Raw genomic sequence first — 57,671 nt, 5'->3', positions numbered from 1 at the left:
GGATCCGTAGCCATGGCCGCGGCGGTGCGCGCCGGGCTAGAATCCGCCGGAGTGCAGATCAAGAGCTTCGTATGAGCATTACCAATATATTTGCCGCCGGAAGCCATGATGTCCTTGTCGAGTTAGAAGACCTAGAATCGGTCCTAGCTCTCGACGCATTCCTACAAGCCCAGCCGCTACCTGGCCAACGCGATGTTTTGGCTGCAGCCCAAACGGTCATGGTGAAGTTCAAAACCAGCGAGCATGCTCGAGTCGCCGTCAAACATCTGCCCCAGCTGAAGCTCAACACGGCAGCTGTGGCTTCCGGAAAACTTGTCACTATCGAGGTCTACTATGACGGCGAAGACCTCGATACCGTCGCTCAGCTCACCGGTTTGAGCGCACAGGCCGTGGTCAATGCGCACACCGGCCAGCAGTGGCGGGCCGCTTTTGGTGGCTTCGCTCCTGGCTTCGCTTACCTGCTCGGTGAAAATAAGGTACTGGAAGTGCCTCGCCGTGAAACGCCACGCACTTCGGTACCCACCGGATCGGTCGCTCTGGCTGGGGAATACTCCGCCGTATACCCGCGTCAATCCCCCGGAGGTTGGCAGCTACTAGGCCACACCGACTCGGCGCTGTGGGATTTGGACCGGGAGAACCCGGCCCTTATCCGTCCACAGGATCGGGTGCAGTTTGTCGCCTCGCGCAACGCCTTAAATCTCCACACCGAAACACCCACCGCCCAAGTCGCCGACGCGCCTCGTGGCGATGGACTCGAAGTGCTCGATTCCGGTTTGCAAAGTTTGCTACAAGACGCCGGCCGCTACGGCTTTGGTGCGCTTGGCGTACCTGCCAGTGGCGCCGCAGATACAACCTCGCTGTATCAGGCAAACAGGCTGGTCGGGAATACCCCCAACCAAGCGTGTATTGAAAATTTGACTGGCCGTATGAGCTTGCAAGCCCATGGAGATCAAGTCCTAGCGGTCAGCGGCGCGGAAGCTAAACTGAGCATCACTCCAGCACCCGAGGATCTCGTCCGCACCGAACGTGAAGCCTATATGGACGCACCATTCGCGCTGTTGAACGGCGAGCGCTTGGATTTAGCACCTACAGGTAACGGTTTACGCAGCTACATCTCGGTACGCGGCACCATCCAACTGCCGAAAATTCTCGGTTCTTTAGCTACCGACACACTCTCCGGTGTTGGTCCTGCCCCATTGGCTACAGGAACTTTCCTGCCGGTTGCACCACCAGAGAATCTCCAAGTAGTCGGAGAGCGCGAGCCTAGTACCTTACCGATTCAAGACACCGATGGGTGCTTCGTCTTACGCGTCAGCGTGGGGCCTAGAGATGACTGGTTTGGCCCGGTGGGTGTGGAGAAACTGCTCAATCAGCAGTGGTTGGTTACTAGTGAATCGAACCGCATCGGAGTGCGCTTAGGCGTGGAAGGTGAAGCAAGCGCCCTGGAACGAGTCCGCACTGGAGAACTTTCCAGTGAGGGTGTAGCTCTGGGCTCGCTACAGGTCCCACCATCCGGATTGCCGGTCTTATTCCTCGCCGACCATCCGGTCACCGGAGGTTACCCGGTCATTGCTACCGTGATCGCCGAAGACTTATCTGCTGCCGCACAACTACCGCCGGGTAGCCATATCCGTTTTGAACTTTCCGAATCCGCTCCAAGCACCGAAGGAAACTAGGCATGAAAAAGGTCTTGATCGCCAACCGCGGCGAAATCGCTGTTCGTATCGCCCGAGCCGCCTCCGACGCCAACCTAAAATCGGTTGCCATCTACTCTGATCCGGACGCCGACGCATTGCATGTGCGTCGCGCCGATGAAGCATATTCCCTTGAAGGGTCTTCGAGTGCCGAAACGTACTTGGATATTTCCAAGATCATCGCCATTGCCCAGCGCGCCGGTGCGGATGCGGTTCACCCAGGTTATGGTTTCCTTTCCGAAAACGCCGACTTTGCTCGTGCAGTCATCGACGCCGGAATGACTTGGATTGGCCCGTCACCACAAGCCATTGAGCTTTTGGGCAATAAGGTCACCGCGCGTGAAATCGCGGTTCGTGCCGGCGCTCCCTTGGTGCCCGGCACCGATGCCCCAGCAGCTAACGCTGGTGAGGTTCGAGCCTTTGCCGAAAAATATGGAGTACCTGTTGCCATCAAGGCAGCCTTCGGCGGCGGTGGACGTGGTCTGAAGGTCGCACACACCATGGAAGATATCGAAGATTCTTTTGAATCTGCAGTCCGTGAAGCCACCGTCGCGTTCGGTCGCGGCGAATGCTTTGTGGAGCGCTTCCTTGACAAGCCGCGGCATGTGGAAGCCCAGGTCCTTGCAGATACCCATGGCAACGTCATTGTGGTCGGCACCCGCGATTGCTCCTTGCAGCGTCGTCACCAGAAATTGGTAGAAGAGGCCCCTGCACCGTTCCTCTCCGATGAGCAGCGCAGCGAAATCCACGAGTCAGCCAAACGGATCTGCCGTGAAGCCGGCTATGTGGGCGCAGGTACCGTTGAATACTTGGTAGCACCAGATGGCCTCATCTCATTCCTTGAGGTCAATACTCGGTTGCAAGTTGAGCACCCGGTCAGCGAAGAGACATCAGGTCTGGACCTGGTCATCGAACAGTTCCGTATTGCCGATGGCAAGGAACTCTCGGTGCTCGAAGACCCTACTCCGGTGGGTCATGCTTTCGAATTCCGTATCAATGCCGAGGATCCCGCGCGTGGCTTCCTGCCAGGGCCTGGCACCATCACCCGGTTTGAGGCGCCTACCGGCTCCGGCATCCGCGTGGACGCCGGTGTCCGCAGCAACTCGGTGATCCCTGGCCAGTACGACTCGTTAATGGCCAAGCTGATTGTTCATGGTGCTACCCGCGAGCAGGCATTGCGCCGCGCCCAAGTGGCGTTGGCAGAGTTCACCATTGAAGGGGTTCCTACGGTCCTGCCGTTCCACCGTGCGGTGTCCAAGCATCCGGACTTCGTCGCCGAACAGCGTTTTGGCGTCTACACGACGTGGATTGAATCAGAGTTTGCTGATGAGCTGGCTAATAGCGATGAGATTGCCACCATCGAGGCCGGTGCGGAACGCGAGGTACTGACCATTGACCTAGATGGCAAGGCCATGGCTCTTGGCTTGCCCGTTGCCTTGGTCAATGCAATCCGTCACGGCGGATCAACCTCAGCGGGGTCAGCAGCCGTTCACGGTGCCGACACCGACGAAGGTTCCATCGTGTCCCCCATGGCAGGTAATTTGGTCTCATTCTCGGCACAGGATGGCGCTTCGGTGACCAAGGGGCAAACAGTGGCCGTCTTAGAAGCTATGAAGATGGAATCCCCGGTTACCGCCCACCGCGATGGCATCTTCACTTCCGCAGATTTCAGTGCCGGACAAAGCGTGCTTCGTGGCGATGTGCTGGGAAGTATCGCTTAGTCAATGCGGAATACACTGGGAAGCTGAACTAAATTAGGGGAATGAACGTGAGCGAGATTTACACTTCAATTCCATTAGGCGACGGGTCCACCCATGCGCACACCAGCACTTGGGTGGCCTCGACGTTGCGCCAAGAAATCGCCGAGGGGCGTTTACTTCCAGGTTCCAAGCTCTCCGAACAAGCGTTGTCCAGTGCATTGGGAGTCTCTCGGAATACGTTGCGTGAAGGATTCACACTGCTAGATAGTGACCTGATTATTTCGCGCATTCCGAATCGCGGGGTGTTTGTCGCTTCCCCCGATGCAGCGGATATCAGGGAAATCTATGCTGTTCGTCGAACTATCGAACCCGCCGCGTTAGCTTGGGGTCCAAAGCTGGATATTGATGAGCTGTCGCGGATCATTGGGCAGGCCCGTGCCGCGGCCGAAGCTGGAAATATTACCCTCATGGCAGACGCCAACCAGCAATTCCACGAAACTATAGTGCGTGCCACCGGAAGTGCTCACCTGCTCGAGTTGATGAGCCGGGTACTGGCGAAAATGCGTCTGGTGTTCCATGCGATGAGCGATGCCCCGGACTTCCATTCACACTACGTCTCGCGAAATAGCTCCCTAGTCGACCTGCTTAGCGCCGGGCAACGGATGAAGGCGGCCGATACCTTGCAGGATTATTTGAATACCGCTGAGGCCGAACTCTTGGACCACTACGAGTCCTCACAACTCCGCTAGGAGCAACATGCCTGATTCTTCATTGCCCGTCATCGCCGAAGCTATTGCTCGACGTGCCCATCGGGGCCAATTAGACAAGTCCGGAGCAGACTATATTACTCATCCCGCTCGCGTAGCAGCGAGGGTTTACGAACGGGGCGGTACCGACGCGGCTGTTGCTGCGGCGTGGCTTCATGATGTGATCGAAGACTGCGACGTTACTACCTCGGATCTCCTGGCCGCGGGAATCACTCAGGAGGTCGTGAGGGCAGTCGATTCAGTGACTAAGCGCCAGGGCGAAAGCGTCGAGGACTATTGCGCGAGGGTCCGTTCAGACCCGATAGGACTGCTCGTCAAGCATGCAGATCTTGCCGATAATACTTCGCCTGAACGGACCGCACTATTAGCCGAGGCGACCCGTGAACGGTTGGCGAAAAAGTACAGCTATGTACGTTCGCTCCTTGCACTTTAGCCAGCTATTTGGCTTCAGAATGCGCGTAGCATCAGAGCATGGAGTCCCAGAGGACGTGAAGACATGTTTGAGAAGTTCACCGAACCGGCACGTTTGGTACTCGTCTTGGCTCAGCAAGCGGCGACTGCTCGCAACGAAGGCCATCTGGGTACCGAGCATCTGCTGCTAGCTTTGCACCGCGAAGGGCAGGGGGTAGCTGCGCAAGCCCTGCAGGCCCTTGAGATTTCCCCTGACGCGATCCTCGCGCAGCTGCATCAAGTGTCCAAGGCCAGTCCGCTTGAACCGGGTGACGAAGTCCGGCTAACCCCACATGCCAAAAAGCTTCTTCGCCTTTCGCTACGCGAAGCCAAGGAGCTAGGCCATGGACTGGTGGGTACCGAGCATCTACTTTTGGCATTGCTCCGCATGGGTGACGGACGGGCATTCCAATGCCTCAAGGACCTCGGCGTAAATCCACATCAATTGCGCCAGCGAATCATTATGATCCTGTCAGGAGTCTAAAGTTGTCCTTTTCAAGCCCTTGGTTGCTCCCTGAGACGGTGAGGAGCACCGCATGATAATGCCGCTGGTCCTGATCAATCACACGGGTATCGTTAAAATAGACTGATGGGGACTTCGATTCGTTTCTCTCCTCGAAGCGTTGCCATCTTGTGCCAATAATTCATCGCATCCAAAACGCATCAGACCCAGGTATTCAAAATTGTGATTCCTTGGAAGGAACCTTCGTGATATTGCCCCTTGCTGAATTACATATCCATTTGGAAGGATCTCTGGAACCGGAGACTATTTTCGCTTTGGCTTCCAAGAATGGGATAGACCTGCCCTATGAGTCCGTCGAAGAACTACGCGCACACTACGAATTCAACAACCTGCAGTCGTTCCTCGATCTTTTCTACGCCAATATGGCAGTACTACGCACAAGCGAAGATTTCAAAGAAATCACGACCGCGTACCTGAACCGCGCGCACGCTTCCGGTGTGCGGCATGTGGAACTATTTTTTGATCCGCAGGCACACATTGAACGCGGCCTGTCGCTGTCCGAGGTCATTTCCGGGATACGCGCTGGGCTCGAAGAGGCCGAGCAACGATGGGGTGTGACCCATAAACTTATCGCCTGCTTCTGGCGTCATGCTCCGGCTGCTTCAGCCATGGAAATCCTGAAAATGATTGTCACCGAAAACCATGCCATCGACGGGATCGGCTTGGACTCCTCCGAGCTGGGATTCCCGCCAGAGCTCTTCGAAGAGGTCTTCAGCTACGCACGCGAGCACGGCCTGCATGTCGTGGCCCATGCCGGCGAAGAAGGCCCAGCTGATTACATCCGCCAAGCACTGGACGTCTTGAAGGTTGAGCGTGTCGACCACGGTATCCGCTGCATGGACGATCCTGAGCTGGTGGCTCGCTTGGTCAAAGAGCAGATGCCACTGACCGTATGCCCCTTGTCTAATGTGCGTTTGCGTGCGGTAGAGACTCTAGCCGATCATCCCTTGCCACAGATGCTCGAAGCTGGTTTAAAGGTTTCCTTGCACTCCGATGACCCGGCCTACTTTGGTGGCTATTTAGACGCCAATATTTCTGCGGTGGCCGAACAGTTCAGCCTGACTGTCAGCGATCTGGCTACGCTGGCCCGCAACTCCTTTGAAGGCTCATTTCTTGATGAGGCTGCAAGGAAGTCACGTTTAGCTGAAGTGGATGCTTGGTTGGCTCTGCAATTGGATACCACGCGCAGAGACTAAGCGTTCAAATTAGAAGTGCCGCGATTCCTTGGGGGCGGAATCGCGGCACTGGACTCAATCCGTTGCTAGTACTTGGGGTTACGGCACCTGATATTGCGAGTCCCTGGCGTCGGTGATTAGCATATGCCCGGGGGCATGTCCGATCGCCAGCGTAGGACGGGATTCCATGACAGCGGCCTGTGGGGACACGCCGCATGCCCAGAAAACTGGAATCGCTCCGTCCGGCATAAGGGGGGCATCGCCGAAGTCTGGTTTTCCCAGATCTGTGATGCCGATTTCTTCGGGGTTTCCCACGTGAACTGGGGCCCCATGAACCGCTGGATAGCGGGAGGTAATGCGCACTGCGTCGGCCACCTGAGCGGCCGGAATCGGACGCATTGAAACCACCATCGGCCCGGTGAGGCTCCCGGCCGAAGCGCTGCGGATGCTCGACTTATACATAGGCACGTTAGTGCCGTGGTCGATGTGCGCAATACTGATGCCATTTTCGATCAGGGCTGCTTCGAAAGTGAAGGAGCACCCGACAATGAATGTCACCAGATCATCCCGCCAGTATTCGGTGAGATCTGTCGGTTCGGCAATCTTCTCGCCGTTTTCATAGACCGTGTACTTGGGCAGGTCGGTGCGGATATCTCCGTCAACCAGTAGTTCATTACTGGTCTGCCCTGCTTCAAGTACTCCCAGAATGGGGCATGATTTGGGATTGCGCTGGGCGAAGAGGAGGACATCAAATGCCAGGTCTTTCGGAACGATGATCAGGTTAGCTTGTGCGTAGCCGGCACTGTAGCCAGCTGTTGGTACGCTCAGACCCGCTCGGAATAGCTCACGCGCTTCCTTAGGTGTCAGTCCTGCTCGTGTGCTGCGTTCTGGTTGTTCGAGTTTCATGATGTCTGCCTCTCCGAGTTAGTTGGTTTTTAGACCCAGAGCTTGGCTAGGCCGGTTAGTGACATCCACCCAAGATAGATGGTCAGCACCCAAGTCAATGCACCGATGATCAGTAGCCATGCCGGGTATTTGTAGTTGTCCAGAAGGTCGCGGCGACGCCAGGCAACCCAGAGGAGAACCGCAAATCCGACGGGCAGGATCAGTCCGTTGAAAGCCCCGGCGAAGATCAGCAGGGTCTGTGGAGCCTGTCCGAGGAACAGGTAGATTACCGCGCAGACTGCAATGAATGCGACAGTGATCAGGTTGCGAGTGCGTTCGTTGGTCGTGGACTTGGTGACGAAGGATACCGACGTATATGCGGCACCGATAACTGATGTCAGCGCAGCAGACCAGAGGATCACGCCGAAAGTCCGTATGCCGATTTCTCCGGCAGCTGCTCCGAATGCCTCTGCTGCTTTGTTATCACTGGTCAATGCGACACCACCGGCGACTACGCCGAAGATCGCGAGGAACAGCAGAACTCGCATGACGCCGGTGATGATGATACTGACTACCGAGGTGCGGCTGACTGCTTTGACGTGCTCAACACCGGAGGTGCCCGAATCGATCATGCGGTGCGCTCCGGCGTATGTAATATAACCGCCCACGGTGCCACCGATCAGCGTGGTGATGACCAAGAAGTCAATATTTTCAGGCATCACGGTGTTCTTCAATGCTTCACCAACAGGTGGCGCGGCAACGATTGCTACGTAAAGCATCAAGAGAATCATCAACGCTCCGAGGAGCACTACAATCCGGTCCAGTGCCATCCCGGCTTTTTTAGACAAGAAGACGAGAATGGCGATAAGCGCCGAGATTGCTCCACCGATTTTCGCGTCAACGCCCAGCATCGCGTTCAGCCCAAGGCCGGTTCCGGCGATATTTCCGATGTTGAAGACCACACCGCCGACAAAGACGAGTGCTGCGAGGAACCATCCAACGCCTGGAAGTACCTTATTGCCCAGTTCTTGGGCACGCATTCCGGAGACGCCAATAACACGCCAGACGTTGAGCTGGACTGCAATATCAACCAAAATCGAAACGACAATCGCGAAGGCGAAGGACGCGCCGAGCTTGACCGTGAATTCCGACGTCTGGGTGATGAAACCCGGCCCAATGGCGCTTGTGGCCATGAGGAACATTGCCCCCATAAGGGCGGTCCGCCGAGCTTTGGAGCTCATCTGCGGCTTGATCTCTGAATTTGCCATGGTTCCATCCATAACTATCGGTGGTGATTGCGCTCACCTTCGCGAGTGATGAGTAGTACATTACAGGTTGTTGAACAATCTGCGCAAGGGGTTGTTGAACAATCCTATTCCGGGCAACTCGAAGCGCCCGTCTGACCAGAACCTACATACCAAAAACAATCGCACAAGAATCGTTTAAAAACGACACCTCGGCACGCAAAAGCACATTTTCTGGCTTTCGAGAACCGAGGTGTTTCCCGGATGGATTTAGCCCTGGCGAGCCTTCATCCGTGGATTCTTCTTATTGATCACAAATATCCTGCCGCGGCGGCGGACCACTTGAGCACCGGGCATCTTTTTCAGCGCCCGGATCGAATTCCTAACTTTCATTCATTTTCACCTCGCTTCCATTCATTGTGCTGTTGCTGCCCTGGATCCAATGCACCCGAAGCACCATGCAGAGCCAAGAGCTGCCTATCGCTGAGTTCACAAGGCTCCAGCAGCGCCCTCACCTCGGCTTCGCAGTGCTCCGAACCAGTCAGCTCAAGGTGGGTGCAGGCAATATCGCCTTCCCAGGCGCCGGTTGATTCCAGCCAGATTCGAGGTCCGGCCCCAGTGAGGGCCACGCGCACACCGGGACAACTGGCCATCCAGAGCGTCCCTCGAATACACATGCACGTAGCTGCAAGATCCGGCAGTACCTCACGGAACCGATCGGCATCTAGCGGCCGTTCAACCTTGATGAGGATCTTTGTACCACCCACATCCGTGGCGCCAGAGCCGTGCTGAAAGTGGCCGGGGCGGGATCTGCGAAGCGCGTCGTCACGGTCATAGGCACCCAACGCGACCTTGCCCTGCGCGGAGGTGAGCGTGGCGTGCGGTGCCGAATCACGTATTAGCTTCATTCCACGCCTGAATTGCTCGCCGGAAGAATTCAAGTGCCCGGCGGATTCGCCTAGTAGTGCAACACTCAACCCTTCGACGAACAACAGGCTGTCAGCCAGCGCAATTTCGCGGATCAGGAACTCTCCGGCAGTGCGCTCATCATTGGCCATGGCATTAAATCCCGATTCCCACAGATTCCTGCGGTCCCAGAACTGGTCTTCCACGGCGGCGGGATCCAGAGCCAGAGCAACTTGGTCGATCGCAACGCCACGCCCTTCGAGCTCGGTGCTCACGATGTCCAAAACTTGATCACTATGCCAAGTCGCCGGCAACGACTGAATGATTACCGCATCCTCGTTCTGGGGCAACAGGCGCAATAGGGTCGGAAGGATTTCAAACCGGACCGCGCAACCGACGCATCCATGTTCGAGCACGGATTCTGCGCGTTCACTGGCGTTGGTGTTTCCTTCCACCCGGCGCAGTACACGATTTCCCTCGAGGAGATCGTGGCTGATCACCAGCGCCTGGGGGTACTCGCTCAGCAGGCGCTGGACCGCTGCATCACGGCAGTGAACTTCTAAGGATGAGACAAAAATAAGCTTCATAGCACTAGAGCTTACATGAGAACGATTCTCAATATTAGTAATGCGTAACCTGTGTTAAAAGACGACGGGCCGCTCAAGTCATCGTCTACCGATAACTTGAGCGGCCCGTGCCGCGGGGAACCTCTTAGTGGAAGAAGTGGCGTGCCCCGGTGAAGTACATGGTGATGCCGGCCGCGTTAGCGGCGGCAACTACTTCCTCGTCGCGAACCGATCCACCTGGCTGCACGACTGCCGTAACACCGGCATCCAAGAGAATCTGCAGACCGTCAGCGAATGGGAAGAACGCATCCGAAGCCGCGACGGCTCCCTGACTGCGCTGCTCAGACTGTGCGCCGTCGACGTTTTCTGCGCCGCCGGCTGCATCTGCACCTGATTCAACTTTCACCCCGAGGGTGTTAGCACGCTCGACCGCAAGCTTGCACGAATCCACGCGGTTGACCTGGCCCATACCAATACCAACGGCTGCGCCGTCCTTAGCAATCAGAATTGCGTTGGACTTCGCTGCGCGCACCGCACGCCAAGCAAAGGCCAAGTCTGCCAAAGTTTTTTCATCCGCTGCCGCGCCGGCTGCAAGAGTCCAGTTAGCCACGTCGTCACCGGCTGCGGTGATCTGATCCCCAGCTTGTACCAGCATGCCACCGGAAACCTGACGGAATTCATTGGCATTACGTGCATAACCTTCTGGCAGGGCCAGCAGGCGGATGTTTTTCTTAGCCGAAAGGATTTCCACGGCTTCTGGCTCGAAGTTAGGTGCGATAACAACCTCGGTGAAGATGCCCTTAACCGTTTCTGCCATCGCCTTGGTGACAGTGCGGTTGGCGGCGATAACGCCACCAAAGGCCGAAACCGGGTCGGTGGCATGTGCCTTGGCGTGCGCGTCAGCAATTGGATCTACGGCATCTGGGGAAGCTACCGCGACACCACAAGGGTTCGCGTGCTTGATGACCGCTACCGCTGGCTGCTCAAAATCAAAAGCCGCACGCAATGCCGCATCGGCATCCACATAGTTGTTGTAGCTCATCGGCTTGCCGTGCAACTGGTCAGCCTGTGCGATGCCGGCAGGAGCTGCCTCATCAACATACAAGGCTGCCTGCTGGTGTGGGTTTTCGCCGTAGCGCAGCACCTCGGCGCGCTGCAAGGCAACACCGGAGTAAGCTGGCCAATCGATCACGCCGTCGCCGTCTTCATCCAAGAACTGGCTGGCGGTCCATGATGCCACTGCGGTGTCGTAGGCTGCGGTGTGTGCGTAAGCCTTAGCGGCGAGACGCTGACGGGTCTTCAGATCGAAGCCACCCTCTGCAGCGGCCTCGACGACCTGTGAGTAGAACGATGGGTCAACCACGATGGACACTGCTGCGTGATTCTTTGCAGCCGAGCGGACCATAGCTGGACCGCCAATATCGATCTGCTCAACCACTTCGTCCTGGCTGGCGCCCGAGGCGACGGTCCGCACGAAGGGGTAGAGGTTCACCACGACTAGGTCGATCTGGTCGATGTCCATGGAGGACAGGGTGTCCATGTGCTCGCTCACGCGGCGGTCGGCAAGAATGCCACCATGGATGCGTGGGTGCAAGGTCTTCACCCGGCCATCGAGCATTTCCGGGGAGCCGGTAACCTGCTCTACTTCGGTGACTGGAATTCCTGCCGCCGCGATCTTCTTCGCGGTCGAACCGGTGGAGACCAACTGCACGCCAGCTTTATGCAACCCAGCGGCCAGTTCCTCCAGCCCAGTCTTGTCATACACGGAAATCAACGCGCGGCGAATAGCTACACGGTCCAAGACGGTCTTACTCACGAAAATGCTCTCCCGGCGGTGAGATGAAAAGGGGCGGGCGGCCATAGACCGCCGCACCTATTCTAGCGCCGGAAGCTAAAGACTGAGCAGTTCATGTCGGGGCTATTGAACTGGCTGTTCTAGCTGCGGAAAATGCTCATCAAGTTGTTGTGGGGTCAGACAGAGTTCTAGGAGTTTTTCTGCATGATCATCATCGGCAACGTAGGCAACCAGATCCACCTTGGTGCGTTCATTCAACTCTTCACGAATCGAATGAGCTACCGCGACGAGGGTGTGATAATAACGTTTGATCGTATTTTCCCATCCCTCTTGCGTGGCTTGCTCGGTCATTGCATCAGACCAGATTTGTGCCGCTGGATCTTGGCATAGTTCAATGGAAGACCAATGCCAATCGCTTGGCTCCCACTTATCCGAGTAGAAACTGTCGTTGTCGTCGGCTTCGAGATCCGCTTCGATGGCTTCTAAGACCTGGTCAAGGTCTTCGGTGTCTTCATCACTATCGTCTGCCGATTGTTCGGACTCTTCTTCCTGCTCGTTATCGGAGTCCATGAGTCCTTCGCCGCGCTGTTGTTCCTCGCTTTGCGCATCCGAACGGTCCTCGTAGTCGGCATCCTCGTCGAGGTCTTCGCCGCGCTCCACGAGCAGTTCGCGTGACTCGCTTTGCCGGTCCCGTTCGAGTGCTTCCACAGAATTGAGCGCCAGCAACGGCATAGAGATATTTTCACTCTCTGTGGTGCTGACCCCGTGCAGGGCGATGGCATAAAAATTCTGCTCCGGGTGCTCAGCAATCACTTCTGCAGCGTGTCGAAGGGCAGCTACCCGTATTGCCTCTTCGAGAGCGGTCCAATCTACTCCCATGACCAGAGAATACTCCCATATGCCCTGTCATAACAGGCCTTGACGAAGCTACGGAATAAGCGTAATGAGGTGCGTGAGACTCTAGGTTTCGGTATGCTTCGTGGCGAACGTGCCACACTTTGTGAGACCCCTAGGAAAGGCTACCCAAGGTGCCAACTGCCACCATTCCCTCCGGCACACAAGTTGTGCAGGAGCTCCCCTTCAAGTGGAAAGTCCAGGGAACCATCTTCATCATCGGTGGCCTAGGTTTCATGTTTGATGCTTGGGACGTAACCCTCAACGGCGCGCTGATTCCATTGGTGGCCGCCGAGTGGGGCTTGGATCGGCCCACCGCTGCGTTGCTGGGGACCTCAAATCTGGTGGGTATGGCCATCGGCGCTTTCCTTTGGGGCGGAATAGCAGATAAGTACGGAAGAAAGAACGCTTTCTCGCTGACCTTGCTGATGTTTTCGGTGTTTACCGTACTCGGTGCGCTCTCTCCGAACTTTGGCTTTTTTGTCGCATTCCGGTTCCTCGCCGGAGTTGGCTTAGGTGGCTGCATTCCAGTGGATTATGCCTTAGTCGGTGAATTCACTCCATCAAAACTCCGCGGACGTGTGCTGACCGCCATGGATGGGTGGTGGCCCATCGGCGCGGCACTGTCATTCTTTGTTTCCGGCTGGGTCATGGCAACTGCGGAGAATTGGAGACTCATCCTTGCCGTGATGATTCTGCCGGCGTTCATGGTGTTCTTGGTGCGTCTAAAAATGCCCGAATCCCCGTTGTTTCTCGCCGCGAAGGGACGAGAGGCCGAAGCTCGCGCGGTCATCGATGACTTGGTTCGACGTACCGGAGCGACGCCCAGGGACTACGCCATCGAAGCTGCGCCCACGGGCAGGGGTCCACGCTGGTGGGAGCAAGTAGTTGAATTATGGCGTTATTCGGCCAAGCTCACCGCCACGAGCTGGCTGCTATTCATCACCGTGCTGCTGGTCTACTACCTCGCTTTAACCTGGTTGCCTACCATTTTGACCGAAGCGGGCATGGCGCAGTCCGCATCTTTCTTCGCCACCGCGGTGATGGCGCTCATGGGTCTGCTTGGCGTGGTGATCGCAGCCCTGCTGGTAGAGCGAGTGGGCCGCAAATGGCTGCTCGGCATCTCCGCGCCGCTGGCGGGAATCGTGCTGATTATCGTCGCAGTCAGCCTCGATGCACCGGCTACCGCAGTGGCCTGGATTCTCGTGTTTGGGGTTGTGGTCCAGGTGGCGATTCCAGTGTTGTACGCCTACGTCTCCGAGCTGTATCCGACCGAGCTGCGTGCAAGCGGCTTCGGTTGGGCATCGACCATGTCCCGCTTCGCGGCGGGTTTTGGTCCGTTGCTCTTTGCAGCACTGTGGCCGATTGTGGGACTGCCTTGGCTCTTTGCTGGAGCTACCGCCCTGGTGATCCTCGCGGTGTTGTTCATGGCCCGTTTCGCCCCGGAAACCCGCGGGCTCGACCTCCACTAGTAACCAACAAATCCAAAAGGAGCACAACGGCTTCGCGCTGGGTGGCGCATTCCAAGTGAAAACCCTAGACATCATCCGTTAGACCGGCAAGGAACGCCGCCCCATGCACCGGGCTCCGCGCCAAGAAGCGAAGGTCTTCGAACCCTTCGGCGGCCAATGCGCGGCGGAGGCGTTCTTGATAAATCAACTGATGCTCAATCACTCCGCCGCCGAGCACTATGGGACCGGAGATTCCCAGCTGGCCGGCGACTACACCCACCTTGGACACCACAAAGCTGATGGCCCGCTGAAGAATTTCTTCGGCCGCCGCATCCCCCGACCTAATAGCTTCGAAAATCACCGGTGCGCAACGAGCCCAGTATTCGCGCGAGCTCTGCTTGTGGAAGAAGGCAATGAGATCTTCGGGAGTTGCGCACTCGGTATGCTCCAGCAAGGACGCGGTCAGAGCGGACTTAGCCTGGCCTCGGTTGAACTCGTCCAGGGCGTGGCGCACCGCCTCGCGACCAAACCAGTAGCCCGCTGCTTCGTCGCCCAGCAGGTAGCCCCATCCCCCGTACCTTGCCGTCTGCCCGGAGGAGTTCAGACCCCAAATTGCTGACCCTGTTCCCAGAATGACGGCGACCCCCGCATGAGTTTGCCCGGCGGCGAGAATCAGCCGCGTATCGTGCACCACCTGGACTTCCACCTTTGGCACGAAAGGTTCGATGAGCTTGCGCAGCACCAGACTATCGGCGTCCGTATCGATCCCGCCAGCACCGGCGATCACCAAATCAACTGGCTGCTCGCCGAGGCCTGCGAATGCATCGCATAGTGCCTGCTGCGCTTCGTCAATGCTGACGTTTTGCACGTTGGCGCTGCCGGTACGGACCTCGGCAACTACCTGGTTGCCGAGATAGCGCACCGCATGCGTTTTTGTTCCACCGATATCGAGCGCGATCAGTCGAAGCGGTACGGGTTTGCTTGAGTTCGTCGATTCCATGGCGGCCTTTGCATGCCCTCTCTTCAGGCTCTTACCTAGCTTTATCTCTTCATCGCGATTGCCCACGGACAAGAAAACATCAAAAACTTCCGAATACGGAGCGATGTTTCAGAACCGTCCACGTGAGAGCGCGGTGGAGAGCTCAACCATTCTGCTTATTGGATAGTCTAAAAGCAAGCTTCTTGTTCTCAAGGAACCATTGTTCCGAGAAAGGCATTCATGCATGATGACATCGCGCTGACCACAGGACGCGTTAAACGCGTTCTGGATGAACGAATCCGTCCTTCTGTGTATTCAGATTCGGTTCCGCTGGAGGTCTCGTGGCATGAACTGTCAGGTGAACCGATCCCCGCAGTGGAAGGTATTGCACTTGACTACACGCCGACTCAGGTAGGCACCGCGTGGGGTGCCGCATGGGGCACCACCTGGTTCAGGTTGCGAGGGCAGATCCCGGAAAATTGGGGCGGACGCCGCGTGGAAGCGGTCATCGATCTAGGCTTCGACATCAACATGACCGGATTTCAGTGCGAAGGGTTAATCTATCGTCCCGATGGGATCACCATCAAGGCGCTGAACCCGCGCAATCAATGGGTCCCGGTAAGCGAGTCCGCCGAGGGCGGTGAACAACTCGAGCTCTTTTTGGAGGCAGCTTCCAATCCGGTGCTCCTTGATTACCACCCGTTCTTGCCCACCGAGCAGGGCGATATCCTGACTTCGTCCCCGCGCAAGCTCTACACCACCCGCCGCATGGATTTAGCCGTATTCGAACCCGTCGTCCACGATCTGGTCCTCGACCTTGAAGTGCTGCTGGATCTGCAAGCACAGCTGCCCGAAGGTCCGCGACGCATGCAGATTCTGCAGGCGCTGGATAACTCAATGGACGTGCTGGACCTGCAACGCATCGTTGAGACCGCGCAGACCGCACGCGACCAGCTGGCCCAGGTGCTCGCCGCCCCGGCAGAGCACAGCGCCCATCGGATTTCGGCGATCGGCCACTCGCATATTGACTCTGCCTGGCTGTGGCCCCTACGCGAAACCATCCGCAAGGTATCACGCACCTGTTCATCCATGGTGGAACTGCTGGATTACGATGATGAATTCCTTTACGGAATGTCCAGCGCCCAACAGTACGCCTGGCTGAAGGAACACCGCCCCGAAGTGTGGGACCGCGTGAAAAAGGCGGTGGCCGACGGCCGTTTCCTGCCGCTAGGCGGAATGTGGGTCGAATCGGACACGGTGATGCCTTCCGGGGAGTCTTTGGTCCGTCAATTCCTCTATGGACAGAAGTTCTTCCGCGACGAATTCGGCATCACCTCGGCCGGGGTGTGGCTTCCGGATTCCTTCGGCTACTCGCCCGCGCTGCCGCAGCTGATGCGCCGGGCAGGCTTTGAATGGTTCTTCACCCAAAAGATCTCCTGGAACCAGCAGAATAAGTTCCCGCACCACTCGTTCTTGTGGGAGGGAATCGACGGCTCGCGAATATTCAGCCACTTCCCCTCCATGGATACCTACAACTCGCAACTCTCCGGCGAGGAAGTCGCCAAGGCTTCTCGCCAATTCCGCGAGGCACGGCTGACCAACAATTCGATCGCGCCGGTAGGTTGGGGCGACGGAGGCGGCGGAACCACGCGTGAAATGACCGGAAAGGCGCGCCGTCTGGCAAATCTTGAAGGTAGCGCCACGGTGAAGTGGGAGCATCCCAACGATTTCTTTGACCGTGCCCAGCAAGAGCTGCCGAGCCCTCCGGTTTGGGTGGGCGAACTCTATCTTGAGCTTCACCGGGCCACTCTCACCAGCCAGCACCAGACGAAGCAGGGTAACAGGCGCACCGAGCAGCTGCTGGTCGAAGCCGAATTGTGGGCCGCCACCGCCACCATCTATGCAGGTGCCGAATATCCCTACGAACAGATTGACACGCTGTGGCAGACGGTGTTGCTGCATCAATTCCACGATATCCTTCCGGGCACTTCGATCGCCTGGGTGCACCGGGAGGTGGTAGCCCGATACGCACAGGTCACCGCAGAAGCAGAAGCGCTCATTGCCGCAGCCCAGCAAACGCTCGGCGGAACCGGCACAAAGCCGCTGACCTTCAACGGCGCAGCTTTCTCCCGAGCGGGCATACCGTTCGGCGCCGCCGGGGAAATTGAGGCAGCCATAGATGACGCGGTTCAGGTTGCTGAACACGAGGGCGGATACCTGCTGGAGAACTCTCTCGTGCGTATTTCCGTCACCGCCGAAGGCCTGGTGAGCTCCGCGATTGATCTGGCCACCGGTCGGGATGCCATCGCTCCAGGGCAAGTGGCGAACCTATTTCAGCTGCATCAGGACTTCCCGAATATGTGGGACGCCTGGGACGTGGACAAGTATTATCGCAACCAGGTCACTGACCTCCGCGCGTTGGACTCGATGGAACTCTCCCGTGAAGCGGATGGAAGTGCGCAGCTGACAATTCTGCGCAGTTTCTCGAATTCCAAGATTGCTCAACAGCTCGTTTTGGCTCCGGGCTCACGCACCTTGCAGATTAAGCAGAGCACCGACTGGCACGAAGCGGAAAAGTTCCTCAAGGTTTCTTTCCCCTTGGATATTCGTGCGGAACACACGATCGCCGAGACACAGTTCGGCTATCACCAACGGGTCACCCATGTGAACACCAGTTGGGAAGCGGCCAAGTTTGAGACCTCCATGCACCGCTTCGTGCTCGCGCAAGAGCCTGGCTTCGGTGCGGCGCTGATCAACGATTCCATCTACGGTTTTGATGTCACCCGCGATTCCACTGCGGCAGGTATTTCCACCACCTTGCGCTTATCGCTCTTGCGAGCGCCTAGGTTCCCGGACCCGGAAACCGACCAGGGTCTGCAAACCCACCGCTATGGTTTGGTTATCGGTGCGGATATCGCCTCCGCGACCGAAGCCGGTGCGTTGCTGAACAGCGCCGAGCGGATCATCCAGGGTGCCCAACCGGTGGCTCCGCTGGTCACGCTCGAGGGCGAAGGCCTCGTGGTTTCCAGCGTGAAGCTTGCCTCGGATCACTCCGGTGATCTGGTGGTTCGGGTATATGAGTCGCTGGGACGGCGAGCGCGCGGCACCTTGAAAATCAACGCAGCAATCGCGACGGTGAGCACCGTGAGCTTGCTGGAAGATGCGCTCGTCGAGGATTGCGCTCAACTGGTAAACGGTCAGGTGAATCTTGGCTTGGGTGCCTTCGAGGTACGCACGGTTCGCTTCGGACTGGCCAAGTAGTCTCCGGCAGGCACGGGGCACTTCGTCCACGCGTTGCCTCGCGTGAACCGGGTGCCCCTTGCCGCTCGGTCTTAGGACCGCAACATATTGCTGCGCTACTGAATCATCGTCCCATCGGGTGCGACGACGTACCAGACATCGTTAACACCCTGGCCGGTGACATCGCCAGGCTTGGTGTCCTTGATGAAGGTGTAAAGCGGCATTCCGTTGAGCGTCAGATGCATCTCTCCTTCGGGGCTGGGGATCGTTCCAACCTCGCCGGTAACCCCCTCCAAGGTCGGGCTGTCACTGGTGGTCGTGGCGATCGGCCAATTGACCAGGCATTCACCGGTGCAGGCGCTAGTCGTGGCGCCTGCCGTGTCCTTGGTGAAGTAGTACAAGGTCATGCCGTTCGCGTCCACGACGACATCACCGAGACTTGTGGAAGCAACACCCAAATCAGCGCCCGAAGTGGATTCCTGGGGTGCTTCGGATGCGCTCTTGTCCCCGCTGTACGGGCCACCGTCATTTCCACCATCGGTGCCCGCACCTCCACCGCAACCGGCCAGCAGCAAGGCCGCGCCAAACAACACCGCGGTCGGAGCAATTATTTTCCTGCGGTTGATCTTATTCATGATGCATTCCTTTCATCAGACGGACTGAGCGGTCTGGTACCTACCAAAACCTAAACCATGTGAGACCAATAAACCGTCTTGCCCGAAGATTGCCCTCGTTGTCTAAGACGCAGGGAAATGTGTTCTGGTTCATGTTTTTAGAAATTTTTCTGGGCATACTGGGAATGTGAATGAACCATTTTGTGCAGCGGCGCGTCTTAGGGAGTGAAGCTTTGTCCGCAAGACGACTGACTGGAGCAAAAGTGCCACTGGATGCACAGGTGGTCTCTGACATCTACCGCGAGCATGGCCAGGCTCTGCGGCGCTTCGTTTTGCGTGTCGCCAATGATCCAGACGAGGCCGAAGATGTTGTGCAGGAGACCGTGTTAAGGGTTTGGAAGGCTGCCCCGGTATTGACCGGTTCGCTGCGCAGTTACCTGTTTGCGACTGCGCGCAATGTGATAATCGATCGGCACCGCCGTGCGACGGCCCGAATTTCGGCCTCGCCCTTGGGCGAAACCGATCCGGAGGCTAGCAGCTCCTCACGGGAAATATCAGAGGCACTGGACCGGATACTGATGGAAGAAGCACTATCGCGCTTAACCTTCGAACACCGCACGGTTGTTTTGCATCTTCATTATTTGGGTTCCACGGTGGCACAGGCAGCACAGGACCTTGGAATACCGCAGGGCACGGTGAAATCACGGGCATACTACGCAATGCGTTCCCTGCGCGGGATCTTGGAGGAGATGGGGGTTGGGCAATGAACGAGCACATTGATCTTGGAGCATACACCCTGGGCGGGTTGAACTCCGATGAGCAGGTTGCCTTCGAATCGCACCTCGCCGGATGCCCGGAATGCCGAAAGGAAATGGCAGCCTTCGCTCCCATGGCCAGCCGGCTCGGTGCGGTGGATGCGGGAACTGCCCGCGCGTTACTGGAGTCTCGTCCCACAGAACCCGCGGTGAGTCCAGAAAATGATTTGCTGGAAGCCTTGCGCGCCCGGCGTCGCTCGCGGCGCATCCTGCAACGCTCGGCAGTCGCCGCCGCGGTAGCAGCTTCGGTGACCGCCGGAGTCTTCCTCGCCCCGGTTGTGCGCCCCGCGCCGGCACCGGATGCCAGTTATGAAGTCGTTGGCGTTGCCGGTCAGCAGGTCGGGCTGGGATTGAACGCCAAAGCGTGGGGCACCGAACTTCAATTCGACGGGAGCGGACTCCCGACTCAGGGCACGCTGTCGCTCTGGGTGGTCAATTCCTCCGGTGCCGTGCAACAGGCAGGAGCTTGGCGCGCTACTAAAACGGGCAAAACACAAATGACCGGGGCCGTACCAGCACAGCTGGACGAAATTTCCTCGATCCAGTTACGCGATGTCGACTCGAAGGTTCTCGCTGAGGTGCAATTACCTGCCCAGGCCGCGTCCCAGTCAAGCTAGCAGAAGGTATCGCCTCGCATGGGTACCAAGTTCCGGCCATCCGCCTGGCTGCGGCAACCTGTCGACGAGCTGCATCGAGGCAACCAACGGCAGATTGCACGCGTCCGCCATGCTGGGATGGCGTAAACCTCAGCGGGCGCTGCTATTGGCTGTTCTTTGTCTCCTGGCGAAGGAACCGGGCATCTCCCCGTGACCAGCAAGGGCTCGGCAGGCGCTGGCCCGAAATTCGCCTTGCCGCGGTGACGGAACAGCCGTTTACCAGGGTGATGGTTCATAATCCTTGAGAAAACAGCCGTACAGATCAATACCGCGTTCGCCATCAACTATCGGCTGGTAAACACGTGCCGCACCATCGATCAGATCCAACGGCGCATGCCACCCTTCGGCCACCATCCGAACCTTTGAATCGTGGGGCCGTTCATCGGTAATCCACCCGGTATCCACGGCAGACATCAAAATTCGATCGGTCTGCAGCATTTCTTCCGCGCTCGTGCGGGTGAGCATATTGAGCGAGGCCTTGGCCATGTTGGTATGCGGATGACCCGCACCCTTGTACCGACGTGAAAACTGTCCCTCCATAGCGGAGACATTCACGATATATTTACGGTGCGCATCCGAAGCCGCCAGGGCCGGACGCAGCCGGGAGGCCAGCAAGAAGGGAGCAGTGACATTGCACAACTGCACTTCGAGCATCTCCAGGGCATCCACGTTTCCAAGGATCTGGGTCCAAGAATTTTCGGTGACCACATCGGGGACCAAACCGCCAGCATCGATGGCAGTTCCAGCGCTAATGCGTTCTAAGCTTGCCGACCCAGCGGTCATTGCTGCCTCGGCGAGCGCTTGCGCGTCATAGTGCGAGTTCTCCGAAACCGCGAGCAGCAAAGAGCCTTCGAGTCCCAACGCGCTGGCCAGCGCCTTGGGATGGACGGCCGGCGGGTTGGCTTCGCCCCAGATTTCAGGGCCGCCTTGGGACATTTCAAGTTCTGCGGGTAGTTGCTGAGCTTCCGCCTCGATCAGGTGCTGATAGGAGTTCGAGGTGCGGCGCACCGTTTGAGCGGCATTGTTGATCAAGATGTCCAAGGTTCCCTCGGCAGCAACTCGGTCAGCCAGGGAGATCACCTGAGCAGGGTCACGTAGATCAATACCAACGATCCGTAGCCGGTGGATCCAGTGAGCAGCGTCTTCCACCGCTGCAAAGCGTCGTGCAGCGTCTCTGGGGAAGCGGGTCGTGATGGTCGTATGCGCGCCATCACGTAATAGGCGAAGTGCAATGTGCATACCAATTTTTGCTCGTCCGCCGGTTAGCAGCGCACGTTTGCCGCGGAGATCTGCGCGGGCGTCCCGACGCTCCCGGCCTGCTGCCGCGCAGTCCGGACACAGGTAGTGGTGGAAGGCATCAACTGTGGTGTACCGCTTTTTACAGATATAACATCCGCGCGGACGCAGGTACTGTCCAGCGGTAAGTTCTTCGGTGCCGGAACTCAGATCAAGCCCAAGGGTTTCGTCATCCAGGCGTTGCGGGGAGCCCGTGGCGGTCCGTTCGATCGCTGCACGGTCTGCCGCGGTGATCTCCGCGCGCTTCTGCGACTTCCGGTAACGCTTGGCTGCCTTGAACATATTGCTCGTGGCACGGCGCACGGCAATATGCCGCTCGTCGTCACTGGGAAGTTGATGCACTGTTCCCAGCACTTTCAGCGCGGTCATCAATTCGGCGTCGGTGAAAAGGGGCTCGTTGCCAGTCGGTTCGGCCAAGTCTGGATGTTCGCTCATATCGCCATCCATTCTACGTTGGCTTACGGTTAGCTATTTGTTCCGGGCCAAGTCGCCCAGGGTGGCGATGAGCAGTCGGCGTTCGACCACCTTGATGCGCTCATGCAAGGTTTCTTCGGTGTCCTCATCGAGAACTGCCACGGATTCTTGACGCAGAATCGGGCCGGTGTCCACCCCTGCATCGGCAATATGTACCGTGCACCCGGTGACCTTAACACCGTACGCAAGCGCGTCGCGCACTCCGTGCGCACCTGGGAACGATGGAAGCAACGCCGGATGAGTGTTGATGTAGGTCCCGTCAAATGCGTTGATGAACTCTTCGCCCACAATTCGCATGAATCCCGAGGAAACCACATAATCAGGCTGATAGGACTGGCATTTTTGCGTCAATGCGTGGTTCCATTCTCCACGGTCTTCGTAGTCTTTAAAATTGACCACAAATGTTTCGATGCCAGCAGCTTCGGAACGTTCTACACCGTAGGTCCCATGCTTGTCAGCACCAACCGCTGCGATCTCTACATCAGCTAATTGCTTGCTGGCGACGGCGTCGATAACCGACTGAAGATTCGAACCAGTTCCTGAGACAAGTACAACAATGCGCATACTAGCCATTCTACGGTTCGCGGTGCGCTCACTTTGCATACTGCACGACGGGTGAAGTAACAGTGCTCACACCTGCCAATTCGCTGCGCCTAGACTGTGTTCAAGAGCAACCAGCCTAGGAGCTTGTCATGACAGAGATCATCCCCGATGGGAAGAACTGGACCTTCGTTCTGGAATCTATCTGCACCCAGTGCCATCATGATGTGCGTGAGGTGTCCCCGGCACAGGTGATTGAGCAGCTGCCCCAATTCGTAGACCGCTATTTACTTGCTCTGCACCGTCCGCAAGCAAAAGTCCGAACCGATCCTGCGCGCTGGAGCGATCAAGAGTATGTGGTTCATGTCGCCGACATGTTAGTGACGATGACCGAACGCCTGAAGCTGATGACGAACCAAGATGATCCGACCTTCCCTGATTGGGATCAGGATCAAGCCGCCGAAAAAGGTCACTACAACGATCTGGATACCGACACGGCTGCCACCCGGTTGCGAGCCTCTGCGTCGCTTTACATTCAGAATTTGGCAGCCATCGATCCGACTGCCTATGGCCGTCAAGGATTGCGCTCAAATGGCGCGGCATTTACCGTCGCAACCCTAAACCAATATGCCTGGCACGACGTATTGCACCATATGTGGGACTTGCAGGCATAGAGATTTACTAGGTCATATTTATTTCATTCGATATTTTGGTTCGGCGATTCTCGATGTTTAGACTTCTAGCTAGGCACTCAAACCGTCACCGATCAAGGAACTGAAAAAATATGAAGATTCGACGCGGCACTAAGGTCTTTGCGTTAACTCTCACCGGCCTCCTGATGGCTTCCGGGTGTTCTAGCCAGGATTCCAGGGTCGAAGAATCACAGTCTCCACCGTCCGCGGCCGAGCTCATGCCGCGACTCGTTGACGAAGTAACCGACAAGGATCAACTTCCCGAAGGATTTGAAGCCAGCGGCACCTACGCTGTGGACTCGCAACGCCACCTTGCCAGTTCGGGATATGGAGAGCATTTTGTGGCGGAAGGCGAAGGCGGTGAGTTGTGCCTGCTGACACTCGCAGCTCCCAAGGAACAAGGTGGCGACCCCGAGATTGCTTCGTCTACCTGCCCGCCTGTTCAGCACGTGTTGGACAACGGCATTCTGCTGGAAACCACCGGGGGTGAATCAAGCTTTGATGTTGTCAGCTACTTGCTGCCACCGGATATTTCTGAGCAGAGCGCTACCGAAGCCATTAGGGAGCTGGTCCCTGAAAATCACAGTGATCTGCGTCCTCCGGTCGAGATCATCTCCGCTGATTCAGCGGTCTTGCTCGTGATGACTTCGCAAACATCTCAGCAACTGGGCGAGTTTCAGCTCCCGCGGGCCAACGGTGATTCGTTGACATTACGCCCGATCCGTTAAAACCTCAGCCACAAGCAGGAGCAGCTAGCCTTCCAGTACTGGATCGGTTTCGAACAGTGGGGCCACTAGATAGCCAATAGCTGTGCCGAGTCCAATTTGCAGCGCTAGAGCACCGGCCGTGACCCACATATGTGGCCCTAGCTCGGTCAGCCTTCCGATGGCCAAAGAACCCGAGGACAGCCACGAACCGGCGAGGCTCACCAGCCCTGCAGCGATTCCGGTGAACACTGCCAAGCACAGTGTCGAGACGCCAAGCGAAAGAATGTTGAAGGGGATACGTCGGGCAAACCAATCCTCGAGGTGATTTTCGCCCACGCGAAGGAAGTACCAACCGGCAACGATTCCTGCGAGCACCGGCAACAACAGGAATAGCCATTGATTTCCTGCCTCACCCGATGGCAAGGCGGCGAATAGCGGCATCGAAGGTAGCGGACCCACGGTCGTTTCGAGTGTTGAGAGAGTGCTGCCGGTGCCAATGCTGAACCCGCCACCGCTGATCCAAGAAAGTACCCAGAAAACCGCGTTCGGGATAAGTCCGAGCTGCAGTAAGGTCAGCGCGAAGGATCCGATAGGCCCTGGGCGCAGTTCCTGGTAAATATTTGCGACATCGGCCCAGTGCAAGCCAACGGTGATGCTCATGAGAATTCCGGAAATGGCTACCGCGGCCATATATCCAATGAACCCTGCCACGATCACGTGCCATACATAGGTTCCGGCCCATCGCCGGTGCGGGGAAATACGCGAAATATGCGCCGCGACGTCTACACCGATCAGCCTGCCCCACGAGCCTGCCTCACGGCGAGCACCAAAAATCAGCCCGATAAAAGCGATGATCAAAGGGATAAACGTGGCCGATATGAGGTTGGCCTTGGCATAGGAGTTACTAGCCAAAAATGCGATTCCGGTGCCGATAGCTCCGTAGGTGATAAAAGCTCCGGCCAAACCCTGCCAAAGCTGGTCGGTGTAGGAGGCTCTGGCAATGCGCCGGCCGGCACGCCAACAAAAGATGAAGGGCAATAGGCTCAGGCCCAAAGGCAGCAAGGTGAGCAAACCCGAAACCGCGCTCGGATCCGCTTCCGGGCCGAGATTTAGCACTTCAAGCGGTACCCCATGAATGAGCAGCCACAGTAACCCACCAAATTGCAGGATCGTCTCAAATGAATTTTCGAGGAAACCACCGCTGAAATACACCGCGACCAGAGGCACGGTTAACAGTGCCATGCAGAAAACGATGGACTGTACAATTTCGAATACACCCTGCAGGGCAAGAGGCATCGGCCATCCGTTGCGCAGACGCAACATCACGGCTTTCATGGGTTTCTTTTCGCGGCTCATCATCTTCAATGGTGCCACCATTGGCGTCGCCCGTTGAGAATCGACGCGCAACGGTGGCACATCACCTCACCGATGCAGGTATCAGTAGCTCGCCGGGGCGGAGCTTTGCGACTCGCCTTTAAAACTGGCTGCGAGTGCCTCGGTAGCCCGGGCCAGCAGTGCAACGTCGGCGCCGACGCCCACATAGTCGGCACCTGCTTCGATGTACTTGCGTGCGCTGGCTTGATCGAAAGCATTAACGCCTGCGTATTTTCCGGCGGACTTTGCAGCCTGAATCGACTTTATGACCCCAGCGACCACGTCTGGATGACCTTGTTGTCCGATAACCCCCATGGAGGCGGCAAGGTCTGACGGGCCGATGAAGATCCCGTCAATTCCCTCAGTGGCCACGATATCCGCAACATTGCCTACCGCCTCGGCGGATTCAATCTGCACCATCACGGTGATAGTCTCCGCCGCGCGGGTGAGGTAGTCCGGTATGCGGTTCCAGCGGGCCGAACGAGCCAAGGCCGAACCGACACCACGAACGCCAAGCGGCGGGTAATTGCAAGCCGCTACCGCTGCGGCGGCCTGCTGTGCGTCATTGACCATCGGGATGATCAGTGATTGCACCCCAAGATCTAAGAACTGCTTGATAATCACCGGGTCATTGACCGGAGGGCGAACTACAGGAATTGTAGGGTAACCGCGGACCGCCTGGAGCTGTGCAAGCACATTTTGCAGATCGTTGGGGGAATGTTCAGCATCTATGAAGAGCCAGTCAAAGCCGGCACCCGCACAGATTTCTGCATTCAGTGCTGAGGCAGAGCAAACCCAAATGCCGGTTAGAGCATGGTCAGCACCGCGCAAGGCGTCTTTCAGTGACCGGTCAGGATCTACTCGAAATGACATGTCACTGTTCCCATCGGTCCGTAGTCGGCAAAGACTGTGTCATTTTCATTGACCCACATAGGTCGGGTGAATGAACCGGCCAAGATGATCTCTCCGGCTTTAAGCTTGTCGCCGTGCGGGGCGATCTTGTTAGCCAGCCAGTACACGCCGGCTGCCGGGTGGTTGAGCACACCTGCGGCGACGCCGGTTTCTTCCACCGTCTGGTTCTTGAAGAGGATTCCAGAGACCCAACGCAGGTCAATTGCATCAGGCTTCATGGGATTTCCGCCCATGACCATCGCACCCATGGCCGCGTTATCGCTAATGGTGTCGACGATGGTGCGCCCTTCCATTTCCACGCGGGCATCGAGGATTTCTAGGGCTGGAATGACATATTCGGTGGCTTCGAGTACATCAAAAATATTGGCGTTAGGGCCCTCAATATCCTTCTTCAGCTTGAAGGCAAGTTCCATCTCGACGCGTGCACCGGTAAAGTCAGACCATTTAAAACTCGCGCCCGAGTCGTAGAGCATGTCATCGAAGATGATCCCGTAATCCGGTTCGGTAATGCCTGTAGCCATCTGCATGGCCCGCGAGGTCAACCCGATCTTGCGTCCTACGAGTTTGCGCCCTGCGGCTTCCGAGCGCTGACGCCAGAGGTTCTGGACGCGGTAGGAATCCTCCACCGTCATCTCTGGGTAGCGCGCAGTTAGTCGCGGAACCGGAGTGCGGGTGGCTCCTGCTTCGACAAGTTCATCGGCAATCGCCGTGATAGTTTCCTCGGATAGCATCGACGGCTACACCTTTCGCTTTCGAGTTACATCTATGTGAGCACCCTGGATGATGTAGCTCACAAGGAATAATGCTATCGAGCTTCAAGGCTTCTGGCACATCGTACTAACATTCACACCCCTAATATTTAGCGCGATGATGCCAAATCCATGCTTTAGCTTCTGCTTCCTTGCACACTTGCTAGCAAGGCTTCAAAAGGAAGAGTTGTCAGCGGATCGTTGGGATTGGCGGTGTCACTGACCGATGGCGCAATTGAACGCGTATCACCTAAATCACTATCGGCCTGCAGGGTTCCCTCATCGGCAGACAAGGCTACAACGACTTCGCGAGCTGCTCGGCGGGTTCGCTCGGACAGGGTTCCGGCAAGCCCTTGGCCGCCAAAGTCTTCGGAGGCGGCAAATACAGTGGTCGGCATAACCTGAGTACGCAGGTAGGAGAAAATTGGCCGCATGGCGTAATCAACGGCGAGCTGATGACGCTGCGAACCGGCGGTTGCGGCCAGAACAACTGGTTTTGCTTCTAATGACCGCGGATCCAGAATATCGATAAAGGATTTAAACAGTCCCGATACTGAAGCAGAGAAGACCGGAGTGACGGACACCAATACATCCGATGCGACCACCGCATCGATAATCTTCTGCAGCGCCGGAGGAGCGAAGCCGGTGAGCATGTTGTTTACAATCTCGTGGGCGTACTCACGTAGTTCTACGTTAAGCACATCAGCTTGGATGCCAGCGACGGCAAGTTCAGTAGCGACACTTTCGCCAATCTGACGCCCCAAAAGTGAAGTGCTCGAAGGGTTACCCAGACCACCAGAGATGACCACGATTGACTTGCTCATTTTCTCATCCTCGATTCAAATTTATATGCGTATGCATGTAATAACGAGAGTATCGCAGAATCTATTCCAGAATTCCGGAAAGTTTGCGAACTCACATTCGCGGATTTTCAGTATTGTGACGCTCGCCAAGAAATTGATATAATCAAGCTCATGAGCAATGAACAAGCTAAGCCCGTAAATCAGCGTGATATCGAGTCCGGAGTCCGTACCGACTTCCGAAATGCCATGTCCTACGGAAGCTACCTGGATCTGGAACGAATTCTTTCCGCACAGCATCCGGTAAGCGTTCCCGAGCACCACGATGAAATGCTGTTCATCATCCAGCACCAAACCAGCGAGCTCTGGCTCAAGCTGATGCTGCATGAACTGCTCGAAGCGCGCCGGCTGATCGAGGCCGATGACCTGAGCAAGGCGCTCAAATGCCTCGCCCGTGTCAAGCACATTCAGAAAACCCTGACCGAACAATGGTCCGTGCTGGCCACGCTGACGCCGCGCGAGTATGCACAGTTCCGCGGGTTCCTTGGCTCATCTTCAGGCTTTCAGTCATTCCAGTACCGGGCGGTGGAATTCATTCTCGGCAACAAGCACGAAGGAATGCTCAAGGTGCACGAGGCAGATCCACAGGCCCATGCGACACTCACACAGCTGCTGCACGAGCCGACACTGTACGACGCGTTCTTAGCCGCACTCTCGCGTCAGGGATATAAAATTCCTGCCGAAATCCTCGAACGTGATGTCACCAAACCCTGGGAATACCAAGAATCGCTGCTTCCGGTGTTCAAGGAAATCTATGAGTCCGAAGATACCGCGTGGAACCTCTATCAGGCCTGCGAAGATTTGGTTGATGTCGAAGACAACTTCCAGGCTTGGCGATTCCGCCATATGCGCGTGGTGCAACGAACCATCGGGTTCAAAACAGGTACCGGAGGATCCTCCGGCGTGAGCTTCCTCAAGCGAGCTCTAGATCTGACGTTCTTCCCGGAACTATTTGCGGTGCGCACCGAAATTGGCGCCAGCTAGCTCCCTGGCCGCGTTCGCCCTCGATGATTTTGAGTCGCGCTCTGGCAGCGCAGCATCGGTGGTGCGAACCATCGCCGGTCTCTATCTGCGCCACCAGAGCGCCCCTATCCCCCGGCCTCGAGCTATCGAGCTGGCCTGCGCGGCAGGAATTTCCTCTCCCGCAGCACAAACAGCGATCTCTCGGCTCATCGACCGCGGACTGCTAGAACCGGTGCAAACGGGCGAGCTGACGGTCACTGCTCCCGCCAAGGCGATGTTTGCCCGTGGCAATAGACGAATCTTTACGCCGCGGAACATGTCGAACGCAGATCACTGGGTGTTAGTTGCCTTCTCCGTGCCCGAGTCGCTGCGCGCACTACGCCATCAGCTACGCAAACATTTCATTCAGCTCGGTGGCGGACTTGTCTCGGCAGGCCTTTGGATCTTTCCCGAATACCTTCATGCTGAAGTATTAGAAGTGCTCAATGCGCTCGAAGCGCGAAGGTATGCGACACTTTTTGTTGCCCAAAGTCCTCAGTACCCCGGAGATGCCCGGCAAGCCGCAGCGCAGTGGTGGGATCTAGCAAAGATTTCAAAGCTGCATCATGCATTCCTAGCAACTACCGCAGGACTCGACGCAGCCTCTGCTGGCGAACACATCGCCTACCGAAGCTACGTCACTCTCATCGATGCGTGGCGCGCTATACCTTACCTAGACCCGGGGCTTCCCGAAGCAATGCTTCCCGAGAGCTGGCCCGGACAGGAAAGCCGACAGCGTTTTTTGGAAATATCAGAATCCTGCAAGGTCAGGGCGCAAAGGTACGCTTCCCTACTATTGGGCCGCTAGCTCAACGTAGCGGACTTGGCTCATGACCAAACTGGGGCGCTGGCACCGTACGCCGGCGGCGGTGACAAATAGTCCATTGAAATTCCCGAGACACGGAATGGTGGCGGGACGTAGCTCAGCACTCCGAAGGTACTGCCCATGGTCCGCAGGATGGGCTTGCGCAGAGGTTCAAGTGGAGCCTTCGTGACGGGTAGGTCAAGCAAGCTTGCGGCGGTCCGCGCCAGCGAAAAACGCACATGTCCAGTTCGCCTTTGGATATGCCGGGCATCGGCTAAGGCGATAATGGCTGCAGCCAACCCATAACCGACCGAATGGTCCAACGCTTGCACCGGCAAAGCTCCCGGCCTGCCACGGACATCCTGGTAAATTTCGGCGATCCCAGAGGCGGCTTGGACGATACTGTCGAATCCCCGATTAAATGCATAGGGTCCGTCATACCCCCAAGCGCAAAGCTCGCCAATGATGAGGTTCGGATACTTTTCGCGCAGCAAATGCTCATTTAGTCCAAAGGGCTCTAACGCTCTTGGTCGATATCCGAGCAATACAACATCAGCACCTGCAAGCAGGTTGTGGACCTCACTAAGCTGGTGTGCCTCGCGCAGATCCGCCTCAATACTCTTCTTGCCGAATCCCGTCACAATATATTGACCACTGAGTTCGGGCATGTGCGGCGGGTCTACCCGGAGCACCTCGGCGCCCCACATGGCCAAGGTGCGCGACGCCGTCGGGCCGGCGATTACGCGCGTAAAGTCCAAGACGCGCAGCCCTCGAAGTGGTTTAACTGGGTCATCAGAGTACGTCCAAAGCCGCCCTTGGGTCACTTCACTCATTGTGAAGTCCGCCCAGGGGCCACGCGACGCGCATTTTCCCATCTCAGTATTGTTCCACTGCACCCTTGACCGAACGCTGGCGGCAATTCCGCCATGTTCGGTAATATCTGCCGCCGCATCTTCAGCCGACCGAGTCAGAAGGTACTTCGATAAATTTTCCGATGGCTCAAAATTTATCGCTCGATGCAATGCCCGCTGATGATGTTCATAGTTAGCATGAGTGCGTATCCACCCATCACGAGTGCGAAAGAATCTGGAGTTCACGCCGAACGATGGTATTTGCCGACCATCAACGCTCAGATGCTCGGATGAAGCAAAAACTTGAGCAACCCCGTGAGCATCGACCGAGTACATACCCTCGACATCGATCAATTTATTAATCGCTGCGACGCACAGTTCGGTAGCCGCCAGCGCTAATCCTTCAACATCCAGCGGGCCACCCCACCAGCGACGAGGTCCTTGCCAGTGCTGAGCCCGCTGCCCATCAACGAGACCCTCATGAACAAAATCCGTGTCGAGGCGTGGCAATCGCCCTGAGCCTTCGGTGAACTGATGTGTCGGAAACCGCTTAGGAGGCATTCATCTAGGATGTCATCAGGATCCAGAGCAATCAAGCAATTCCTGGTAGTCAGGCAAGAGAAATTCTTTCACCGATTAAACACTTTGAGCTCATGTCATTCCCCAACCGGGGAATGACATGAGCTCAATGCGGAAAGCGAACTTAGTTCGCTGGAACGTTCAAGGTCTGTCCGACCATGATCACGTCTGGGTTGGTCAGCTGATCATCGTTCAAGACAAACAGGCCACGCCAGTCCTTTACGCCCAAGCTGTCAGCAATCTCTGCCAAGGTATCGCCGGACTTCACGGTGTAGTTCTTACCCGAGTCGGAAACCTTGATATTGAACACTGGTGCCTTTGGAGCTGCTTCGACATGCTTGCCCGCGTTTGGCTGAGCAACCTTCTTAGAGCTGGTGGTGCGCTCCAGCGACTGCGATGGGGCAGCCTTCTGGGTGCTCTGCTTTGGAGCGGCCTTCTGAGTGCTCTGCTGCTTCGGAGCAGCCTGCTGCTTAGGAGCGGACTGCTTCGGCGCTGACTGGGTCGAGCTGCCCGAAGGGGAACCGCTAATACCTAGCTTCGCGGTACATGCTGGCCATGCACCCCAACCCTGGGCTTTTTGAACCTTGCTTGCAACACGGATCTGCTCGGCCTTCGAAGCCTGGTGGGCCATACCTGAGCCACCAAATGCCTTCCAAGTCGAAGCTGAGAACTGCAGACCACCGTAGTAACCGTTGCCGGTATTGATGGACCAGTTTCCGCCGGACTCACACTGAGCCAACTTGTCCCAGGTGCTTGCAGCCGAGGCTGGCACGGTCGAAGCGACTACCGCGGTGCTTGCAACTGCCACGGCAGCCAAGGTGGCTCCGCCACGACGAATGATGTTCTTGGTCTTCTGCTGGATCATGATTCTCCAGTGCTCTTCCACGCTCAGGCCTTCCTAGGCCATCCTCGTGCACCGCTCAGCGTCGCATTTCGACTTTTCTGAAGCACTGCCATGGCGAGCGGTTTGGAAGTCCCCGCAGTGCGTGTTTCCCCATAACACAGCGAGTGTTATCGAAACGTTATAAATGACCATAGCGCATGACCCCACACCCAGCGCAACTCAGGAACCACCCAGAAAGACCGTATTTACAGGTCAAAACACTCAAAAAAATTTTCAGAGAACCAGTTTTTGGATCAACTTCGAGGGTTCTGCCGACCAAAACGTTACGCTCTTTAGGTGGAAATCGATCAGCTGTTTGTGATAAACGTTGCATTATTTTCTCAGCATTCACACCGGCCTCTTAAAACTTTAGATAATACGTCGCTCAGGAACGAAAACTGCTGGACAAGCAATCCGGCAAATACCGTCAGCTCCTTTCACGATGATCAGGAAGATGGCAATCGGCTTTCAACTCGCGCCCCACCGCACACTATTTAGGTAGTCTGGAACGCAGAAGGATGAAATGTGCTTCTGCAAGCCGATACTCAAAGGGATCCGATGGCACTGAGAGACCGATTCACCAAGCAACGAATGAGCGAAGCGATGAGTTGTTACCCACGCGCTATGCGTGAGTTCTTCCGTAACGACGGGCTCGACGGTGCAGCTTCGCTTTCTTACTATATGGTGCTTGCAATGTTCCCCGGACTCTTGGCATTAATATCTCTGCTGTCACTAGTGGGAGCCAGCGAGAGCAGTACTCAGTGGATGTTGGATTTGTTGCAACAGAGCCTCGCTGCGAGCGGACAACAAACTAGCGACTCACAGCAACTTGTGGAAACAGCCGAACAACTTCTTACGGGGCTTGCTACCTCCACCCAAGGTACTTTCTGGGCCATTCTCATCGGTTCACTCGGTGCGCTGTGGAGCACTTCCGGTTACGTCACTGCGTTTAGCCGACAAATGAACCGGCTATATGGGGTTCGTGAGGGACGACCCCAATGGAAGCGCCGACCACAGATGTTCGCCATCACTGTGCTCATCATGATAGTCGCAGTCATTTCGCTAGCGTTACTAGTAACTTCTGGTTCCGTCGCACACGGCATTGGAAATATTTTTGGTTTGGGTGACAGCTTTGTACTGATCCTCAACCTTGCTAAACCGCCAGTGCTCTTTGTCATGATCTTATTGGTTCTGGCTTTGCTCTATCACTTCACTCCCAACGTTAAACGCCTGAAATTTCGTTGGTTCTCCCCGGGAACTTTCACCGCGCTGATTGTACTGGGTCTTTCGGCGGTTGGCTTCGCCGTTTACCTTTCCACGTTTGCAAGTTACTCAGCTACCTACGGCGCAATCGGTGGCGTCATCGTTCTTGTACTTGCCTGCTGGATCAGTAATATCGCTTTGATCATTGGAGCGCTAGTCGACATTGAGTTCACTCGCCTGCGGCAATTGCGAACTGGAATGGCTTCCGCAGAAGAAGTACAGCTTCCACTACGCGATGACACTATGGTGGCTCGTGAACAACTCGCTGTATATAAGGACTTGGTTCGCGCTCAAGACATTCGAATTAGTCACGGTGGCGATCCTCTGCAGGACATGGAAATTGACCCATTCGGGCGTACCAAGCGGAAGGCCAAATGGCTTCCTATTGGCATCGCAGCATCTGCAGCTTGGCTCATTTCACGCCGTCGAGTGGTCAAAAATCTACAGCAGCCTCACGATACTTTGGAATCCTAGAAATATTCCGATGGCCCCAAGAAGCATAATGACCAGTAACCACAGGGTGGCAAAAGTTCCGGTAGAACGCGCAATTAAATAGGCGTCGGATTGCTCAATATCTTGGCGCCGCCAGGTATGCACTGCGAGAAGTTTGATGAAATCGCGCAATCCTGAGCAGAAGAGAAAACCGCCCAGGAGTAGAGCCAGATAAATATAGGCACTGGAAGGCGCAAAGAAAACCACTCCGAGTGCAATCACGGCACTTGCACTACACACCACAAATGCTGGCCAATTACGTACGAACACCAGAGCGAGCACGAAGAATAAGGCGTAAATCCCTAAGGCCCTGCCTGCATATCCTGTGGCAGTAGCCCAGAGTAATGCAGCTGAGATTAACAGCGGCGCGGGGTACCCAAAGATCCCTGAGATGATAATCGAGGCTTTGCCACGGCCTCTACTCACCACTTCTCCAGAGTGATCCCATCCCAAACGGAGTCCGGTGACAAAGCGTCCGGTAAACAACGCACTGATGACATGGCCCAATTCATGTACCAAAGTTGAATACATTCCAGTGATACGCCAAATCGGTCGTGGAAGAACCAGTCCCAGCACCAAGACTAAAAGTACAACCCACTGTCCGGTAGCCAAGTCGACAATCTGCGGTTGCCACAAACGGTCCCAGGCATCGTTGAAGTTTACGGTCATGTCCATTCCCAAAGTCCTTCGCTCGCCAAGTGTCACCATTCTTTCAATCCCCGCACGATTCGCCCGGTTGCCACTTCGTCTATGTCGAAACTTCTGGGGATCGTCACAGGTGACGGTCATAGCCTTGAGCACGTCAATGTAAGAGTTTTATCTATGGAGGTTTTGATGTCTCGTTTGGCTTCTACCGCTATTGCAGTCACCGGTTTGACCGGCGGCTACGCCACTGGCCGCATCACCGAGAAGCGCCCGCTGGCTGCGGTGGTCCTGGCAGTTGCTGGTACTGGAGCATTTTTGCTCTGGAAGAAGGATGCTGGAACTGTGAAAGCAACCGCCCTAGTCACGACCTATCTCGTTGCTTTTGGCGCATCACATCCACTGTCTAAGAAAATTGGCGCATGGCCAGCGGTTAACTCGGTAACTGCAGCTGTAGGCGTGCTTTCGTTGATCTTGGGTGGAGCTAAGAAGGGCCAGTAAGTCGGGGCAATATACCTCAAACTGTCGGGGCCGAGTGCTACGTTGACTAGGTAAGCATTCAGTCTGTGAAAGGCACCGGCCCCGTGTTCTTCCTTGGTGATCAGTTCGTCTTTTCCGCTAGTGATCTAACGGTCGCCGTCGAGTGCCAGTATCAGTCGTTGTTCCTACTCGATGTGAGGCTCGGACGTCGTGAAAAGCCTGCGAAGGTCACCGATCAGATGCTTCAACGAACTGCCGAGCTTGGCGACGTTCACGAGCATAAGGTGCTCGCTGAACTGATCGAAAAGTATGGCGATTACGACCCTCATACCGGCACGGGTGTGAAACAGTTCTTGGGCCGGCCCGAGATCAATGAAGCAGCGCTTAAAGCGGCGCACCGCGAAACTATTCAGACCATGCGTCAGGGTGCTGACGTAATTTTCCAGGCCACTTTTTTTGACGGAAACTTCATCGGATTTGCTGACTTCTTAGTCCGTCAGCCAGATGGCAGTTGGGCCGTGTGGGACACCAAACTTGCACGCCATGCCAGGGTCTCAGCGTTACTGCAGGTCGCTGCATATGCCGACCAGCTTCAAGCAGAAAACATCGACGTACATCCCCAAACCACTCTGGTCCTAGGTGACGGCACCCATTCGGTGCATCGCATCGACGAGATCTTGCCTGTGTTCCGCGCCCAGCGGCAACGATTCACCACTCTGGTCAAAAACCATATCGAGTCCAACCATCAAGCCGATTGGGACTCAGATTCAGTTCGGCTGTGTGGACGCTGCGATTTCTGTGCCGAGCAGGTCGCTGCTACACGCGACGTATTACTGGTAGCCAACATGTCCATGGTGCAACGTGAAAAGTTACGCCGCCAAGGTGTCTACACCATTGACCAACTGGCCGGTCTCACTGCGATGGAAGGCACATCTCTGGCGCGCACTGTAGATCAAGCACGGATGCAACTGGGTATTGGCGAAATCGATGGAACCGAACATGGCGTCTCGTACCGGGTGAAATCTACCCAAACGATTACTGCCCTGCCCAATCCGGATCAAGGAGATATCTTCTTCGACTTCGAAGGGGATCCGTTATATCAGGAACCCGTGGATCAGACCTGGGGTCTGGAATATCTTTTTGGCGTCGTTGAACATGACACGGGTTCGCCGGTATTCCGTCCGTTTTGGGCGCACAGCCGAGCCGAAGAACGACAGGCATTCCTCGACTTCATTGAGTATGTTCAACAACGCCGCCAACAATTCCCGCATATGAAGATCTACCATTACGCTGCCTACGAAAAAAGTGCATTGCGTAAACTCTCCCAGATCCATATTGCTGGCGAAGAAGAAGTTGACCAATGGCTGCGTGAAAATTTACTGATTGATCTCTACGAGACAGTTCGCAACTCGCTGGTGGTTTCTACCCGTTCTTATTCGATCAAGAAGCTCGAACCCCTGTATATGAAAGAGCATCTGCGTTCCGGTGACGTCACCGATGCTGGGGCCTCGGTGGTGGCTTACGCCCAATACATGTCAGCGTTGGACTCTTCTTCAGATCAACAGGCCGCCCAAATTCTCGAATCTATTGCCGATTACAACGAATACGATTGCCTCTCAACACTGCGCCTGCGTGATTGGCTTCTCTCACTGGTCAACTTCCAGCCCCAGACCCTCCCTGAGGTTTCGCTTTTAGATGAGGTCCCAGATGAATACGAACCCACCGAAGAAGAAGTACGCCTCCAAGACTATTTAGCTCAACTTCCGCCGAACCAAGTACTAAGCAATGATGACCGCGCCATCGCCATGGTGGCTGCGGCCACCGGATATAACCGACGTGAAAAGAAGCAATTCTGGTGGGAGCACTTCGATCGCTTGTCCGCGCCCATGGACGATTGGTCCGATGTGCGTGGAGTGTTCCTCGTAGACTCAGCCGAAATTCTCGAAGATTGGCACAAAGCCACGGATCGTGCTCGCACCCTAACGCGCGTGAGTAAGATCTATGGAACTCTTGCCGAAGGTTCACTGCTTAGCCCGGGGTCCGGAGTCTTTGCGATGTACGCCGGACCTCTACCCGAGGGCATGGAAGTAGACGAGGATGCATTACGTGGAGGTGCCTTCAACGCCACGGTCGTAGAGGTCGGTGAAGGATGGATCAGTCTGGCAGAAAAGACTAGTGGCAAGATCCCCGAGTATGGGTCCTTCCCGGTGGCACTGACCCCGGGACAACCCATTGCGACCAAAAGTATCGACGAAGCACTCACCCAAATCGCCCAAGAAGTTGGATCGATGGTTCCTGCGCTGCCCCAACAGCCAGGGATCGATATTCTGCGGCGCATCCCGCCACGCCTGAAAACTCTTCCGGCACCAGCCGCCCCTTTGCTCATGGAGGGTAACGCTCAGGTATACCCCGCTGTGGTTCAAACCCTCAAGGATCTTGATCACTCATATCTTGCCGTTCAAGGTCCCCCAGGCACCGGAAAGACTTTTGTTGCTTCACATGTGATCCATGCTCTGGTCAATGAAGGATGGAAGATTGGCGTTGTCGCCCAATCCCACGCCGTGGTTGAGAACGTCCTACGTAAAGCCATTGAGGCTGGTGTGCACCCGGATCAGGTAGCTAAGGAAGTCAAACATAAAGATCCAGTTCCGTGGACGGGTATAAGCCCTGCCTCACTTGATGAGGCTTTGAGTTCACCGGACGGTGCTTTAGTCGGTGGCACGTCGTGGACCATGACAGGCAAGCGAATACCCGCCGGAAGTTTAGATCTGCTCGTTATCGACGAGGCCGGACAGTTTTCCTTGGCCAATACCCTGGCGGTCTCGAGGGCAGCCCGGAACCTGTTACTGCTCGGTGATCCACAGCAGTTACCTCAGGTCACCCAAGGGACTCACCCACAACCGGTAGATGAGTCGGCTTTAGGTTGGCTCTCTGAGGGCCGTGCGGTCCTCCCTGAAGAGTTGGGATATTTCCTAGCAACCTCTTGGCGGATGCATCCAGAACTATGCCAAAAAGTCTCGGCATTGAGCTACGACCACAAGTTGTTTTCCGCACCAGCCGCCGGGCGCCGTGAGCTTGACGAATCGCTTCCAGGCGTTGAAACACATTTTGTGCACCACCAAGGCAATACGACCAGCAGCATCGAAGAAGCTACTGCCATTGTGGAGCTTGTTCGGGAACAGCTGGGCAAAACGTGGAATCCTGGTAGCGCCGAACCAGCACGGGCGCTGGCCCCGCGCGATATTCTCGTCGTCGCTGCCTACAATGCACAAGTAAATTTGGTGCGTGATGTGCTGGAGGCCGAAAATCTTGCTGAGGTGAGAGTCGGCACGGTGGATAAATTCCAAGGCCAGGAGGCCCCGGTAGTACTGGTGACTATGGCTTGTTCCAGCGCCCAAGACGCGTCCCGAGGCATCGAGTTCTTGCTCAACCGAAACCGTATCAACGTGGCGATCTCGCGCGGTCAATGGAAAGCAGTGATTGTACGTAGCGAACGATTGACGGATTTCCTTCCCTCAAATCCTGCGGCGCTCTCACAGCTTGGCGCATTTATGGCGCTTTAGCCAATACGGCACGGATCGACCCTGCTCACTGCCTAACGTGCTGGGTCGATCACTTTTTCAACGTCGAAGAAGCTATCCAACACGGGGCGGTCTCCACGTTGTTCTTTGGCGAATTGCAAACCATCAATGTTGATTCGCATTTGTCGTTGATAGTCATCTCGTTGTTGCATCCAAGCAGTAACGGTCCCATCAACTCCGTAGAAATATTTGAACCCTTCTTCTTTCAGCAGCTCGTATTTAGCCCCTGAATAAGATCCGGTACGCGCAATATCTGAACCGAAGGGGTAAATAAACTGGTCTGTTTTGCCTATGATCGGTTCAACTTCGTCTTTCCACAGCTTCATATCCCGTTTAAAACGTCCGAGGTCAACTGTGCCCGTCGCAATGTGCCCCCACGAATGTGAAGCAAAGACCCAGCCTTCTTCCTTCATTGCGTCGGCGATCTTGATTGCAGTTTCGCGATCCTTCTTAAGATTTTTGTTATCAGGATATTGGCTTGGTGAGGTACGGTAACCGAAAACTCCGTTGTATCCAGTCATAGCGATAATTCCGCGAGCATCTCGATAGGAGAAGTCAGGATGTTCAGTAACGAAGTCGTCTAGGATCGTAGTCATGTCGTAGGCGCCAACGTGTTTTTTCCCGGAAGCATCTACATATTCGTTACGGACTTTGCCCTTCTTGTCCAAGACCAACCGGTCTGCGAATCCATCACCCTGCATATATTCGTAATAGCTCAAATCATCGAGCGATAGGACGATGGGCTTCTTCCCGGCCGGAATCATGATCTTTCGGTAACTCATGTTCTTCTTCTTATCCAAGCCCGCAAAATCAGCCGGATTCACCAGAACAAAATCACGGCTGTAAAGCTCGTCAAGGATGGCTTCGAACTCTCTTTGCGTCACCATGTAATCTTCATAACCCTGAGCCGTGCTTTCATCGTCAAAGGCGCGCTTTGGATCAACCACTAATGAATGGAAGAACAAATGCGGGATTTGATCCGGATGTTCCCACGCATGAGCGTCTTTCTTTTCCGTTTCTAACCCGCGCACAAGCTCGTTAAGTTTTTTGCTGGGGTCGTCTTTGGCAAGCTTGATCGCCTTGGCATAGTCATAACCGTCTGCCAGCTTATTGATCTGCGCCAAAATGCTTTGTTCGCGCTTCGCTTCCGCTTCGGCCTTCTGTGAGGCTTCGGCCTCCTGAGATGCACTGTTCATTGAAACTTCGGGGTCACTTTGGTCACTACAACCGGCTAAAGCCAAGATGACTGCAGCCACCATCGCGATCTTGATGAGCTTCACTATGCGCCCCTTCCTTGAAGACGACGATCCCCGTGGATCAACGATTTATCCATGCCATCACCTTGTTTTTGACCTTACACACTCTTCTCAAAGCATTGAACCCTGTGACGTGCATCCTAGGGCAACAACTTGATTACATTTTTTGATGCAGAAATTCTCATATGAACCTTCACGCTCAATGACTTAGAATTAGTAGGTTAGGCGTCGAAAGATCAAGGATGTACATGCAGCCCTCGCATCGCGCGAATAGCTTGTGGCTTCAGTCCCAGCAGTTCAAGAGTTCGGCATCATATCGGCTTCTCACCGCGCAGCCTTGGGCCGTGGCCTTTATTCGCTCGGAATTTACTGCAGACAAGCCACGTGTCGCCATGGAACTTTTCCATGCTTCGTTGGATTCGTTTCTGAAATTAGCTCGTACCAGTGATGAACAGATCCCGCAGACTTACTCTGCCCAAGACTTCGCGGAGTCATGGGTTAAACAAGGGCTCTTGACCCGACCCTTGATTGACGGACGTTTTGTGTATGAGCCAAGTGCCCAGACCTTACGAACATTGCGCTTCTTAGCGGACTTTTCTACCGATGACTCACATCTGAACTCCTCTCGACTGAACACGTTGTTGTCTTCGCTGGAATCTTTGGCCCACGAAACAGACCCAGATCCACAAGCGCGAATCCGAGCTTTAGAATCGCAGATTGCCCTACGCCAGGCACAAATTGATGAGTTGCGCACCGGGGATGACCCGGCCGTGTTGTCTCGTGCCACCGCCCTCTCGGCTGCACGATCTGTCCTTGATTTGGCTTCTAGCCTTCCGGCAGATTTCCGTCGTATGCGCGACGGCGTTCAGGAGATGCTGTACTCCTTACGTGAAGATATCTTGGATGCGTCCACTGCTAAGGGTGTAGCCATCGGTCAGGTGCTGGAAGCCGACCGGCAACTTCGTTCTACCTCCGAAGGCGAAACCTTCCGCGGATTCACCGAGTTCCTCAACTCTCCGGATGCACAACAGCGGTTCCGTGCCGCACTCTCCGAAGTACTTGAGCGCGATTTTGTTGACGACCTCGACACCCCTGAACGTCAGATTCTCACCAATTTGTTGCGTGAATTGCGTCGCCAAGCGGCCGAAGTTCATACTTCCTACGGCAAACTCTCCGAATCTTTGCATGCCTTCGTGCAATCAGAGGATTACCAACAGGCGCAATTGCTACGCCACGCGGTACGTAACGCGGAGACTGCGATCATGAAGTCAGTGACGCTCAAACCGCGCAGTGGTTTGGCACCGCTTGAGTTATTCGCCCCGCAATTTATGACCCTAGCGGGACTCGGAGTATTCGACCCTTCCGAGCATGTGGCCCCACCGCCATTGGCGGCGGCACCGGAATACAGTGTCTCCGATATCGTGCGTACACCGTCGACTCCCGAAGCAGATATGTCGTTCCTGCGCGAAGCGGTCACCGAGCATCTCGGTGCTAGCCCGCACGAACGAGTACCGCTAGATAAGCTGTTCCACGTTCTGCCTGAGACGCATCGCCATTTGAATACGGTGCGAGCCTTAATTGAGATTGGCCGTACAAATGGCGAATCGGTGAGTGAAACACAAATGATGACCCTCAGCTTCAAACAGGTTGATGGCACCGAACGTACCGCTATTCTTCCCGCCCTGACTTTCACGAAGGAGCCGCTATGACCAGCACCAGCTCGTATGCTGCACCCATCACCGATCCGCTCTTCGACGGGGATCTCGGAAATTTCTCCTTAGAGTTACGTCAGTTGCTAGTGCGTCTATTGCGCGGCCCGTATCTGGATGGGTCAGTCGATCCGGCTGCATGGCAGTTGTTGCTGGATCAGCAAGAGGTCGTCAGCGCTTATGTTTCGGAAATCTTCCTCTCCGTAACCTTGGATACGGATCGAAAAATCGCGATGCTCACCCCTGCACAGATCGATCAGGTGCATACCACCCCGATCGCCCCACGCCGCGCGCTCAAACGAGACGAAACATTGCTGGCACTGCGTCTTCGTCTGCTATTGGAACAGCATTCTGGTACCGGAAGTGACGCTGTCCTTTCCCGGAATGCAATGCATGAAATTTTGGCTGAGCACCGAAGCGCCTCGGACCGTGATGATAAGCGGTTTGCTGAATCTTGCGATGCCGCGATAGCTCGCCTTAGCGCCTTACGGTTGCTGACCGGAACCGAATTGGTTGACGAATTTCGCATTTCCCCGGCGCTGGCAATGGCACTTCCTATTACACGGATCGAAGATATCCCCCGATACATTGCCGCTATTGATGCCAATGAATCGACTCTAAATCTGTTATCTGAGGGCTCCGATGAGCTGTCCTTAGACTCGACCGAACTGGTGCAGGAGTAATCCATGAGTATTGAAATGACGCTCCCGCTCGGTGGGGCGACTAATCCCGGACAGCATCGACTATCGCGGATTCAAATCGTTAACTGGGGCACTTTTCACGGCCTACACGATCTAGCCATTGACAGAGCCGGAACTCTAGTGACCGGTCATCCAGGCGTGGGTAAATCCACCTTGTTTGATGCCATGGGACACGTATTCTTCGCAACACCAAAACTCAACGAGTCAGCCAACGACGCGACAGCGCGTGCTGACCGTCGAACAACTTTCTCCTACATGCGTGGACGCAAGTTCAAAACCAGCTCGGGTACCGTATATCAACGCCCCGGCGCCACGTGGAGCGCGATCTTGTTGGGCTACGAGGACGGTTTAGGCAATACCGTGAGCCTTGGTGCCGTCTTCGATCTACCTGATGCTGGTCTAGAGAATCAGGTGTCCAAGCATTACCTGCTTTCCGAGTCCTCGCTAGATATTGCACAACTGGAACACCACGGTCCTCGACGTTTTACTGTCTCCTCGTTGTCTAAATCTTTAGAACCAACCGAAGCATTCGACACACATAAGGCTTTTATCGAACGTGTGCGCCGTCGCCTAGGTGTCGAAAGTGATAAGGCCTTTGCTCTGCTCCGCACCTTACAAAACGGTAAGGGCCTGGCCAAGGGCGTTAACCAGTTCTTCCGCCATGAAGTATTAGAAGAACCCACCACATTAAAAGCGGCCGCCGCCGCGGTCGAAGACTTCGCGCACCTGCGCGGCATCTATCGCCAGTTGGATACTGCACGCGCGCAACGCGATGTCTTGGCGCAGGTACCGGCACAAGACAAAACCTATCGCACCCTGGCCGAGCGCATCGGAGCAACCGAGCAGTTGCTCCACAACGACATTCAGGAACTTGAAACTAAGGTTCGTCACCACCTATTGCGCAACGACATGTCGCGCCATCAGGATGAGTTGTCACAGCTTAAGGACCAAGAACAAGACCTCCTGGAGCGGAAGAGCCAGACCGAAGGGCAGCTTCGAACCCTTGAAGCGGCTCATGACTCTACTGGTTCTGCCTCGCTCATGCTTTTGGAACGCGAAGCCGATTCGGCCCGTAAAGCACTGTCTGAGAAAGAGTCAGCATTACGCGCACTTCAGCAACAGGCGGCCGAAGCGGGCCTGAATTTGGAATTCAGCGCCACCGGACTTGATGACCTACGTGCCAACGCGACCCGGACCATGCAGCAACTTGCCTCCATCACCAAGGACGCGCAAACCGTCGAATACGAGGCTATGGCTTCGCTGATGTCGCTGCGCAAACGAGCAGAGACCCTAGACGAACAGATTCGTTCCTATCAACGTCGTGGCACCAACATCGATGATCGTTCGGTGGCAGCCCGCCGCGCGATCGCTTCGGCCTGCTCGCTGAGCGAAGAGCAGCTACCGTTCGCTGGCGAATTGATGGATGTAGCAGCCGATTCCACCATTTGGAGATTAGCTGCGGAAAAGGCCTTACAGTCTTTGGCCCGAACGATTTTAGTTCCCGGCGAATTCCTGAACCAAGTCACGCACGCTATCGATGAGCTCGATGGGTTGGGACGAGTCCGTTGGGCTGATATTTCCGTCAAGCCTCGGCAAACCGAAGCTGGACCAGCCGATCTAGTAGCTAAGCTAGATTTTGCTTCCGGTGAAGCTGGTAGGTGGTTGCGTGCCAAGATCACCGCCGATTACCCGTTGGTTTGTGTTAAAAATGATGCGGCAATGCACGTCCATCCCAAAGCCATCACCCCTGCAGGAACAATAAAAACCGGCACAGGCAGCTTTGAACGCGATACCCGCAATCTTCCGGCTTCGGACTACCTGCTCGGTTTCACTAATGAATCCAAAATCTCGGAACTGCAAAATAAAGCTGTACTCCTTCAGGAGAAGATCCAGAAGGCTCACCAGTCCGCGGATGAACGGACCGCGGCAAAAGATAAGGTGCTCGCTAAGTCCCAGAGCTTGGCAGCTATCGTGGCGGACGAACGTAATTTCGCCCAGCTCGATGCCTCGCCGGCTTTAGAAACACTTCGCCGAAGTGAGCAGAAGCTCGGTGATGCGCTAGTACTTTCAGGAGATTCTTCAAAGATCCGGCAACAGATTGACAGCGCCAAGGCTACGTCGGATCAGTTAGTTGGCGAACTCGCGTTGGTTCGTTCGCGGGTTGGTGATTTGGAACTTCAGATAGACCGAGCCAAGCAGTTGCTCGCCTCAATTGATGTCGCAGAAGCGACCAGTGACTGGGTCCAGTCAGTGCCTAGCCACTTACGCGAACATGCAATTCTTGGTCCGGTTCTGCACCAAGTTGCCGCAGGTGAATGCCCACCCGCTGACGCCATCGCTGAAGCCTTCGCTGAAGTAAAGATCCAACTCGGCGGCCAGCTCAATGACCTCAGCTCGCAACGCCATGAAGTCGGCGGGGTATTGAGCGAAACCTTTAAACGGTTTGCTCGCGAGTTTGGAACTTCCCACGCTCAAACACACGGTACGAGCCCGGAGGCGGCGGAACACTACGCCACCCTGCACGGGCAGATTGTCGCGGACGGGTTACCGCACCATGAGGCACAGTTCCGTGAATACTTCGCGAATCGTTCCTACGAGCGTTTCAGCGATTTATTGCAGTTGCTCGATGAGGAACGTCGGATGATTTCTGAGCGTATCAAGCCGTTGAACCAGATTCTTGCTGACGTCACCTTCGAACACGGTTCTATTCTGCGTCTGGAGGTTGAAAACTCCATACCTGTCGAGGCAGGGACGTTCCGCAAGGAATTGAAGGCAGCGCTCTACGATGCTTACACGACGAAGGAAGAAAGCACGTTGGCGAAGTCCTATCAGGCTCTTGAGTCGTTGGTTTCGGCGCTAAGCGACCCTGGACTCAATGCATGGCGTTCAACGGTCTTGGATGTTCGTCAACACGTGGTGATTAGCTGTAACGAGCACAAACCGAACGGTGAAATCGAAACAGGGTTGGAACCGGGCACGCTTTCCGGTGGTGAGGGTCAACGCTTTACCTCCTTCATTATGGGCGCTGCCTTGGCTTATCAGTTGGGGTTCGCCTCGGCTGGTTTCACTTCCTATGGCACGGTAATGATTGATGAGGCGTTCATTCAGGCTAACTCCGAATATGCCGCGGCCGGCATACGAGCCTTGCAAGAGTTCGGTTTTCATCTGGTGCTTGCGGCACCAGAGGACAAGATCGATTTGAGCCGTCATTTGGGTTCTATTACCGACATCATCAAGCATCCTGGTTCTAACATTTCTGGTTTTGTCACCACCGGACGGTCCCCCGCCATGGCGACAAGTATTACCTTGCGTAATTAGTCAGGGACGAAAAAGGGAGGCAACGCAATTGCGTTGCCTCCCTTTTTACTTCCTTGACTATGTTAGGTGTTCGCGTAGGTGCACTGAAATCAGAGAAACTCGAAGGTGTAGATCATCAGTTGTATCCAGTCGAACCTAGCAATATTCCACCGTGACAGTGACTAGTTTGCACGAATAGTCTTATCCGTCAGCAGAGGGCCGAGCGAACTGATTTGCAACTCATCCGGCCCCCTTTTGCACGCCATTTATTATTCGGTGGCGAGTCCCTCTACTGGGGAAAGCTTCGCCGCTCGACGCCCTGGGGTAATCGAGGCAAGCAACGCCGCAACCAAGCTCACAGCTAGAACTGCTGCCAGCTGAGCCCACGGGATTTCATACTGCATGCTTCCCAAACTGGACAGGGCCGAATGTGCTCCGAGCAGGCCGTAGATGGCGCCCAAGATCAATCCCAATAATGCCGCAACTCCGCCGATGAGTACTGCTTCAGTAGCGAGCATGGAACGCAACTGCTTCTTTTTCAGACCCAGTGCCCGAAGGAGTGCGTTCTCTCGTGTTCGCTCAAGTACCGAAAGGCTCAGTGTGTTGGCCACGCCAATCAACGCGATGAGCACGGCTACAGCTAGAAGCCCCGAGACAATCATCAGCAACACATCGATAACCTGGGAGAACATGAATTTTTCCATGACGCCTCCGCTGACCCGAGAGTTTTCGACATTAGCGACATCGGCGATGGTCTCCACCAGCGTATTAATTTCCGTGTTGGACAGCGATGGGTCAACTTTGATTGCCACCCCGGACATTCCGTCTTTGTCTGAAATTCCCAGATTCTTTGCTGTTGCTTCGGTCAAGGTATTTTCGACAAAACTGGCCGAGGTAGTTTTCAGTTTCACTTCGTTGCCGTTCACTTCGGCAAATTTTGATTCGTTCTGCCACCAGGTGGAGAGCAGTTCGCCATCCTTCGGAACGATCTTTTGGTCAAGCACCACCGATGAGTATGACTGTGGATCAACGATCATTGCGTATTCTTCGCTCGTCGAACCGTTTAGGAAGTCGATATTGACTGTGCGCATTTGGTAAGCAGCGGCGTATTCAATACCCTCGACGTTGGCGAGCTTAGCTGCCAACTCATCACTATTTTTCGTATCTTGCTGTACTTGCAAATCAATAGGGTATTCACCGCTAATGCTGCCGTTGAGCGTGGCTTTTGCACTCTGTCCTCCGACCATAATCATCGACACCAGGGTGACTCCGATCAACAATGCTGTGGCAGTCGCGGTGGTTCTTCCAGGGTTTCGAACTGCGTTAAGCGAAGCTAATCTTCCAGCTACTGAACGCCCAGCTAATAACTTGCCTACGCCGAAGACGGTGGCAGGGACAAACAGTGAGGCAAGCATGAGGATGCCTGGGAAAGAAAGCAGTCCTCCGGCAAAAGCGATGAGCAGGTCACCTTTGTACGCTCCGAAGCCCAATAGTGCCACCCCGGCCAAAGTAAGTAACGCTCCAAAGATTATTCGAACTAGTCCCGCACGATTCTTCACGCTCGCCGCATCGAATGGACGCAACGCCGCAAGCGGTGCCAGGCCCATAGCGCGGCGTGCAGGTACCCATGCAGCCAACACCGTCATGAGGATTGCGACTACGAGCGGAACGATAATACCGCGTGCGTCCAAGGCTAATGTTGCGTAGGACATTTCCGGCACGAAACTGCGCAATAGCTGGATCAACCCAGCCATGAGCGCAATGGCCATCATCATGCCGATTACCGAAGCAATGATGCCGATCAGCAACGCCTCGATCAGTACCGACTTTCGAATCTGTGCACGTTTTGCGCCAAGAGTACGAAGAAGCGCGAGCTCACGGGTGCGCTGAGCGATAACTACCGAGAATGTATTCATGACGACTAAGCCGGTGACCACCAAGGCCACCAAAGCAAAGACCAGGAGGATGATGGTCAGCTGATCGGTTCCACCGGTCATGCTCGCCACATCTTTCAGCACCTGCTCGTCGGCGGTATTGACCACCACGTCAGCCATACCCTTGTCACTAAAATACTGTGCGATCGTGGATTTCGTCTGAGCGATGTCCCCCTTCGCATCGATCATGAGCAGGTTCATTCCAAAATCTTTGCCTGCTAGTCGCTCCCAGGCGCTTTCTTCCATGGCTAGTTGCGCATAGGAAGAAAACATTGGGTCTGTGGTCGTCTCAACGATCCCGACCACCTTCAGTTCACGCGTCTTGTTCGCCTCATCCATCGCGGTGACCGCCACGGTATCGGAGATCGAGACACCCATTTGCTCTGCATGTTTCTCATCGAGAACCACTTCCTCCGCTCCCAGTGGAGCGCGGCCTTCAAGCATAGTCATACCCGAAAGTTTGTGCTCGGGAGAGATCGGCTGCATCATCACGCTGTAGCTGTTTTCCCCGGTGTGGAGGTCCGCGCCGAAGAAACCGTTGCCGTAGACCCCGGAAGTGTCCGGAAGTTTACGAACCTCACGAACCACATCCATGGTCAGACTGCTCGTCTCAGCATCCGCAGGCGTCAATTGCCAATCTACGGAGGCGACTAAATCGGCGTTTTTGTAGGCATCGCCGACGCTGTTTTTGAGTGTTGCACGAGTAGAGGAATCTACCGCGAGGGTAGCACCGAGGAAGGCGGTACCAATGGCTACTGCGAGAAGCACAGCGATATATCGCCGAGCATAAGTTTTGATGTTGGCTAAAGCTACCTGAAGCATGGTCCTACTCCGCTAGGGAGGCGAGTGCCTCGGTGACGCTGGCGACGGTGGGATTTTCTAGAGAACCGACGAGGGTTCCATCCTTCATAAGCAACACGGTGTCAGCGTAGGATGCTGCTGCCGGGTCGTGGGTCACCATAATGATGGTTTGTCCCATTTCACGGGTCGAGGTGCGCATCAAGGAGAGCACTTCCGCGCCGGTGCGGGAATCCAGATTTCCGGTAGGTTCATCGCCAAAGACTACCTCTGGGCGAGTGAGCAGGGCTCGGGCCACCGCTACACGTTGTTGCTGACCACCGGAAAGCTCATGTGGTTTGTGTGTGAGACGGTCGCGTAAGCCCAGCGCATCGATGACCACATTGAACCATGAACGATCGTGCTTTTTGCCGGCTAACGACAATGGAAGCAGGATGTTGTCTTTGGCATTAAGCGTGGGAACCAAGTTGAAGGACTGAAAGACGAAGCCGATCTGTTCACGGCGCATGGTGGTTAACTGATCATCATTTAGCTCGGTGAGGTTCTTGCCACCAATGATGATTTCTCCAGCATCGGCGTTGTCCAAGCCTGCCAGGCAATGCATCAAGGTCGATTTACCGGAGCCGGAGGGCCCCATGATGGCAGTAAAGCGTGAGCGAGCAAATGCCACGTCAACTCCGCGTAGTGCCTCTACTCGGGTGCTGTCGTGCCCATAGGTTTTAGTAAGTCCTCGCGCTTGAACTGCGTAGTCGGTTACTTGGTGCGTTTCTGATGTCATGACTCAATTATATAAATCTCCTAGCCAATTCAGGATCGGCCAGAAGGTCTGTATCTTCGGTAGGCAAATCATACCCAGGGATGAGAACGCATGGTCTTAACTCAACATCTAGCATTTACAGCCGCTAGCATTGCGAGTGATACGACGAGTCTCGGTGGCTTTTCGGTTCAATTTGGAAAGTTGAATGCTCAATACTTACCTCAAAATGGTCGGCAACACATTGCTGCAGATCGCGAAGTAGTTGGCCCGTGGCGCCGGCGGTAAACATTCGGTCTTCGGCAACGATGTGCGCGGTCAGTACCGGCAGGTTTGACGCAATCTGGCTAGCATGGAGATCGTGGACCGCGATCACTCCGCCCTGTTGTTCCAAGTGCGCCCGAACAGCTTCCAGATCCAACCCTCGCGGAGTCGATTCAAGCAAAATATGTGTGGTCTCGCCCAGTAGTTTAACCGCTCGTGGCACGATCAATGCTGCGATGACGATCGCGGCGACCGAGTCGGCACTCGTCCAGCCAGTGAAATGGATTACTAGCGCGGCAATGATGACCGCAACCGACCCCAAAGCATCATTGAGTACTTCAAGAAACGCTGCACGCATATTCAGGTTTGCTTCGCGTCCACCGGAGATAATCCACATGGCAATGAGGTTTCCAACCAGGCCGATGATGCCGAAGATGAGCAGCCCTTCAGCGTGTACTTGTGTCGGTATAAAGAGCCGGCGCACCGCGTCGACTGCTGCGTAGATTCCGACAGCAAGTAACAGCGCAGACTGCACGGTCGCGGAGAGCACCTCGGCTCGGCGGAACCCCCAAGTGCGTTTGAGCGTTGGTTTTCGCAAGACAAGGTTAGCCGCGGTCAAGGCGAGTAATAGTCCGAATGAATCAGTCAGCATGTGCGCCGCATCAACAAGCAATGCCAACGAATTTGTCAGCAACGCACCGACCACCTCGGCGACCAGAATGGTTGCAGTAATGACGAATGCCCAGGTAAGCCTGGTGCGGTTCACCGTCGAGTGGTCATGACTATGCCCGTGCCCAGACCCGTGATCGTGTGCCATGGTTAGACCTCCTCTGGCTGATTCGGGTGCTCTTCATGCCAATGATGTTCACTGCCGGTGACGCTTGCCAATGCCACCGCTTGGGTGAGGAGCAAAGAAAGTTGTGTGCTTTCTGTTCGTGAATAAAGGCTGGCCCTGCCTTGAGTGCGTACGGAGACTAAATCGCTTTCGCGCAGGCAGGCTAAATGTGCGCTGACGGTGCTTTGGGCCAGCCCCAGGTGTTCGGTGAGCTCTTTGACTTTGTGCTCGCCAGTTTTAAGGTGTTCCAGGATGAGCAGCCGAGTAGGGTCGGCCAGCGCATGAAATAGCGCGGCCATTTTTTTGCGCTGTGTTGCCTGATCTGCTGCATCGTCAACTGACATTATCATCGCCATCTGACGATGGTATCCCAGAAGCTCGCCTTTAGCGATTAATGTGACGCCATCTCATGCAGCCCGAAAGTGGCAAGATGAAAGGATGAGTGAAGATCTAGTCATTGGCGTAGATGGTCTCGCGCGCCCATTTTGGGCTTCGACCAATGCGATGCTCCGCGATTATTACGACTCCGAGTGGGGTATGCCAGTCACCGGAGAACAGGCGCTCTTCGAACGCCTTTGCTTAGAAGGTTTCCAATCGGGCTTGTCTTGGTCGACAATTCTGGCCAAACGAGAAAATTTTCGCGCCGCTTTCTGCGACTTCGACCCGCAACTGGTTGCCGGGTTTACCGAGCATGATTATCAGCGACTCATGAGCAATCCTGGCATCGTGCGAAATAAACTCAAGATCCGCGCCACCATCAACAACGCCCAGGCAACACTCGATTTACGCAAGTCTGGCGGCTTGTCCGAATTCATCTGGTCTTTCAAACCCGATTCCACCCCCGAGCCGACGACCTATACCGAAATCCCGACTCAGAGCATTGAGTCAAAAGCGCTAGCTAACGCATTAAAAAAGCGTGGATTTAAGTTTGTTGGTCCCACAACCATGTTCGCCCTCATGGAAGCAGTGGGCATAGTCGACACGCATCTAGTCGGTTCGCATCGGCGTGGGTCCTCTGGAATATGGGCGGCATAGATGATTTTCACGTTGCCAGTATCAGGGGTACTGGATATCGCGCATACGCTCTCGGTTCTCAAGGTGCATTCGTTGGCAAATCAAGAGATATTAGATTTTCGTGAGGCGACCATCAAACGGGTGCTACGACTTGGCCGTGATTGCTACGCAACTAAGCTATGGTTCAGCGCCACCGAGATAACCGTTGAGACTCAGGCCCCGCAGAGGTTACAAACTGAGCTCGTAAAAATTATCAATAGTTGGTTGGGGCTAGAGCAGGCCCAACAGCAAGACTACGCGAAACTAGAAACTCTCGACGCACTAAAGCCTGCAGTTCAACGGTTCCCTCACCTACGACTCATCGGCTATCCAGATCTTTTTGAGGCTTTGATGACTACTGTCCTAGGGCAGCAAATATCAACAAGCGCAGCCCGCACCTTGGCAACTCGTTATGTCCAAGAAATCGGTCAACTTCACGAGTGCGGTCTTCACGTATTTCCTGATGCACTTAGCACCTCCGAACATACGGCCGAAGAACTGCAACAAATAATCCGCTGCCCATTATCGCGCGCACAAACCGTACAACGTGTTGCTCATTGGTATGTCCACACTGGGCAATACTTGGCCGCGAACCAGGAGAATTTTCTCGACGATTTACAGACGCTGAAAGGCGTCGGCCCTTGGACACGTGATTACGTGGCGTTACGCGGGCTGAGGCAGAATTCCATCTTTCTCCGGACGGATCTAGTGGTAAAACGGTCATTGACCGCGCTAGGGGTCAAGCACAACGACACACTTCAAATCCCCGATGGTGCCGGATCACTAGCCACCGTTTTACTTTGGGCTCTGGATGCAAAGAAAAACTGAGACATGCCTCGAAGAACGTTCTCGGCATGTCTCAGTTTTGGGTTCGTCTGAATGAGCAATTCAGGCGCTCCACATTATTCGCTTTTTCGGTGTATTTGGTACCGCCACGGTGAGCAGTCCGTGCTAGTAATTCCAAACGACCGATGCAAGCTTTTTGTTCGCCTTCTTCGACCACACACGAAGAAGGCGTTGATCTCAGCTTACCTGATAGAGACCTAATAAGGTCAAGGTGTAGTCGCCTAATTTATCAAATTAATCTTTAGGCATACCTAATGACGTAAGGTCTTTACTTCCACCAGTCGCGTCATGCGTTTATTTAGAAGCCTGCGGCTCGTCAAAAATCTGTCCGACCGGCGATCGCTTTTCTGCTTGGAAAGCATCCTCGGCGCGACCATAGGCCCAGTACGCCGACAATGACATGTCTCGCCTGTCCACGCCACGTTCATCATAAAAGTAGGAACGCAAGGCTTTCACCACTTCTCGCTCACCGTGCGCAAACACCTGCACTCGCCCTGCAGGCCAAGGAAACTGGCGTACTTCAGGCTCTAAGATCGATGATTCTGGAGTGAATTCAGCGCCACGATGAATCCAACGAATTCCCACGCCGCTTGGCGCCGAGAGTTCAATTTCGTCCCCCGCATCCGCAACTTCTATAAGCACCTGTCCAACCATGCCTTCTTCCATGGCCTCAAGAGATGCCGCAATAGCGGGGATTGCCGTTTCATCGCCAGCAAACAAGTGAAAATCGAAGTCGCTTTGCGGTGCGAACATACCGCCTGGCCCCGAGAAGCAGACCGAATCGCCAATCTGGGCATCGCGAGCCCAAGGTCCCGCCAAACCATCACTTCCATGCACCACAAAGTCAACCTCTATGGTGCGTGATTCGGCATCCGAACGGCGTACCGTATAAGTTCTTCGCACCGGAAGGTCTTCACCCGGCAAGTGTTCACGCAGCGCATCCAAGTCATAGGGAGGCGTTAAGCCAAGCTCTGGCTTCGCAAAAAGTATCTTGATATAACGGTCAGTTGCCGACTTATCAACAAAATTTTCATATCCAGGACCACCAAAGGTGAGACGCACTAGATGATCAGAAATTTGTTGACGCTTAACAACCTGCAAAACTACCTGTGGGCGCACTGGACGCACACCTTCTGGTCGTGCCACAAAACCACTCCCCCATCGAATAAGGCTAGATACATCTATCCTATTTGATTAGTCGTTGAATGTTTACCGCACAAATGTCGAAACACCTTCCATCGTGGCCAGCGAACTCCGCTCGTCGCTACTGAGCCTCTGCACTCGACCGGCCACGGGATCGAAGTAGGCAAGCGTCGTTAGCGCCTTAACGCAGACGTGATCACTCACCGGATCTCGAAATTCGTAACACATATCGAAGCTTGCAGGTTTGATATTAGCTACCCACAAATCAACGTTGACCGGAACATTTCGGTATTCTAAGGGTTTGGAATACCGCACCCGGTGCTCCACTACAAGAATCTGCACACCGTTGGGAACCGCGGAAAAAATATTTACCTTCGGCATAACGCCCGGTGCGCCGGTGCCCCCTGGCACCCCAAATCCAGCGATCCTCGCTTCCTCCATAAGCCTGATCAAATTTACGTTGTTGACATGGCCATATGCATCCATGTCACCCCAACGCATGGGTATCTCTACACGCAAAACAGAACCGGTCATCAGTTCGCCTCCGGCATGCGTTCTTCAGGGCTTATCAATTTGTACTCAGATAGCTGTTCAAGAATTTGCGATCCATCTGGTTCATAGGTCCAGCGAATACCAGGCGTGGTGCGTCGTAGATCCGTCGAACGGCCACCTGCAAGCACTGCTTCTGAAGGGGTCAGCTGACGAATGACAATGGTGCGCACATGCTCCGGATAACGACGCGCAAACTCAGCATAGATTGTCGGATCATGTTGCCCATCATCACCGATGAGCATCCACTCGATGTTGGGAAATTCTTCGGCGAGCCTACGCAATTGATCAACTTTATGTTGCATACCACTACGGAACCACGCTCGATCGGTAGGTCCCCAGTCCGTTAACAGCAATGGTCCTCGCGGATAAAGATTGCGCGATATGAATCTCTCTAAAGTCTGCGCGACATTCCACGCACCGGTGGACAGATAAATCGTGGGACTCGTAGGATGCTCAGCCAGCACACGTTGCATCATTACCGCCATGCCAGGTGTCGCAACGCGGGCATGTTCGGAAAGAACAAATGAATTCCATGCCGCGAGGAGAGGTCTAGGCAATGCGGTGACCACAACGGTGTCGTCAACGTCGCTAATAATGCCAAAGCGCTGTTTCTCGTCGATCACAAGAACCTGCGCGGTCGCCGATTGCCCATTGTGCGCGATCAGTTCAATATCGTTCCACCCAACCGGCAGATCGACCGCGAGCTTAACGTCGAGGACCCCACCACGATCTGCGTGAACTTCGAAGTGTTGGCCGGCAGCTAATACCGTGACCTTACCGAAAGGTAGTACCGCGGAAGTGAAGTTTCGAAAACCACGGATACCATCTTCGACAACTTTGGCTTTATGCTTTCCACCTTCAAAGGCGCCGGGTTTAGCCATTACGACTCGTGCCAGGACACGCACCCATCCACCGTTTGTAGAGGCGTAGCCATATCCGTTATAGGGAAGGATTACTGGGTCTAGACCCTTGTCTATGGCTCGGCGTGCCCGAAATTGCAGGAACTGATCTTCAATACGCGACGCTACGTGGCGCGCGACCCCATCATTTGCAGCATGGCTCATATTCCTAGTCTTTCACGTTCAACGGCTTCGGTAAGCCTCAAAACAAAAGCCACTACCCTCTTGCCTTTTTCTACATAACGTAGAAAACTTAAGTTATGAGATTCGAACACGAAACCGGTGCACCCGTATTGGTGCTCAACGATGAACAGTCTTGGGAACTACTCACGCATACAGCACATGGCCGAGTAGCCACCACTGTTGCAGGGATGATCGATATCGTCCCCGTAAATTACGCGGTTCATAAGGGAAATATCTATCTTCGAACCGCGCCAGGCAATAAGCTCGCCTCGATGGTGGTTAATTCTTCCATCGCGTTGGAGGCGGATGGAATCTTATCTGATGAGGCTTGGTCCGTAGTAGTCCATGGGACCGCGGAAATCCTAGAACACGAAGCCGATATCAATGAGGCGCGTGAAAGTGGCGTCACCCCGTGGGCTCAGACGGTCAAAGATTTCTGGATCAGAGTTACCGTCGACTCGATTTCGGGACGACACTTTATTCTGGGCGAACAACCAGAAATGATCTAGCGTCTCACTAAATACACGCAAGTGATGGTTGTGATGGCCGCCCTAGGCATCGGGCATCACAACCAGTACGAACGCTATTTCTCTTGGTCGTAGAGGTAGAATCCTTGACCGCTCTTACGTCCGAGCTTTCCCTCGCCGACCTTTTCGGTGATCATCGGATGCGGTTGATCGCTCGGCTCACCAGTTTCCGCGTAGGTTGCCTGCGCGATGAAATCAATAACGTCCAAACCCACCAGGTCCATCAGTTCAAAGGGGCCCATAGGATGACCTAGTGCGGTACGAGCTGTGGTATCAATATCTTCGATGCTCGCTACCCCTTTCGATGCCAGGTCCAGGGCTTCTTGCTGAATAGCGCCCATCATACGGTTCGCGATAAACCCTGGAACCTCTTTATTCACCAGCACCGGTTCCTTGCCTAATGCTCGTGCCACCTCTGTGACCGTAGCAATCGTCGCGTCGCTAGTCTGCGCATTTCGCACAATCTCCACGCACTTCATCACCAGAGCCGGATTGAAGAAGTGCATGTTGCAAACTTGGGCCGCCCGACCACTAGCTTCAGCCACATGGGATGATGCCAAGGTCGACGAATTCGTTGCAAGAATTGCGTGGGCTGGTGCATGCTCGCCCAACTCGGCGAAGATGGCGCGCTTGATATCCAGCCGTTCGGTTGCAGCCTCGATCACGAGATCCGACCGCGCCGCACTGGTAGCTAATTCGGTGGATTGGGTCAGCCGAGATAGAGCCAACTCAACGTCTTCAGCGCTCAACTTACCCTTGGAGATTCGCCCAGCCGCCCAATTTTCCAATTCGGTGCGAGCCGCTCGCAAGGCCGTGTCGGAGATATCCTGCAAGATTGTGACGAAGCCGCTCAGGGCACAGCTCATGGCAATCTGACGTCCCATGGTGCCGGCGCCAATGACAAGAATATTGTTGATACTCAACGTTCCTTCTTCCTAACCTCGTAAATAAACTGTCGTGGTGTGAGTATAGAACTCTCTCGCCGCTGCTCCTTGCTCTTTGGGACCATAGGCCGAAGCTTTGGCGCCACCAAACGGTACATGCGGATCGGCTCCGGCAGACTCCGAGTTCACATGGAGAATGCCGACATCCAGGCGTTGCTGCGCATCGATAGCAGTAGCCAAATCTCGGGTGAACAAGGCTAGGCTCAACCCAAATTCTGAGTCCTCGGCAGCGGCAAATGCTTCTTCGCTTCCCGAGACTCGCAATAAGGTGAGTACCGGAGCGAAAAATTCTTCGCGCCATGCCGTGTTTTCTCGGCCTCGGACATCATTGCTGATACCCAGAATTGTGGGCGCGATATACGTTGCACACTTAGGGGCGAGACCTTCAAAAATGACCTCGGCGCCTTCAGACTTCGCCTTGTTAATCCCGTTCCGGACGGCGTTGGCTGATTTAATATCAACGACTGGGCCCATGTGTACTGCTGGATCCAGCGGATCACCGGTAACCCATTGGGACAATCGTAGGATGAGTTTTCTCAGAAATTCATCGGCAATAGACTCATCGAGGATGAGCCTGCTGGTGGCGGTGCATTTTTGTCCGCTGGATCGAAAAGCGCCGAACAGCACCTGTTCGCTGGCAAGGTCCAGATCCGCATCGGCAAGCACTACCGAGGCATTTTTACCGCCCATTTCTGCTTGCACCGGTATCCCTCGAGCAGCTCCCAGTGCACAAAGTTTGCGTCCAACACCTGTAGACCCAGTGAACGACAAGCCTGCTAGCTGCGGCTGATCCATGATTGAGTCCCCCAACGAGCCAGGACCGATGATCAGATTAAGCACTCCCTCCGGCAGGCCCGCATGTTCGAATGCCTGAACCAACCGCGTCGCCAACAACGGGACGAGACTTGCAGGTTTGAACACGACGGTGTTTCCAAAAATCAGTGCCGGTGCAATTTTCCATGCGGGGATAGCTATCGGGAAGTTGAACGGGGTTACGATACCCACCACCCCTAAAGGCTTATGGGACACCAGGATCTGTTCTCCCACCCGGGGAGAGTGGAAGGTACTTCCGCTGGTTCGTTCAGACTCCGCTGCGTAATAGGACAGTATTTGTCCTGCCCTACGTACCTCGCCTATCCCTTCGGGCAGAGTCTTGCCCTCTTCTGTAGCCAGCTCGGCTCCAAATTGCTCCGCGTGCTCATTAAGGTAAGCCGAGGCTCTAAGGAGATATCCTGCGCGTTCGGCCATTGGCGTGGAGGACCAGCTAGCTCTGGCACCCTCAGCTGCTATGAAAGCCTCGGTGACCTGTGCGGTATCTGCGGCTTTTCCGGAGGCCACACGAATCTCTGGGTCGACTGCACTGGTCGAAACGAGCTCGTCGGCATTGCCGGGGATCCAGTGGCCATTTATGAATTGGTGGAGAGTTGCTGCGGTCTGCTG

Annotated in this window: 51 protein-coding genes (2 of these 51 cut by a window edge); 24 read left to right on the top strand and 27 right to left on the bottom strand. The window is 55.2% G+C overall.

The window, feature by feature from the left end:
- The 7 genes from IEX04_RS05060 to IEX04_RS05030 form a co-directional block, all read left to right on the top strand.
- Positions 1-75 carry the 3' portion of a LamB/YcsF family protein gene (locus IEX04_RS05060; protein ID WP_188684231.1) on the top strand. 684 nt of this gene lie to the left of the window's left edge, so only the last 75 of its 759 coding nucleotides appear in the window; its start codon lies off the left edge, out of view; its stop codon occupies positions 73-75.
- On the top strand, positions 72-1,676 hold the full coding sequence (locus IEX04_RS05055; protein ID WP_188684229.1) for a 5-oxoprolinase subunit B/C family protein: 1,605 nt from the start codon (positions 72-74) through the stop codon (positions 1,674-1,676). The genes IEX04_RS05060 and IEX04_RS05055 overlap by 4 nt, the downstream gene beginning before the upstream one ends.
- A gap of 2 nt (positions 1,677-1,678) precedes the next feature.
- Complete coding sequence (locus IEX04_RS05050) at positions 1,679-3,415, top strand: acetyl/propionyl/methylcrotonyl-CoA carboxylase subunit alpha (RefSeq protein WP_188684227.1); 1,737 nt, start codon at positions 1,679-1,681, stop codon at positions 3,413-3,415.
- Positions 3,416-3,462: 47 nt separating this feature from the next.
- Positions 3,463-4,143 (top strand): GntR family transcriptional regulator, encoded by a 681-nt coding sequence (locus tag IEX04_RS05045; protein ID WP_229677007.1) that lies wholly within the window; start codon positions 3,463-3,465, stop codon positions 4,141-4,143.
- A 7-nt stretch (positions 4,144-4,150) separates the two neighbouring features.
- Positions 4,151-4,594 (top strand): HD domain-containing protein, encoded by a 444-nt coding sequence (locus IEX04_RS05040; protein WP_188684223.1) that lies wholly within the window; start codon positions 4,151-4,153, stop codon positions 4,592-4,594.
- A 63-nt stretch (positions 4,595-4,657) separates the two neighbouring features.
- Entirely contained in the window at positions 4,658-5,095 is a 438-nt protein-coding gene (locus IEX04_RS05035; RefSeq protein ID WP_188684221.1) for a Clp protease N-terminal domain-containing protein, read from the top strand.
- A gap of 224 nt (positions 5,096-5,319) precedes the next feature.
- Positions 5,320-6,330 (top strand): adenosine deaminase, encoded by a 1,011-nt coding sequence (locus IEX04_RS05030; RefSeq protein ID WP_188684219.1) that lies wholly within the window; start codon positions 5,320-5,322, stop codon positions 6,328-6,330.
- A 78-nt stretch (positions 6,331-6,408) separates the two neighbouring features.
- Here the strand turns inward: IEX04_RS05030 and IEX04_RS05025 are convergent, their stop codons facing one another.
- The 6 genes from IEX04_RS05025 to IEX04_RS05000 form a co-directional block, all read right to left on the bottom strand.
- Positions 6,409-7,215 carry a putative hydro-lyase gene (locus tag IEX04_RS05025; protein ID WP_096257397.1) on the bottom strand — a complete coding sequence of 269 codons (807 nt, stop codon included), beginning with the start codon at positions 7,213-7,215 and terminating at the stop codon, positions 6,409-6,411.
- 29 nt (positions 7,216-7,244) lie between these two features.
- Entirely contained in the window at positions 7,245-8,462 is a 1,218-nt protein-coding gene (locus IEX04_RS05020) for an NRAMP family divalent metal transporter (protein WP_188684217.1), read from the bottom strand.
- A 246-nt stretch (positions 8,463-8,708) separates the two neighbouring features.
- Positions 8,709-8,831 carry a type B 50S ribosomal protein L36 gene (gene ykgO, locus IEX04_RS05015; RefSeq protein WP_188684215.1) on the bottom strand — a complete coding sequence of 41 codons (123 nt, stop codon included), beginning with the start codon at positions 8,829-8,831 and terminating at the stop codon, positions 8,709-8,711.
- The gene (locus IEX04_RS05010) at positions 8,828-9,931 is read right to left on the bottom strand and encodes a GTP-binding protein (protein ID WP_188684213.1); all 1,104 of its coding nucleotides are present in this window, start codon (positions 9,929-9,931) and stop codon (positions 8,828-8,830) included. The genes ykgO and IEX04_RS05010 overlap by 4 nt, the downstream gene beginning before the upstream one ends.
- 124 nt (positions 9,932-10,055) lie before the next feature.
- Positions 10,056-11,726, bottom strand: coding sequence for a bifunctional phosphoribosylaminoimidazolecarboxamide formyltransferase/IMP cyclohydrolase (gene purH, locus IEX04_RS05005; RefSeq protein ID WP_188684211.1), 1,671 nt, complete (start codon positions 11,724-11,726; stop codon positions 10,056-10,058).
- A gap of 102 nt (positions 11,727-11,828) precedes the next feature.
- The gene (locus IEX04_RS05000) at positions 11,829-12,584 is read right to left on the bottom strand and encodes a midas domain-containing protein (protein WP_188684209.1); all 756 of its coding nucleotides are present in this window, start codon (positions 12,582-12,584) and stop codon (positions 11,829-11,831) included.
- Between the two features lie 149 nt (positions 12,585-12,733).
- Between IEX04_RS05000 and IEX04_RS04995 the strand changes: the two genes are divergently transcribed.
- Positions 12,734-14,071 carry an MFS transporter gene (locus IEX04_RS04995; RefSeq protein ID WP_188684207.1) on the top strand — a complete coding sequence of 446 codons (1,338 nt, stop codon included), beginning with the start codon at positions 12,734-12,736 and terminating at the stop codon, positions 14,069-14,071.
- Positions 14,072-14,135: 64 nt separating this feature from the next.
- On the opposite strand, the gene IEX04_RS04990 is transcribed toward IEX04_RS04995, so the two are convergent.
- A complete protein-coding gene (locus tag IEX04_RS04990) occupies positions 14,136-15,050 on the bottom strand; it encodes an N-acetylglucosamine kinase (protein ID WP_188684205.1) in 915 nt (304 codons plus the stop codon).
- Between the two features lie 219 nt (positions 15,051-15,269).
- On the opposite strand from IEX04_RS04990, the gene IEX04_RS04985 reads away from it, so the two are divergent.
- A complete protein-coding gene (locus tag IEX04_RS04985) occupies positions 15,270-18,290 on the top strand; it encodes an alpha-mannosidase (protein WP_188684203.1) in 3,021 nt (1,006 codons plus the stop codon).
- A gap of 95 nt (positions 18,291-18,385) precedes the next feature.
- On the opposite strand, the gene IEX04_RS04980 is transcribed toward IEX04_RS04985, so the two are convergent.
- Positions 18,386-18,904 carry a COG4315 family predicted lipoprotein gene (locus IEX04_RS04980; protein ID WP_188684201.1) on the bottom strand — a complete coding sequence of 173 codons (519 nt, stop codon included), beginning with the start codon at positions 18,902-18,904 and terminating at the stop codon, positions 18,386-18,388.
- Positions 18,905-19,146: 242 nt separating this feature from the next.
- Between IEX04_RS04980 and IEX04_RS04975 the strand changes: the two genes are divergently transcribed.
- Positions 19,147-19,650, top strand: coding sequence for a sigma-70 family RNA polymerase sigma factor (locus IEX04_RS04975; protein ID WP_188684853.1), 504 nt, complete (start codon positions 19,147-19,149; stop codon positions 19,648-19,650).
- Complete coding sequence (locus IEX04_RS04970) at positions 19,647-20,315, top strand: zf-HC2 domain-containing protein (protein WP_188684199.1); 669 nt, start codon at positions 19,647-19,649, stop codon at positions 20,313-20,315. The genes IEX04_RS04975 and IEX04_RS04970 overlap by 4 nt, the downstream gene beginning before the upstream one ends.
- A gap of 255 nt (positions 20,316-20,570) precedes the next feature.
- Here the strand turns inward: IEX04_RS04970 and IEX04_RS04965 are convergent, their stop codons facing one another.
- On the bottom strand, positions 20,571-22,085 hold the full coding sequence (locus IEX04_RS04965) for an SDR family NAD(P)-dependent oxidoreductase (RefSeq protein WP_188684197.1): 1,515 nt from the start codon (positions 22,083-22,085) through the stop codon (positions 20,571-20,573).
- 33 nt (positions 22,086-22,118) lie between these two features.
- Positions 22,119-22,688 carry a phosphoribosylglycinamide formyltransferase gene (gene purN / locus IEX04_RS04960; protein ID WP_188684195.1) on the bottom strand — a complete coding sequence of 190 codons (570 nt, stop codon included), beginning with the start codon at positions 22,686-22,688 and terminating at the stop codon, positions 22,119-22,121.
- Positions 22,689-22,816: 128 nt separating this feature from the next.
- Between purN and IEX04_RS04955 the strand changes: the two genes are divergently transcribed.
- Together IEX04_RS04955 and IEX04_RS04950 are read left to right on the top strand one after the other, a co-directional pair.
- Entirely contained in the window at positions 22,817-23,338 is a 522-nt protein-coding gene (locus IEX04_RS04955; protein ID WP_188684193.1) for a DinB family protein, read from the top strand.
- A gap of 110 nt (positions 23,339-23,448) precedes the next feature.
- A complete protein-coding gene (locus IEX04_RS04950) occupies positions 23,449-24,084 on the top strand; it encodes a hypothetical protein (protein WP_188684191.1) in 636 nt (211 codons plus the stop codon).
- 24 nt (positions 24,085-24,108) lie between these two features.
- On the opposite strand, the gene IEX04_RS04945 is transcribed toward IEX04_RS04950, so the two are convergent.
- From IEX04_RS04945 to IEX04_RS04930, 4 genes are all read right to left on the bottom strand, one after another.
- Positions 24,109-25,479 carry a cell division protein PerM gene (locus IEX04_RS04945; protein WP_229677006.1) on the bottom strand — a complete coding sequence of 457 codons (1,371 nt, stop codon included), beginning with the start codon at positions 25,477-25,479 and terminating at the stop codon, positions 24,109-24,111.
- Positions 25,480-25,500: 21 nt separating this feature from the next.
- Positions 25,501-26,310, bottom strand: coding sequence for an aldolase/citrate lyase family protein (locus IEX04_RS04940; RefSeq protein WP_188684189.1), 810 nt, complete (start codon positions 26,308-26,310; stop codon positions 25,501-25,503).
- On the bottom strand, positions 26,295-27,080 hold the full coding sequence (gene hpaH, locus IEX04_RS04935; RefSeq protein WP_096253701.1) for a 2-oxo-hept-4-ene-1,7-dioate hydratase: 786 nt from the start codon (positions 27,078-27,080) through the stop codon (positions 26,295-26,297). The genes IEX04_RS04940 and hpaH overlap by 16 nt, the downstream gene beginning before the upstream one ends.
- 155 nt (positions 27,081-27,235) lie before the next feature.
- A complete protein-coding gene (locus IEX04_RS04930) occupies positions 27,236-27,922 on the bottom strand; it encodes a CE1759 family FMN reductase (RefSeq protein WP_188684187.1) in 687 nt (228 codons plus the stop codon).
- Between the two features lie 150 nt (positions 27,923-28,072).
- Here IEX04_RS04930 and kynA point away from each other — a divergent pair, with 150 nt between their 5' ends.
- Together kynA and IEX04_RS04920 are read left to right on the top strand one after the other, a co-directional pair.
- Positions 28,073-28,942, top strand: a complete 870-nt coding sequence (gene kynA, locus IEX04_RS04925; RefSeq protein WP_188684185.1) for a tryptophan 2,3-dioxygenase — start codon at positions 28,073-28,075, stop codon at positions 28,940-28,942.
- Entirely contained in the window at positions 28,929-29,768 is an 840-nt protein-coding gene (locus IEX04_RS04920) for a PaaX family transcriptional regulator (RefSeq protein WP_188684183.1), read from the top strand. The genes kynA and IEX04_RS04920 overlap by 14 nt, the downstream gene beginning before the upstream one ends.
- A 20-nt stretch (positions 29,769-29,788) precedes the next feature.
- On the opposite strand, the gene IEX04_RS04915 is transcribed toward IEX04_RS04920, so the two are convergent.
- Together IEX04_RS04915 and IEX04_RS04910 are read right to left on the bottom strand one after the other, a co-directional pair.
- Positions 29,789-31,126 carry a CoA transferase gene (locus IEX04_RS04915; protein WP_229677005.1) on the bottom strand — a complete coding sequence of 446 codons (1,338 nt, stop codon included), beginning with the start codon at positions 31,124-31,126 and terminating at the stop codon, positions 29,789-29,791.
- A gap of 193 nt (positions 31,127-31,319) precedes the next feature.
- Positions 31,320-32,060 carry a transglycosylase family protein gene (locus IEX04_RS04910; protein ID WP_096253741.1) on the bottom strand — a complete coding sequence of 247 codons (741 nt, stop codon included), beginning with the start codon at positions 32,058-32,060 and terminating at the stop codon, positions 31,320-31,322.
- Between the two features lie 576 nt (positions 32,061-32,636).
- Here IEX04_RS04910 and IEX04_RS04905 point away from each other — a divergent pair.
- Positions 32,637-33,815 carry a YihY/virulence factor BrkB family protein gene (locus IEX04_RS04905; RefSeq protein WP_141392809.1) on the top strand — a complete coding sequence of 393 codons (1,179 nt, stop codon included), beginning with the start codon at positions 32,637-32,639 and terminating at the stop codon, positions 33,813-33,815.
- On the opposite strand, the gene IEX04_RS04900 is transcribed toward IEX04_RS04905, so the two are convergent.
- A complete protein-coding gene (locus IEX04_RS04900; protein ID WP_170947678.1) occupies positions 33,783-34,508 on the bottom strand; it encodes a M50 family metallopeptidase in 726 nt (241 codons plus the stop codon). The genes IEX04_RS04905 and IEX04_RS04900 overlap by 33 nt on opposite strands.
- Before the next feature lie 159 nt (positions 34,509-34,667).
- Between IEX04_RS04900 and IEX04_RS04895 the strand changes: the two genes are divergently transcribed.
- A complete protein-coding gene (locus tag IEX04_RS04895) occupies positions 34,668-34,976 on the top strand; it encodes a hypothetical protein (protein ID WP_096253742.1) in 309 nt (102 codons plus the stop codon).
- Positions 34,977-35,041: 65 nt separating this feature from the next.
- Positions 35,042-38,518: a TM0106 family RecB-like putative nuclease gene (locus IEX04_RS04890; protein ID WP_229677004.1), complete on the top strand. Its 3,477-nt coding sequence runs from the start codon at positions 35,042-35,044 to the stop codon at positions 38,516-38,518.
- A gap of 32 nt (positions 38,519-38,550) precedes the next feature.
- Here IEX04_RS04890 and IEX04_RS04885 read toward each other — a convergent pair whose 3' ends face one another.
- The gene (locus IEX04_RS04885; RefSeq protein ID WP_096253707.1) at positions 38,551-39,816 is read right to left on the bottom strand and encodes a polysaccharide deacetylase family protein; all 1,266 of its coding nucleotides are present in this window, start codon (positions 39,814-39,816) and stop codon (positions 38,551-38,553) included.
- Between the two features lie 224 nt (positions 39,817-40,040).
- Between IEX04_RS04885 and IEX04_RS04880 the strand changes: the two genes are divergently transcribed.
- The 3 genes from IEX04_RS04880 to IEX04_RS04870 are packed head-to-tail and all read left to right on the top strand — an operon-like array spanning position 40,041 to position 45,520.
- On the top strand, positions 40,041-41,501 hold the full coding sequence (locus IEX04_RS04880) for a DUF3375 domain-containing protein (protein ID WP_188684179.1): 1,461 nt from the start codon (positions 40,041-40,043) through the stop codon (positions 41,499-41,501).
- Positions 41,498-42,184 carry a DUF4194 domain-containing protein gene (locus tag IEX04_RS04875; RefSeq protein ID WP_096253709.1) on the top strand — a complete coding sequence of 229 codons (687 nt, stop codon included), beginning with the start codon at positions 41,498-41,500 and terminating at the stop codon, positions 42,182-42,184. The genes IEX04_RS04880 and IEX04_RS04875 overlap by 4 nt, the downstream gene beginning before the upstream one ends.
- Before the next feature lie 3 nt (positions 42,185-42,187).
- Positions 42,188-45,520: an ATP-binding protein gene (locus IEX04_RS04870; protein ID WP_188684177.1), complete on the top strand. Its 3,333-nt coding sequence runs from the start codon at positions 42,188-42,190 to the stop codon at positions 45,518-45,520.
- A 248-nt stretch (positions 45,521-45,768) separates the two neighbouring features.
- Here the strand turns inward: IEX04_RS04870 and IEX04_RS04865 are convergent, their stop codons facing one another.
- From IEX04_RS04865 to IEX04_RS04850, 4 genes are all read right to left on the bottom strand, one after another.
- Positions 45,769-48,255 carry an ABC transporter permease gene (locus tag IEX04_RS04865; RefSeq protein ID WP_096253711.1) on the bottom strand — a complete coding sequence of 829 codons (2,487 nt, stop codon included), beginning with the start codon at positions 48,253-48,255 and terminating at the stop codon, positions 45,769-45,771.
- A 4-nt stretch (positions 48,256-48,259) separates the two neighbouring features.
- A complete protein-coding gene (locus tag IEX04_RS04860) occupies positions 48,260-49,009 on the bottom strand; it encodes an ABC transporter ATP-binding protein (protein WP_096253712.1) in 750 nt (249 codons plus the stop codon).
- Between the two features lie 124 nt (positions 49,010-49,133).
- Positions 49,134-50,066 carry a cation diffusion facilitator family transporter gene (locus tag IEX04_RS04855; protein ID WP_096253713.1) on the bottom strand — a complete coding sequence of 311 codons (933 nt, stop codon included), beginning with the start codon at positions 50,064-50,066 and terminating at the stop codon, positions 49,134-49,136.
- A gap of 2 nt (positions 50,067-50,068) precedes the next feature.
- The gene (locus tag IEX04_RS04850; protein WP_229677003.1) at positions 50,069-50,428 is read right to left on the bottom strand and encodes an ArsR/SmtB family transcription factor; all 360 of its coding nucleotides are present in this window, start codon (positions 50,426-50,428) and stop codon (positions 50,069-50,071) included.
- A gap of 94 nt (positions 50,429-50,522) precedes the next feature.
- Here IEX04_RS04850 and IEX04_RS04845 point away from each other — a divergent pair, with 94 nt between their 5' ends.
- Positions 50,523-51,119: a DNA-3-methyladenine glycosylase I gene (locus IEX04_RS04845; protein WP_188684176.1), complete on the top strand. Its 597-nt coding sequence runs from the start codon at positions 50,523-50,525 to the stop codon at positions 51,117-51,119.
- Positions 51,120-51,965 (top strand): DNA-3-methyladenine glycosylase family protein, encoded by an 846-nt coding sequence (locus IEX04_RS04840; RefSeq protein ID WP_188684174.1) that lies wholly within the window; start codon positions 51,120-51,122, stop codon positions 51,963-51,965. It begins immediately after the preceding gene.
- A gap of 312 nt (positions 51,966-52,277) precedes the next feature.
- Here IEX04_RS04840 and IEX04_RS04835 read toward each other — a convergent pair whose 3' ends face one another.
- From IEX04_RS04835 to IEX04_RS04825, 3 genes are all read right to left on the bottom strand, one after another.
- Positions 52,278-53,129, bottom strand: a complete 852-nt coding sequence (locus tag IEX04_RS04835) for a siderophore-interacting protein (protein WP_188684172.1) — start codon at positions 53,127-53,129, stop codon at positions 52,278-52,280.
- Between the two features lie 63 nt (positions 53,130-53,192).
- Positions 53,193-53,660 carry an acyl-CoA thioesterase gene (locus IEX04_RS04830; RefSeq protein WP_188684170.1) on the bottom strand — a complete coding sequence of 156 codons (468 nt, stop codon included), beginning with the start codon at positions 53,658-53,660 and terminating at the stop codon, positions 53,193-53,195.
- Positions 53,660-54,742: an App1 family protein phosphatidate phosphatase gene (locus IEX04_RS04825; protein ID WP_096253718.1), complete on the bottom strand. Its 1,083-nt coding sequence runs from the start codon at positions 54,740-54,742 to the stop codon at positions 53,660-53,662. The genes IEX04_RS04830 and IEX04_RS04825 overlap by 1 nt, the downstream gene beginning before the upstream one ends.
- A 95-nt stretch (positions 54,743-54,837) precedes the next feature.
- On the opposite strand from IEX04_RS04825, the gene IEX04_RS04820 reads away from it, so the two are divergent.
- Positions 54,838-55,269: a pyridoxamine 5'-phosphate oxidase family protein gene (locus IEX04_RS04820; RefSeq protein WP_096253719.1), complete on the top strand. Its 432-nt coding sequence runs from the start codon at positions 54,838-54,840 to the stop codon at positions 55,267-55,269.
- 74 nt (positions 55,270-55,343) lie between these two features.
- On the opposite strand, the gene IEX04_RS04815 is transcribed toward IEX04_RS04820, so the two are convergent.
- Both IEX04_RS04815 and IEX04_RS04810 read right to left on the bottom strand, forming a co-directional pair.
- The gene (locus IEX04_RS04815; RefSeq protein WP_188684168.1) at positions 55,344-56,210 is read right to left on the bottom strand and encodes a 3-hydroxyacyl-CoA dehydrogenase family protein; all 867 of its coding nucleotides are present in this window, start codon (positions 56,208-56,210) and stop codon (positions 55,344-55,346) included.
- 12 nt (positions 56,211-56,222) lie between these two features.
- Positions 56,223-57,671, bottom strand: the 3' portion of a protein-coding gene (locus tag IEX04_RS04810) for an aldehyde dehydrogenase family protein (RefSeq protein WP_188684166.1). Its footprint extends 6 nt past the window's final position; 1,449 of the gene's 1,455 nt are visible here — the last part of the coding sequence; the start codon falls outside the window, past its right edge; it ends in the stop codon at positions 56,223-56,225.

Source organism: Glutamicibacter ardleyensis, from assembly GCF_014644555.1.
GTDB classification, from domain to species: Bacteria; Actinomycetota; Actinomycetes; order Actinomycetales; family Micrococcaceae; genus Glutamicibacter; species Glutamicibacter bergerei.
Note: the sequence above shows the minus strand (reverse complement) of the source record. Positions and strands in the feature narration are given on the sequence as shown.

Excerpts from the sequence above, each read along its gene's own strand:
- IEX04_RS04855 (WP_096253713.1), bottom strand. The coding sequence starts at position 50,066 with ATGGCACACGATCACGGGTCTGGGCACGGGCATAGTCATGACCACTCG.
- IEX04_RS04820 (WP_096253719.1), top strand. The coding sequence starts at position 54,838 with ATGAGATTCGAACACGAAACCGGTGCACCCGTATTGGTGCTCAACGAT.
- IEX04_RS05010 (WP_188684213.1), bottom strand. The coding sequence starts at position 9,931 with ATGAAGCTTATTTTTGTCTCATCCTTAGAAGTTCACTGCCGTGATGCA.
- IEX04_RS04900 (WP_170947678.1), bottom strand. The coding sequence starts at position 34,508 with ATGGACATGACCGTAAACTTCAACGATGCCTGGGACCGTTTGTGGCAA.
- IEX04_RS04850 (WP_229677003.1), bottom strand. The coding sequence starts at position 50,428 with ATGTCAGTTGACGATGCAGCAGATCAGGCAACACAGCGCAAAAAAATG.
- IEX04_RS04880 (WP_188684179.1), top strand. The coding sequence starts at position 40,041 with ATGCAGCCCTCGCATCGCGCGAATAGCTTGTGGCTTCAGTCCCAGCAG.
- IEX04_RS04870 (WP_188684177.1), top strand. The coding sequence starts at position 42,188 with ATGAGTATTGAAATGACGCTCCCGCTCGGTGGGGCGACTAATCCCGGA.
- IEX04_RS04940 (WP_188684189.1), bottom strand. The coding sequence starts at position 26,310 with ATGTCATTTCGAGTAGATCCTGACCGGTCACTGAAAGACGCCTTGCGC.
- IEX04_RS05050 (WP_188684227.1), top strand. The coding sequence starts at position 1,679 with ATGAAAAAGGTCTTGATCGCCAACCGCGGCGAAATCGCTGTTCGTATC.
- IEX04_RS04970 (WP_188684199.1), top strand. The coding sequence starts at position 19,647 with ATGAACGAGCACATTGATCTTGGAGCATACACCCTGGGCGGGTTGAAC.
- IEX04_RS04875 (WP_096253709.1), top strand. The coding sequence starts at position 41,498 with ATGACCAGCACCAGCTCGTATGCTGCACCCATCACCGATCCGCTCTTC.
- IEX04_RS04905 (WP_141392809.1), top strand. The coding sequence starts at position 32,637 with ATGGCACTGAGAGACCGATTCACCAAGCAACGAATGAGCGAAGCGATG.
- IEX04_RS05055 (WP_188684229.1), top strand. The coding sequence starts at position 72 with ATGAGCATTACCAATATATTTGCCGCCGGAAGCCATGATGTCCTTGTC.
- IEX04_RS04990 (WP_188684205.1), bottom strand. The coding sequence starts at position 15,050 with ATGGAATCGACGAACTCAAGCAAACCCGTACCGCTTCGACTGATCGCG.
- IEX04_RS04840 (WP_188684174.1), top strand. The coding sequence starts at position 51,120 with ATGATTTTCACGTTGCCAGTATCAGGGGTACTGGATATCGCGCATACG.
- IEX04_RS04910 (WP_096253741.1), bottom strand. The coding sequence starts at position 32,060 with ATGATCCAGCAGAAGACCAAGAACATCATTCGTCGTGGCGGAGCCACC.
- kynA (WP_188684185.1), top strand. The coding sequence starts at position 28,073 with ATGAGCAATGAACAAGCTAAGCCCGTAAATCAGCGTGATATCGAGTCC.
- IEX04_RS04865 (WP_096253711.1), bottom strand. The coding sequence starts at position 48,255 with ATGCTTCAGGTAGCTTTAGCCAACATCAAAACTTATGCTCGGCGATAT.
- ykgO (WP_188684215.1), bottom strand. The coding sequence starts at position 8,831 with ATGAAAGTTAGGAATTCGATCCGGGCGCTGAAAAAGATGCCCGGTGCT.
- IEX04_RS05025 (WP_096257397.1), bottom strand. The coding sequence starts at position 7,215 with ATGAAACTCGAACAACCAGAACGCAGCACACGAGCAGGACTGACACCT.
- IEX04_RS04930 (WP_188684187.1), bottom strand. The coding sequence starts at position 27,922 with ATGAGCAAGTCAATCGTGGTCATCTCTGGTGGTCTGGGTAACCCTTCG.
- IEX04_RS04955 (WP_188684193.1), top strand. The coding sequence starts at position 22,817 with ATGACAGAGATCATCCCCGATGGGAAGAACTGGACCTTCGTTCTGGAA.
- IEX04_RS05035 (WP_188684221.1), top strand. The coding sequence starts at position 4,658 with ATGTTTGAGAAGTTCACCGAACCGGCACGTTTGGTACTCGTCTTGGCT.
- IEX04_RS05020 (WP_188684217.1), bottom strand. The coding sequence starts at position 8,462 with ATGGCAAATTCAGAGATCAAGCCGCAGATGAGCTCCAAAGCTCGGCGG.
- IEX04_RS04895 (WP_096253742.1), top strand. The coding sequence starts at position 34,668 with ATGTCTCGTTTGGCTTCTACCGCTATTGCAGTCACCGGTTTGACCGGC.
- IEX04_RS04825 (WP_096253718.1), bottom strand. The coding sequence starts at position 54,742 with ATGAGCCATGCTGCAAATGATGGGGTCGCGCGCCACGTAGCGTCGCGT.
- IEX04_RS04860 (WP_096253712.1), bottom strand. The coding sequence starts at position 49,009 with ATGACATCAGAAACGCACCAAGTAACCGACTACGCAGTTCAAGCGCGA.
- IEX04_RS04950 (WP_188684191.1), top strand. The coding sequence starts at position 23,449 with ATGAAGATTCGACGCGGCACTAAGGTCTTTGCGTTAACTCTCACCGGC.
- IEX04_RS04980 (WP_188684201.1), bottom strand. The coding sequence starts at position 18,904 with ATGAATAAGATCAACCGCAGGAAAATAATTGCTCCGACCGCGGTGTTG.
- IEX04_RS05040 (WP_188684223.1), top strand. The coding sequence starts at position 4,151 with ATGCCTGATTCTTCATTGCCCGTCATCGCCGAAGCTATTGCTCGACGT.
- IEX04_RS04830 (WP_188684170.1), bottom strand. The coding sequence starts at position 53,660 with ATGACCGGTTCTGTTTTGCGTGTAGAGATACCCATGCGTTGGGGTGAC.
- purN (WP_188684195.1), bottom strand. The coding sequence starts at position 22,688 with ATGCGCATTGTTGTACTTGTCTCAGGAACTGGTTCGAATCTTCAGTCG.
- hpaH (WP_096253701.1), bottom strand. The coding sequence starts at position 27,080 with ATGCTATCCGAGGAAACTATCACGGCGATTGCCGATGAACTTGTCGAA.
- IEX04_RS04845 (WP_188684176.1), top strand. The coding sequence starts at position 50,523 with ATGAGTGAAGATCTAGTCATTGGCGTAGATGGTCTCGCGCGCCCATTT.
- IEX04_RS04985 (WP_188684203.1), top strand. The coding sequence starts at position 15,270 with ATGCATGATGACATCGCGCTGACCACAGGACGCGTTAAACGCGTTCTG.
- IEX04_RS04965 (WP_188684197.1), bottom strand. The coding sequence starts at position 22,085 with ATGAGCGAACATCCAGACTTGGCCGAACCGACTGGCAACGAGCCCCTT.
- IEX04_RS05000 (WP_188684209.1), bottom strand. The coding sequence starts at position 12,584 with ATGGGAGTAGATTGGACCGCTCTCGAAGAGGCAATACGGGTAGCTGCC.